The organism is Mycolicibacterium chubuense (genome assembly GCF_001044255.1).
GTDB lineage: Bacteria > Actinomycetota > Actinomycetes > Mycobacteriales > Mycobacteriaceae > Mycobacterium > Mycobacterium chubuense.
On the sequence record NZ_JYNX01000033.1, the window covers coordinates 56,279 to 111,723 of the forward strand.

The window sequence follows — 55,445 nt, forward strand, 5'->3', positions numbered from 1 at the left end:
CGCCGACGCGGACACCGCGCTGCGTCTGATGGACCATCCGCGGTCATGAGGGTCGGCTTCGTCGGCGCGGGGCGCATGGGGTCTCCGATGGTGGAACGTCTTGCCGGGGCCGGCCACGACGTGGTCGTCCTCGGTCGTACCGACGAAAAGCGTTCTGCCGCAGTCCGGCTCGGCGCGCATGCTGTCCGGGACATCGCCGGGGTCGCCGACGGGGCGGACGCGGTGGTGGTGTGCGTGTTCACCGACGCCCAGGTCGCCGAGCTGTGTCTGGACGGCGAGCTGGTGGCGGGAATGTCCCCCGGTGCGGCGCTGGTGCTGCACACGACGGGAAGCCCCGCCACGGCGCGGTCCATCGCTATGCGCTTCGCCCATGTCGACGTGATCGACGCCCCGCTCAGTGGCGGTCCGCACGACATCGCGGCGGGCCACGTGACTGTCTTCGCCGGCGGCAGCGACGACGCGATGACGCGCGTGGCGCCGCTGCTCGGGGCCTACGCCGACCCCATCGTGCATGCCGGCGCCACGGGTGCCGGCCAGCTGGTCAAGCTCGTCAACAACACCCTCTTCGCAGCACAGATCGGGCTCGTGGCCGAGGGTGTGCGGCTGGGCAACCGGCTCGGCGTGGAGGAAGGCCGCCTGCTGCAGGCGTTGACGCACGGCAGCGCGCAGAGCCGGGTGCTGTCGTTGATCGCGGCGGCGGGTTCGGCGGACGCGTTCATCGCCGGCGTCGGCGAGTTCCTCGGCAAGGACGTCGCCGTCGTGCGCGCCACCGTCGCCGAACTCGGCGGCGACCTCGGTGGGCTCGACGCTCTGGTGGACGCGGGGGTGCGGGCATGACGCGCGGTTGCCGAAAAACCGCGGATTTCCGACGCGGGGTGGCGCATACTGTAGCCGTTACATTCAGACAGGCCTTCGTAACGTTTCCGGCTCTGAGGACAGCGCCGAGGAGGACGCAGTGACCACACCCCGGTTGGTGTTCAATCCGGTTTCCCAGGATTACTTCGACAATCCGTACGAGATCTACCGGCGGATGCGCGATGAAGCGCCCCTCTACTACGACGAAGAGGAGGACTTCTACGCGCTGACCCGGCACGCCGACGTGGCGGCAGCGTTCAAGGATCATGAGGCGTTTTCGTCGGCGCGCGGCTGCGACCTCGGCATGGTGCGCTCCGGCGAGGTGCCGCAGAAGTCGATCATCTTCATGGATCCGCCGGACCACCGGCACATGCGCAGCTTGCTGAACAAGGCGTTCACCCCCCGCGCGATCCAGTCCCAGCGCGAGACCGTCGTCGAGCTCGTCCGGCACTATCTCGCCGAGGCCGACCCCGACCACTTCGACGTGGTGCAGGACTTCTCCGGGCCGTTCCCGGTGGAGGTCATCACCCGAATGGCCGGGGTGCCCGAGGACTTCCGTCAGCAGGTCCGGCACTGGATCGACACCAGCCTGCACCGCAAGCCCGGCCAGATCGACATGGACGACGAGAACATGCAGGCCACCATCGACTCCGGCATGTACTACTACGGACTCGTCCAGGAGCGCCGCAAGAACCCGCAGGACGACATGATCAGCCGCCTGATCGCCGCCGAGATCCCCGGCGAGGACGGCAGCCTGCGCAAGCTCGACGACATCGAGATCACCGGTTTCACCACGCTGTTGGGAGGCGCCGGCGCCGAGACGGTGACCAAGCTCGTCGGCAGCGCCGTCGTCGAGTTCGCCCGCCACCCCGAGCAGTGGCAGAAGCTGCTCGAGGACCGCAGCAAGATCCCCGACGCCGTCGAGGAACTCCTGCGCTACGTGGGTCCGGTGCAGTACAACGTCCGCTACAGCCTCAAGGACGTCGAATTACCCAGCGGCGCAGTGCCTGCGCACAAACCAGTGTTCCTGATGGGTGCGGCCGCCAACCGCGATCCGCGGGCCTTCGACAACGGCGAGACCTTCGACATCGACCGGGACCGCACCCAGGCGCAGAACCTCGGTCTGGGCTATGGCATCCACAGTTGCCTCGGCGCCGCGCTGGCCCGGATGGAGACCGCGATCGCGCTCGAGCACCTGCTGGACTTCATGCCCCGGTTCGAGGTCGACTTCGACGGTCTTGCGCGGGTCAGCATGCAGAACGTCGCGGGCTACCACCACGTTCCGGTCACGGTGCTGCGATGAGCCGCAAGATCGAGGTCGACTTCGGCCTGTGCGAGAGCAACGCGGTGTGCATGGGCATCATCCCCGAGGTGTTCCAGGTCGACGACGACGATTACCTGCACGTGCTGACCGACGACGTGACCCCGGAGAACGAACAGCAGATCCGGGAAGCGGTCCGGCAGTGCCCCCGGCAGGCGATCGCGATCGTCGAGAAGTAGCCGATTCCCGCTAGAAGCCCGAGAGGATGACGCCGTTGCAGTCCGCCGCGGCGTGACGCAGCGCGACCGCCTTCTGGTAGGCCTCCGAGTGATACCACTCCTTGGCCGCCTCGACCGATTCGAACTCCAGGAGCACGGTCTGGCTGCCGTGCCACTGACCCTCGATCGTCTCGGCCTTGGTGTCGAACGCGAGCACCGTGGCGCCGGCCATCGCCTTGCTCGCGAGCTTGCCGTACTCCGCCATCCCGGCGGGATCCTTGACGTCCTCGGTGATGACGATGTAACCCTTGGGCACTGGAAATGCTCCTGTCCTCAGTCGGTTTCGCTGATCGCACGCTCGGGGCAGTTCTCGACAGCCTCGCGCGCGGCGGCTTCGTACTCGGCGGGGATCTCATCCTGCATGGCGACGGCCCAACCGTCGTCGGTCATCTCGAAGACCTCGGGGCACAGCGTCAGGCACATGCCGTGCCCGGCGCAGCGATCCTCGTCGACGGTGACTCTCATACGATGTCGAACTCCACGTGCAACTCGGTGAGCCCGCGCAGGATGTAGGTCGGGATGTAGGCGTACCGGCGCTGCCCGGGAGGACCGTGCCTGTCCTCACAGATCCGGATGTCGCTGGTGCGGTCGAGCAGTCGCTCTAATCCGACCCGGGTCTCCGCGCGCGCCAGAGGTGCGCCCGGGCAGCTGTGGATGCCGCGCCCGAACGCCAGATGCTGACGGGCGTTCTTGCGCTCCGGGTCGAACGTGTCGGGATCGGAGAAGCGACGCGGATCCCGGTTGGCCGCACCGTTGATCACCATGACAGTGGTGCCGGCGGCCAGCGACTGCTCGCCGATCGTCGTCGGCACCCGCGACAACCGGAAGTCGCCCTTCACAGGGCTTTCGATCCTCAGGCACTCCTCGATGAAGTTCGGCAGCAGGCTGCGGTCCCGGCGCAATGCCGCCTGCACGTCGGGACGGTCACCGAGGACCTTCAGCGCCGTGCTGAGCAGTCGGACCGTGGTCTCCTGGCCGGCAGAGAAGACGTTGGTGGCCACGCGCACCACGTCGCCGACCTCGGGCAGCGAGCCGTCCGGGAACGTGGCGTTCGCCAGTCCGGTGAGCACGTCGTCACGCGGATCGGCACGACGGTCCTCCACGTAGGTCGCGAACACCTCGTAGAGGTATTCCAGCGGCGTCTTGTTCATCGTCTTGTCGGCATTGCCCACCGCACTGCCGTGAGTGCCGCGGGCCAGTCGCTCGAGCAGATCGTCACGGTCCTCGTCGGGCACGCCGAGCAGGTCGGCGATCACCCGTAGCGTGAACGGACCGGCGAATCCTCCGATGAACTCACCGCGGCCGGGCGCCAGGAAATCATCGAGGATGTCGTCGGCGAGCTGCCACATCGCATCCTCGTTCTCCTTGAGTCGCTTCGGCGTGATCAGTCGCATCAGCAACGCGCGGTGGTCGGTGTGCGTGGGCGGGTCCAGCGTCGGAAGCTGATCGCTGAACGGGATCTCGTCGCGATGCTCGATGATCACGTCGGTGACGTCGTCGCCCTCCAGCGGAACCGGGAAGCCGGGGAACGGGCCGGTCACCGAGATGCAGGAGGAGAACGTCTCGGCGTCGTTGTAGACGTCGACCGCTTCCTGCCAACCGGTCACCATCGTGACGCCGTAGTGGTTCTCGCGGCTCACGGGACACTTGTCGCGCAGCGCCTTGTAGAACGGGTACGGGTCGTCGGTGAGCCGGCTGTCCCGAAAGAAGTCGACCGTGGTGAGGTCTTCGGCCATGCCTGCTCCGTTCGCTGATCTCGCCAAGAGAGAATGTGATTCTCATCTTTGCGCATAAGGTTTTCACATACGTCCTGTGTCGTCAACGAGGGCGGTCGGCAGGACACCGAGATCACTTCGCCAATGGAGGCAGCTGATGGACAACGACTCGCCAACGCGGACAGAGCAGGAACCCGAGTTCGCCCGCCCCTGGGCGCGGCACCGATTGAGGATCTACGTCGCGACGGCCGGCTTCACCGCGTTCGTGTTCGTGGCGATGACGGTCGGCGTCGGCCTCGGCCTGATCGCGCCGACGTTGACCGCCGACATCGTCGCGAACCTGCTGTTCGGCATTCCCGTCATCCTGCTGCCTCTGGTCCTGCTATGGGATGCACCCGGCGAGCAGCGCTCCCGACTGGACAGGGCCGCGGAACTGACGTTGTTCTGGCTTCCCTACAGCGCGGCCAGCCAGATCGGGTACGAGCTCGTGTTCCTGATCGGCCATCCGCTCGGGCTGTGGGAACCCACCAGCGACCCGGGGTGGAAGTGGCTGTGGTGGCAGTACGGGCTCGCCGACACCCGCTACACCAGTGGCAACCCCTGGACCTTCGCCCTGGAGGTCGTCGGCGTCGTCACCGGCATCACGGTGTTCATCGTGTGGACCCGGTTGATCCGGCCCGGACTGCCGCTTGAGTCTCGAATCCGTTGCCTCTGGCTGGCTTTCACCGGAGTCGCGGTCATCTACAGCAGTACGGCGGTGTACTTCCTGGCGGAGGTGGGTTCGGGCTTCGACGACATCGGCCAAGGACCGTTCGGGTTGTGGTTCAAGTTCATCGGGGAGAACCTTCCATTCATCGTCCTGCCGCCCTTCGTGCTGTACGCGATTCACCTGCAGGTCGACTTCCTGACTCGCCGCGCCGGGGTGCCCACGGCGGTCAGCACGCAGAGCCGGCCCGCGTAATTGGACATCGGTCAACTATTGGCTCTTGCGCTATGACCTGTTAAATTCCGATCTATGACCGCAAAGGCGGGGGTGACGAAAGCTGGCTCCGGTCAGCGTCGGGCCTCGTTTCAACGCGCGCGGTCACATGAGACCAAACGCATGCTCGTGCAGGCGGCCATGGCGCTGTGGCGCACCAAGGGCTACGCAGTCACCACGGTCGCCGACATCTGCACCGCGGCAGGTGTGTCGAAAGCCTTGTTCTACTTCTACTTTCCGCGCAAAGAGGATGTGCTGTTCGAGGTGGGGGTGCTGTCCACGCAGTCGGCCTACCGCACCATCCGTGCGATGCTCGACAAGCCCTACGAGATCGACGCCGTCCTGCGCGCGGCGCTGACCGCGTTCGAGCGGTCGATGGCGCGCAATCCGCCCGAGCTCATCATCGAGACCATCCTCGAGGGCTACCGGCACGAGCACCGCATCCTCGCCGCCGGCGACCCGCCCGACGTGGAGGCCGACATGTTCGGCGAATTGTTCCGGCGCGCGCAGGCCGACGGCAAGATCGCCCCCGACGTGGACATCGCGCACCTGGCCTATCTGGCGCAGACGCTCGTCAGCGAGGGCGCCCGACACTGGGCGGCCGGCGCTTTTGGGGGCCGCTCATTCGCCGAGGTCGTCACCACCGACATCTGCACGGTCATCACCGGATCCCAGAGACCCTGACGCAGGCGAGGAGGCCGTATGTGGGACTTCGAGACAGACCCCGACTATCAGCAGCTGCTGGACTGGGCGGATGCTTTTGTCCGAGAAGAGGTCGAGCCGCTCGACCTGATCTGGCCGCACCTGCAGTTCACGCCGTTGACGCAGACGCGTCGCAAGGTCGTCGACCCCCTCAAGGAGCGGGTGCGGCAGAAGGGGCTGTGGGCCACTCATCTCGGACCGGAACTCGGCGGTCAGGGCTACGGCCAGCTGAAGCTGGCGCTGCTCAACGAGATCCTCGGCCGCTCGCAATGGGCGCCGGTGATCTTCGGATGCCAGGCCCCTGACACGGGTAACGCCGAGATCATCGCGCACTACGGCACCCCGGAGCAGAAGGAGCGCTATCTGCGCCCGCTGCTCGACGGGGAGCTGTTCTCCAGTTACTCGATGACCGAACCGCAGGGCGGAGCCGACCCCACGCAGTTCACCACCAGCGCGGTCCGCGACGGGGACGACTGGGTGATCAACGGCTGGAAGTACTTCTCCTCCAACGCCAACACCGCGTCATTCCTCATCGTGATGGTGGTGACGAATCCCGATGTGAGCCCCTACCAGGGCATGTCGATGTTCCTTCTACCCACCGACACACCGGGGGTGAACATCGTCCGCAACGTCGGCCTGCACGGCGAACGCGACGGCGAGGGCAGCCATGCGCTGATCCACTACGACAATGTGCGAGTTCCGGATTCGGCATTGCTGGGCGGCGAAGGACAGGCGTTCGTCATCGCGCAGACACGGCTGGGCGGGGGCCGAATCCATCACGCGATGCGCACCATCGGGCTGGCACAGAAGGCGATCGACATGATGTGCGAGCGGGCCCTGAGCCGCCAGACCGCAGGCAGCCTGCTCGCCGACAAGCAGGCCGTGCAGGCGTACGTCGCCGACTCGTACGCGCAACTGAAGCAGTTCCGACTGATGGTGCTCTACACAGCGTGGGAGATCGACAAGTACAACGACTACAAGAAGGTGCGCAAGGACATCGCCGCGGTGAAGGTCGTGATGCCGACCGTGCTGCACGACATCGCCTGGCGGGCCATGCAGGTGCACGGTGCACTCGGCGTCACGAACGAGATGCCGTTCCTGGGCATGGTGACCGGCGCCGCGGTGATGGGACTGGCCGACGGCCCGACCGAGGTGCACAAGACGACGGTGGCCAAGCAGGTGCTGCGCGACTACACCGCCAGCACGGACGTCTGGCCCTCGGAGTGGTTGCCGCGCAAGCGCGATGCGGCGCGCGAACGGTTCGCGGAATACCTCGAGCTGGAGTCGGGGAATCTGTGACGGCACTCGACACCGATCGGCTCGCCACGTGGATGGACGAGGCAGCCCTGCCCGGCAAAGGTGAGCCGTTGCAGGTCCGATTCCTGTCGGGCGGTACCCAGAACGTCATCTACGAGCTCACCCGCGGCGAGGCGCGGTGCGTCCTGCGGATGCCACCGCCGGGTGCTCCCCCGGACCGGGACACGGGCATCCTGCGCGAGTGGCGGATCATCGAGGCGCTCGACGGCACCGAGGTGCCGCACACGAAGGCGGTCGGCGTCTGCGAGGATGCGTCGGTGCTGGGCCGGCCGTTCTACCTGATGGGATTCGTCGACGGCTGGTCACCGATGGACACCCACGGCCGCTGGCCGGAGCCGTTCGACAGCGACGCCTCCGCGCGACCGGGCCTGAGTTACCAACTGGCCGAGGGCATTGCGCTGCTGTCCAAGGTCGACTGGCGCGCCAGAGGATTGCAGGACCTGGGCAGGCCCGACGGCTTCCACGAACGCCAGGTCGCGCGATGGATCGGCTTCCTGAAGCGCATCAAGAAACGCGAGCTGCCCGGCCTGGAGGTGGCGACGGCGTGGCTCGAGGAGCACAAGCCGCTCGACTTCATCCCCGGCCTGATGCACGGCGACTACCAGTTCGCCAACGTGATGTACCGGCACGGCGCCCCCGCACAACTGGCCGCGATCGTCGACTGGGAGATGGGCACCGTGGGTGACCCGAAGCTCGATCTGGGCTGGATGGTGCAGAGCTGGCCCGGCGATGACGGCCAATCGGACATGACCTATGTGGACATGCGGGGCATGCCGTCGCGAGACGAGGTCGTCGCGCACTACGCGGCGGTGTCGGGACGTCAGGTCGACGACCTGGATTACTACCTGGTGCTAGCCAAGTGGAAGTTGGCCATCGTGCTCGAGCGGGGCTTTCAGCGCGCCGGCGACGACGAGAAGTTGCTCGCTTTCGGACCGGTGGTGACGGATCTGATGACCTCGGCCGCGGACCTCGCCGAAACCTCTGACTATCGGGGATGACGCCGGTGCGTGCCGCGGTCTGTCCGGCGTTCGGACCCCCGGAGGTCGTCCGTGTCGAGCACCGCGACGTTCCGACGGCCGGTCCCGGCCAGGTCGGCGTACGCGTGCACGCGGCGGCGGTCAACTTCCCGGACGTGCTCCTGATCGCCGACTCCTATCAGGTGAGCATCCCACCACCGTTCGTCCCGGGCAGCGAGTTCGCCGGTGTCGTCGACGACGTCGGTCCGGACGTCGACGTTGTCGCGGTCGGTGACCGGGTCACCGGAACCGGGATGGCCGGGGCGTTCGCCGAACGCGTCGTGGTGGACGCGGCGGGCCTGGCGGCCGTGCCCGACGGTCTGGACCTGTTCACCGCCGCGGCCTCCGGCGTCGCCTACCGCACCGCCGCGCACAGCCTGCGTTCGATGGCGCGCGTCGGCGCGGGCGACCAACTGGTGGTGCTCGGGGCGGGCGGCGGCGTCGGCCTCGCCGCGGTCCAGCTGGGCGTCACACTCGGCGCCCAGGTCACCGCCGTCGCGTCGTCGCCCGAAAAGCTATCCGCTGCAACCTGTTACGGCGCCCACCACTCGATCGATCACCGCGCGGTGGACCTGCGGTCAGCACTGCGGGAGGTGATCCCGGGCGGTGCCGACGCCGTGCTCGATCCCGTCGGGGGCGGATTGAGTGAACCGGCGCTGCGCAGCCTGCGCCGGGGCGGCCGGTTCGTCACCGTCGGGTTCGCCTCCGGCACGATCCCCCGCATCCCGCTGAACCTGGTGCTCGTCAAAGGTGTTCACGTGCTGGGTTTCCAATTCCAGGACGTGCCTGCCGAGGAGTTCGCACGCACCGAGCAGGAACTGCGCACGCTGCTGGCGGATCGTCGGGTCACGCCACACATCGGAGCGGTGTACCCCCTCGACGAGACCGTGGCCGCGCTGCGCCACGTCGCCGAAGGCCGGGCCGTCGGCAAGGTGCTCATCGATCTGCGATGAATTCAGCTGGCGGGCACCAGATCCGCGGCGACGGAGGCCATCATTCCGCAGCAGAAGATCTCGGAGCGCGCCACCGATTCTCCCGGAACCCCGGCCGCGGCCAGGGCATGGGCCTTGAACGCTCGGGCGGCGGCGCTGAGCCGGTGCTCGACGACGTCGACGCTGCTGTCCAACTCGGACGGCCGGTGTTCACCCCAGAGCGTCACCTCGGTCGCTCCCTGGGCCAGCGCGCCAAGCACGCCGGCCCGGACGCGTTCGTCGCGGCCGAACAGGTCGCCGGCCACCGCGACGGTCTGCGGATGAGGGCGCAGTTCCCAGGACTGCAGCACCGATTCCAGATCGGCCGTATCGGCACCGAGGATCTCCAGCGGACGGACATCGTCGTTGTTGCCGATCAGGACGGTGACGTCCCAGCCGGCGGTCACCCGGTCGTAGACCCAGCCGCCGGCGAACCGCACCGCGTCGAGCACCGTGGGCGTGACGATGTCGAGTCGGTATCTCATGTCGGTGTGGCCTCCGATCGCGTCGCCGCCAGATCCCGACCCAGCGATTCTGCGTACTCCGTGAACACCTCGGTCAGCGGGATTGCAGGATCGAGCAGCCATAAGGTCTCCATTCCGTTGATGAAGGCGAGAATCTCCGTGGCCTTGACGGCCGCGTCGACGTCGGTGCGATAGCGGCCCGCCCGCTGGCCGCGCTCGATGATCTTCCTGATGATGTCGACCGCGGCGCGGTACCGGTTGTGCAGGCGGTCGTGCAGCGGGGCGTCCGGGGCGATGTTCTCGGCGAGCAGGACGGTGAACGTGCCCACGAGTTCCGGGGCCCGCTCGAAGCGCTCGGGAACGCGCATCAGTTCGGTGATCAGGTCGCCGGAGCGGTCGGCGTGCGCATCGTCGTCGGCGTCACGCGCATCCAGCACCGCGTTGAGGAGTTGCTCTTTGGACGCGAAGTGATGCAGCAGCCCGGCTGAGGTCACGCCCGCCTCGCGGGCGATCTGCGCCAGCGACGTGGACCGCCATCCCTTGCGCGCCAGCAGACGCTCCGCCACCGCGAGAATCCGTTGCCTGCGGTCCTCGCCTTTGGCGAACAGGGTCGCGTAGGGACGTCTGGGCGAATCCAGATCGGACCCGGCGGACTGCGCGGCGGACACTCATCTCCTCGGCTCGAACCAACCTAGTGAACACACAGTAGGTAGGTTTGCCGGATGTGACAAGGGTCTCAGCGAAATTGAGTTTCGATCGCCGTCACCGATGCCGCCGACGCGCGCCGTAACGCCAGCGTGACGCCGTTTTACCAGCTCAACACATCGTTCTGGAAATACTGGATGGCATGCCCGATCGGATACGGCTTCGACGGCAGTCGACTGGCCGGTGACGCCGGCGCCGCGTTCAGCGATCAGTTGACCCACAGCGAGTGACGCGCACAATCATCACAGCCCAAGCGATTTGGCGATGATCACCTTCATCACCTCGCTGGTGCCCGCGTAGATACGGGCCACCCGCGCATCGGTGTACAGCCGTGCGATCGGGTATTCCATCATGTAGCCGTAGCCGCCGAACAGCTGCAGGCAGCGGTCCACGACACGCTGCTGCATCTCCGTGCAGAACAACTTGACCCGGGCCGCGTCGGCACCGGAGAGCTCACCGTCGACGTGCAGCGCGACGGCCCGGTCCAGCATCGCCTGCGCCGCCTCGACCTCCGTCGAACAGGCGGCGAGTTCGAACTTGGTGTTCTGGAACGACGCCACCGGGGTGCCGAACGCCGTGCGGTGCTGCGTGTAGTCGATGGCCGCCGCGATCGCCGAACGGGCCTGTGCCACTGAGCCGACCGCGACCGTCAGCCGCTCCTGGGCCAGGTTGTGGCCCAGGTAGCCGAATGCCTCGTCCACGTCGCCGAGCACATTCGCCGCAGGCACGCGCACGTCGACGAACGACAGTTCGGCGGTGTCCTGCACCTTGCAGCCCATCTTCTGCAGCTCGCGGCCACGGGTGAAGCCGTCCATGCCGTCTTCGACGACGAGCAGGGTCAGACCCGCGCGGCGGTTGTCCGGATCGGTCGACGTACGCGCGACGACGATCACCAGGTCGGCCTGCATCCCGCCCGTGATGAAGGTCTTGGCGCCGTTGACGATGTAGTGGGGGCCTTCTGAATCAACACCGCGCACCGCGGTGGTGCGCATGCCCGCGAGGTCGGACCCTGTGCCGGGCTCCGTCATCGCGATCGCGGTGAGCAGGGTCCCTGCCGCCAGTCCGGGAAACCAGCGTGCCCGCTGCTCGTCGTTCGCATAGTGCAGGAAGTACGGCAGGATCACCTCGAGTTGAGTACGCACCGTGGACAGCGTGACGAGCGCGCGGGCCGCCTCCTCCTGCAGCACCACGTTGTAGCGGTAGTCCGACACGCCGCCGCCGCCGTACTGTTCGGGAATCGCGACGCCCAGCATGCCCAACGTGCCCATGCGCTCGAAGACCTCGCGCGGCATCCGCCCGCCCTGCTCCCACTGCGGGTAGTTCGGCACGACCTCCTTCTCCACGAAGTCGCGCGAGAGCTCCCGGAACGCCTCGTGGTCCTCGGTGAACAGGTCTCTGCGCATCCGCGTCGTCCCCCGTCAGCTCACCAGCTCGACGACGGTGGCGTTGGCGGTACCGCCGCCCTCGCACATCGTCTGCAATCCGTAACGAATTCCGTTGTCGCGCATGTGATGGATCATCCGCGTCATCAACACCGCACCGGACGCGCCGAGCGGATGGCCCAATGCGATGGCACCACCGAGCGGATTCAGCTTCGCCTCGTCGGCACCCGTGTCGGCCAGCCAAGCCAGCGGAACCGGTGCGAACGCCTCGTTGACCTCGAACACGCCGATCTCCGACAGGTCGAGCCCGGCCTTGTGCAGCACCTTCTCCGTCGCCGGAATCGGTCCGGTCAGCATCAGTTTCGGGTCCGCACCGGTGACAGCACCCGCGCGGTAGCGCGCGAGCGGGGTCAGGCCGAGCTGCACCGCGCTCTCGGCGGTCATCACCAGCAGGGCCGCAGCCCCGTCAGAGATCTGCGACGAATTGCCGGCGTGGATGACGCCGTCGTCGGTGAACGCAGGCTTGAGGCCGGCCAGCTTCTCCACTGTCGTGCCGCGCCGGATCCCCTCGTCATCGGTGACGACACCGCCCTCGGTGACGACGGGAACGATCTGATGGATGAACGCGCCCGCGTCCTGGGCGGCTGCGGCGAGTTCGTGCGAGCGGGCCGAATACTCGTCCAATCGGGCGCGCGAGAAGCCCCACTGCTGCGCGATCATCTCCGCCGAGATGCCCTGATTGAACGAGAAATCATCGTAGCGGGCAAGCACTTTCGGCCCGTAGGGCATGCCGGTGGCACGCGCGGCGCCCAGCGGCACGCGACTCATCACCTCCACTCCTCCGGCGACCACCACCTCCTGCTGACCCGACATCACCGCCTGCACGGCGAAGTCGAGCGCCTGCTGGCTGGAGCCGCAGGCCCGGTTCACGGTGGTGCCAGGGACGTGCTCGGGCCACCCCGCGGCGAGGACCGCGTAGCGGCCGATGTTGCTGGACTGGTCGCCCACCTGGGACACGCAGCCCCAGACGACGTCGTCGATCACGTCGGTGTCGACCCCGGTCCGCTCGATCAGTTCGTTGAGCACCAGTGCCGACAGGTCGGCCGCGTGCTGATCGGACAGTCCCCCGTTTCGCTTGCCGACCGGTGTGCGCACTGCTCCCACGATCACGGTTTCTCGCATCTACCTCTGCTCCTCGTCGTCGTACAACGCCCACGCCCCACTGAACTGCGGGTCGCGTCTGTCCGCGAACGCGGCATACGCCTCGCCCGCATCAGCGGTGGCGAAGTTGCCCGGTTGCGCCCGGGCCTCATTGGCCAGTGCCTGTTGCAGTGTCGCCGTCGCGCCGTCGTTGAGCAGCGCCTTGCTCTGCGCCAGCGCGAACGGCGGCCCTGCGGCGAGCCGGTCGGCGAGATCGTCGACGAACACGTCGATCTCGTCATCGGGCGTGACCCAGGTGACCAATCCCAGGGCGTGCGCCTCCTGCGCATCGATCATGCCGGCGAGCAGAACGAGGCGCTTGGCCTGTTGCAGGCCGACCATCCTCGGGAGCAGCCACGATCCGCCGAGGTCGACCGACAGCCCGCGCTTGGCGAAGATCTGGCAGAAGCGGGACTGCGGGGTGGCGACGACGAGATCGCAGCCGAGCGCCAGATTCCAGCCTGCGCCGACGGCGATGCCGGTGACCTTGGCGATGGTCGGCACCGCCAGCTCGTGCAGCGCCAGCGCCACGTCGGTGAGACGGTCCAGCTTGTGCCGCGGGTGGACCTTCTCGCCGGTCGCGATGTCCGCGCCGGAGCTGAACGCGCCGCCCGCGCCGGTCAGCACCAGCACCCGAACATGCGGATCACGCTTGACCCGCCGCAGCGCGTCGGCCAGTTCCAGCCACAGCCGCGCGTCCAGCGCGTTGCGGCGCTCGGGCCGGTTCAGGGTCAGCGTGCGTACCCCGTCGCGGTCGGCGCACAGCAGGACGTCGTCACTCATCGGCGGGTCCGATCGCCCCCTCGGCGCGCAGCTGCGCGAGTTCTTCGGCCGTGACTCCCAGTTCGGTGAGCACCGCGTCGGTGTGCTCACCGAGGTCGGGTATCGCGCCCATCGGCTGTTCGAAGTCGCTGATGACCGGCGGCGGCCGCAGCGCGGGGATGTCGCCCTTCGGGCTCGCCACGGTCCGCCACCGGTCCCGGGCGCTCAGCTGGGGATGGACCACGACCTCGCTGGGTTTGTTGAACCGGGCGTTGCCGATTCCCGCCTCGTCGGCCGTCTGCTGAATGTCAGCCAGATCGTGTCGCGCACACCAGGATCCGATCGCGTCGTCGAGAGTCTGCCGGTGGGCGCAGCGACCGGGATTCGTCGCGAACCGGGGGTCGTCGGCCAGATCGGGGCGGTCGATGATCTCCCGTGCCACCCGCTGCCATTCGCGGTCGTTGGTGGTGCCCAGCACCACGGTGTGACCGTCACGGGTGGGGTATGCGCCGTACGGCGCGACGGCCGGCGAACCGACGCCCAGCGGCTCCTGGTCGATACCCGCATGCTGGGTGTAGGTCAGCGCGTAGCCCATCACGTCGGTCATCACGTCGAACAGACTCAATTCGACCGACGGCGCCGGACCTGACCGCGGCCGCCGCTCGCGCCTGTACAGCAGCGTCACGATCGACATCGCGGCGTACAGACCGGTGGTGAAATCGGCCATCGCGGGCCCGGGCTTGGCGGGCATGCCGGGCGAACCGGTGATCGCGCACGACCCCGACTCCGCCTGCACCAGGAGGTCGTACGCGCGTTTGTGGGAGATCGGGCCGCCAGGCCCGTATCCGTCGATCTCGACCGGGATGACGTCGGGGTGGCGCTCGGCGAGATCGGCGGGCGCCACGCCCAGCCGCACCGTGGCGCCGGGCGCCAGGTTGGACACGAACACGTCGGCACGGTCGAGCAACCGGTGCATCAATTCCCTGCCCGCAGGTGATTTCGTGTTCAGCGCGACCGATTCCTTACCGCGGTTGCACCATACGAAATGGGCGGCCAGACCGGCCGGGCCGTTGACGACGTCGTCGTAGTGGCGGGAGAAGTCGCCGCCGTCGGGATTCTCCACCTTGATGACGCGGGCGCCGAAGTCGGCGAGGACGCGGGTGCACATCGGCGCCGCGACGGCCTGCTCCATCGCGACCACGGTGACACCGGCCAGCGGCGCGGCAGTCGGAGTCGACACGCGTTCAGATAACCACGGACGGCATCAGTAGCTGCGCGGGAGGCCGAGCACGTGCTCGCCGAGGAAGTTCAGGATCATCTCCTGACTGACCGGCGCGATCTTCATCAGCCGCGATTCGCGGAAGTATCGCGCGACGTGATACTCCTCGGAGTAGCCCATGCCGCCGTGCAGTTGCAGCGCGCGGTCGGCGGCGCCGAAGCCGGCGTCGGCACACAGGTACTTCGCCGTATTCGCTTCACGCCCACAGGGTTTACCGTTGTCATAGAGCCAGGTGGCCTTGCGCAGCACGAGTTCGGCGGCGTCGAGCCGGGCCAGGGAGTCCGCCAAGGGGAACTGCAGGCCCTGGTTCATCCCGATCGGACGGTTGAACACGTGCCGCTCGTTGCCGTACGTGACGGCCTTCTCCAGCGCGACCCGGCCGATGCCCAGCGCCTCGGCGGCGATCAGCATCCGCTCGGGATTCAGGCCGTCGAGGATGTACCTGAAGCCCTGGCCCTCCTCGCCGACGCGGTGGGCGACCGGCACCATCAGGTCGTCGATGAACAGCTCGTTGGAGCTGACCGCGTTGCGGCCCATCTTCTTGATCGGGCGGATGTCGACGTGCGCGCGATCGAGGTCGGTCAGGAACAGCGTCATACCATCGGTCTTCCTGGCGACCTCGTCATACGGCGTCGTGCGGGTCAGCAGCAGGATCTTCTCCGACTCCAGCGCCTTGGAGATCCACACCTTGCGGCCGTTGACGCGGTAGTGGTCGCCCTCCCGCTTGGCGAACGTCGTGATCCGCGAGGTGTCCAGTCCGGCACCGGGTTCGGTGACGCCGAAGCAGACGTGCAGATCGCCGTCGACGATGCGGGGCAGCGTCTCGGCCTTGAGCTCGTCGGAGCCGTGCTTGACCACCGGCTGCATGCCGAAGATCGACAGGTGGATGGCGCTGGCGCCGTTCATCGCCGCACCGGACCGGGACACCTCCTCGAGCAGCAGGGTCGCTTCCGTGATGCCCAGACCGTGCCCGCCGTACTCCTCCGGGATCGTCATGCCCAGCCAGCCACCCGTGGCGATGGCGTCGTAGAACTCCTGGGGGAATTCGTGCGCCTGGTCCTTCTCGAGCCAGTAGTGATCGTCGAACCGGGCGCACAACTCGGCCACGGACTTGCGGATCAGTTCCTGATCGTCGCTCAGCTCGAAACTCATGCCGCCGGCCATCGCCGTCACTTCCTCTCCCCGTACCGCCGAAACTGTATTCCACGTGTCGTTTTCACCCCGAAGTCCGCGTGGAATACAGTTTCGGCGCCGGTGGTGCTCAGTCCTTGTTGCCCGTCAGCTGCTTGGCGTTGGCGGCGAAATCGGCGAAGGAGGCGCCGGTCTTCTCCTTGTGCGACAGCGCCTGGATCGACACGTCATGACCCTCGGCGGCCTTGCGCAACGCCCCGACCGTCGCCTGCTCTTTCGACATGTGGCTGAACGGATCGAAGTTGTACCACCGCATCGCGTTCTCGTAGGTCATCTTGTTGATCTCGTCGTCGGGAACGTCGTTGGCCTTGAGCACGTCGTCGAGCTGTTCGGGAGCGCCGGGCCACATCGAATCGCTGTGGGGGTAGTCGGCTTCCCAGCAGATGTTGTCCACCCCGATCTGGTGCCGGGTGGTCACGCCGACCGGGTCGGCGATGAAGCAGGTCAGGAAGTGCTCTCGGAAGACCTCGCTGGGCAGCTTGCCCTTGAAATCCTGCCCCGTCCAGGTGGAGTGCATCTCATAGGTCCGGTCCACCCGCTCCAGGAAGTAGGGGATCCACCCGGTGCCGCCCTCGCTCAGCGCGATCTTGAGATCCGGGTACTCCTTGATCGGCCGCGACCACAGCAAGTCCGCGGCGGCCTGCACGATGTTCATCGGCTGCAGCGTGATCATCACGTCCATCGGTGCGTCCGGCGCTGTGATGGCCAGTCGGCCCGACGACCCGATGTGGACGTTGAGCACGGTGTCGGTGTCCACCAGTGCATCCCACATCGGCTTCCAGTGATCGAAGTCGTGGAAGCTGGGATAGCCCATGGCCGAGGGGTTCTCCGAGAACGTCAGCGAGTGCACACCACGCGCGGCGTTGCGGCGGATCTCGGCCGCGCACGCCACCGGGTCCCAGATCACCGGCAGCGTCATGGGGATGAACCGCGCCGGATAGGCGCCGCACCACTCCTCCACGTGCCAGTCGTTGTAGGCCTGCACCAACGCCAGGGAGAACTCCTGGTCCTCGGTGGCGAAGAGTCGGCCGGCGAAGCCGGGGAACGACGGGAAGCACATCGAGCCGAGGATGCCGCCGGCGTTCATGTCCTTGACCCGCTCGTCGACCTGCCAACAGCCGGGCCGGATCTCGTCGAGCCCCTGTGGCTCGAGGCCGTACTCCTCCTTCGGCCGGCCCGCGACCGCATTGAGCGCCACGTTCGGGATCACCACGTCGCGGAACTGCCAGGTGTCCGATCCGTCGGGGTTGTGCACCAGCCGGGGCGCCTCGTCGAGGTACTTCTTCGGGAGGTGGTTCTTGAACATGTCCGGCGGTTCGACGATGTGATCGTCCACGCTGATCAAGATCATGTCGTCCTTGTTCACGACGTTCCTCCACCTCCGCACGCGCGTTGTCACGGCACGCGCCGTTTCCGACCGTTGCTTTCTCCCTATGGAAACTAGCTTCTCCGACAGCGAGAATCAATGTCCGTTAGCCGCGGTTGTGCCACCTGGCTGCAGCGTTGGGACGCCGGCGGGCGGCGTGCGACCCGCGAGTACGCGCACGTCGATGGACGTTTCGGCGGAAGACTGGAAATCTGTTGCTCAAATATGAGAACCTGATTCTCATGATGGAGAGGAGTGGGAAAGTGCGCATCCCCCCGCTGCCGGCGGACGAGTGGGATGACGCCGCCGACGGGGCGCTGGCCGGCCTGATACCCGCCGAGCGGCGCAATCCGGAAGCGACCGGGAATCTGGTCGCCACGCTCGTGCGGCACCCGAGACTGGCCCGGAACTTCCTGCGGTTCAACTTCCACCTGCTCTACGGAACCACCCTGCCGCCTCGGCTGCGCGAGCTGGCCGTGCTGCGTATCGCGCTGCTCAGCGGCTGCGACTACGAGTGGCGCCACCACGTCACCATGGGCCGCGACGCCGGACTGTCCGACGCCGACATCGCCGGTATCGAGCACGGCGAGGCGTCCGACGAACTCGACCGCGCGGTGCTGGCGGCCGTCGACGAGTTGCGCAGCGACTCGACCGTCACCGACCCGACCTGGACAACGCTGTCCGCCCACCTCGACGAGCACCAACTGATGGATCTCGTCTTCACGATCGGTTGCTATGGCGCCCTGGCCATGGCCATCAACACCTTTGGGGTTCAACCCGACCCCGACACAGAGAGGTAATCATCCATGGCACACTTCCCCAAGCCTGCTGCCGGGAGCTGGACCGAGAACTGGCCGGAACTGGGCACCGCACCGGTCGACTACACGGACTCGATCGACCCGGAGCACTGGAAACTGGAGCAGCAGGCCATTTTCCGCAAGTGCTGGCTGAACGTGGGCCGCGTGGAGCGGCTGCCCAAGGTGGGCAGTTACTTCACCCGCGAGATGCCCTCGGTCGGACCTGGGACGTCGATCATCATCGTCAAGGACAAGGACGGCGTCGTCCGGTCGTTCTACAACCTGTGCCGGCACCGGGGAAACAAGCTCGTCTGGAACGACTATCCGGGCGAGGAGGTCTCGGGAGCGTGCCGGCAGTTCACCTGCAAGTACCACGCGTGGCGCTACGCCCTCAACGGCGACCTCACCTTCATCCAGCAGGAGGACGAGTTCTTCGACGTGGACAAGGCCGACTACGGACTCAAGCCGGTGCGCTGCGAGGTCTGGGAAGGCTTCATCTTCGTCAACTTCGACGACGACGCCGAACCGCTGATCGACTACCTCGGCGATTTCGCGAAGGGCCTGGAGGGCTATCCGTTCCACGAGATGACGGAGGTCTACAGCTATCGCTCGGAGATCAGGGCCAACTGGAAGCTGTTCATCGACGCGTTCACCGAGTTCTACCACGCCCCGGTGCTGCACATGAAGCAGGCCGTCAAGGAGGAGGCGGAGAAGCTCGCCAAGATCGGTTTCGAGGCACTGCATTACGACATCAAGGGCCAGCACTCGATGATCTCCTCCTGGGGAGGCATGTCGCCGCCCAAGGACGAGAGCATGGTCAAGCCGATCGAGCGGATCCTGCACAGCGGACTGTTCGGCCCGTGGGACCGGCCGGACATCAAGGGGGTCGCCGCCGACGAGTTGCCCCCGGCGATCAATCCTTCGCGCCAACCCTTCTGGGGCCAGGACTCTTTCGAGTTCTTCCCGAACTTCACGCTGTTGATCTGGGCTCCGGGCTGGTACCTGACCTATCACTACTGGCCCACGGGAGTGGACACCCACATCTTCGAGGCGAGCCTGTACTTCGTCCCCCCGAAGAACACCCGCCAGCGGCTCTCCCAGGAGCTGGCGGCGGTGACGTTCAAGGAGTACGCGCTGCAGGACGCCAACACTCTCGAGGCGACGCAGACCCAGGTCGGCACTCGCGCGGTCACCGAATTCCCGCTGTGCGACCAGGAAGTCCTACTTCGCCATCTCCATCTCACCGCGCACCGCTACGTTGACGAGTACAAGGAACAGAACGGCCTGACCAAGGCCGCCACGAACGGGAGCACCGCCCATGTCTGAGACCACGACCGCGGCGCTTCCCGCCGAGTTCGCCGATCTGGAGCGCTTCACCGACTGGTGCCTGGCGACCGAACCGGAGCGCTACGCCAAGCGGCTCGCCTCGACGATGAGCGAGATGCAGGAGCTCTACGACGCGGGTCTGGCCCGGCTCGAGGACGCGATGGTCTACCTGGACGCCCGATTTCCGCTGCACGATATGCCCGAGGACGCCAAGAACCTGATGCACCTGATGCAGTCCGTGGTGATGGTGTCGTTCCCGATCGAGGTCTGGAAGCAACCGCGTGTCCTCGACAGCGGTGCAGCCTGGGTCGAGATCATCAAGGAGCCGGTGGTCTAGTGCCGCTGACCCTCACCGCCGCGGGCCTGCTCGACGTCGACGCCGGGGAGATCATCCGTCCGGGCATCGTCACGGTCGATGACGGCCGGATCGTCTCCGTGGGCGGCGAGATCGCCTCGGACGCCGACGTCCTCGACCTCGGCGACGCCATCCTGCTACCCGGTCTGATGGACATGGAGGTCAACCTGCTGATGGGCGGGCGCGGGGAGAACCCCGGCCTGTCCCAGGTGCAGGACGATCCTCCCACCCGCGTTCTGCGCGCGGTCGGCAATGCGCGCCGCACGCTGCGCGCCGGGTTCACCACGGTGCGCAACCTCGGGTTGTTCGTCAAGACCGGCGGCTATCTGCTCGACGTCGCACTGTCGAAGGCCATCGACGGCGGCTTGATCGAAGGCCCGCGCGTCATTCCGGCCGGCCATGCGATCACCCCGACGGGCGGACACCTCGACCCGACGATGTTCGCGGCGTTCATGCCCGGTGTGCTCGAGTTGACGATCGAGGAGGGCATCGCCAACGGGGTCGACGAGATCCGCAAGGCGGTGCGCTACCAGATCAAGCACGGCGCACAGCTGATCAAGGTCTGTTGTTCGGGCGGTGTCATGTCGCTGACCGGAGAAGCCGGGGCACAACACTATTCGGACGAGGAACTGCGCGTCATCGTCGACGAGGCGCACCGGCGGGGGTTGCGGGTCGCCGCGCACACCCATGGCGCCGAAGCGGTCAAGCATGCGGTCGCGTGCGGGATCGACTGCATCGAGCACGGATTCCTGATGGACGACGAAGCCATCCAGATGCTGGTCGACAACGACCGCTTCCTGGTCACCACCCGGCGGCTCGCCGAGTCCATGGATGTGTCGAAGGCGCCGAAAGAGCTGCAGGACAAGGCAGCCGAGATGTTCCCGAAGGCACGTACGTCGATCAAGGCAGCCTACGAGGCGGGGGTGAAGATCGCGGTCGGCACCGACGCCCCGGCGATCCCACACGGCAAGAACGCCGACGAACTCGTCACGCTCGTCGACTGGGGCATGCCTCCCGACGCGGTCCTGCGGGCGGCGACCGTGGTCGCCGCGGACCTGATCGACAGATCGGGTTCGCTGGGCCGCATCGCCGAGGGTTACCTGGCCGACATCATCGCGGTGCCCGGGGACCCGCTCGCCGACATCGGCGTTACACGCGATGTTTCTTTTGTAATGAAGGGCGGTAAGGTCTACAAGAATGACACCAACGCGAACTGAGGATCTGGTCGAGATCCAGCAGCTCCTCGCCAAGTACGCCGTCACCATCACCCAGGGTGACATCGACGGGTTGGTCGAGGTCTTCACGCCGGACGGGACCTACAGCGCATTCGGTGAGACCTACACGCTCAACAGGTTCCCGGTTCTGGTCGACGCGGCGCCCAAGGGTCTCTTCATGACCGGCACCGCGCTCGTCGACCTCGTCGAAGGCGCCGACGGTGCGACCGGAACCCAACCGTTGTGCTTCGTCGAGCACAGCACACACGACATGCGCATCGGCTACTACAACGACACCTATGTCCGCACCGACGACGGGTGGCGGCTGCGCACCCGGGCGATGACGTTCATCCGGCGCAACGGCGACCACGACTCCGGACGCCCGCACGCGATCGGGAGGCCCGAAGCGGGATGAACGACCTCCACGATCCGGCGACGTTCCGGACGCACCTGGTGGCGTGGCTGAGCGAGAACGATCTGAGCCCGGCCGACGACCATTCACTCGACGGACACCTACGCCAGTTCGCCCGGGTGCAGCGCGCCCTGTACGACGCCGGGTGGAACCGCTACGGCTGGCCCGAGCACGCCGGCGGACTCGGCGGCCCCGCCATCCTGCGCGCCATCGTCGGCGAGGAGGTGGTGGGCCGTCGGCTGGTCGAGCCGGGACCCTATTCGATGCTCGACGTGCTGGCGCCGACCATGATCGACTACGCCTCCCCCGCGCTCGCCGCCGAGATGGTGCCCAAGTTGCTCAGCGGAGAAGAGATGTGGTGCCAAGGGTTTTCAGAACCTGGGTCGGGAAGCGATCTCGCGTCGCTGACCACTCGCGCCGCACCGCGTGGGGACGACTGGATCGTCAACGGCCAGAAGGTGTGGACGAGCTTCGCGCAGTTCTCCCGCCGGTGCGTACTACTCACCCGGACCGGCGGTCCGGATGTGCCGAACCACGAGGCCATCACCGCGTTCTTCGTCGACCTCGACACCCCGGGGATCACCATACGTCCGCTGCGCACCATGCACGGCGTCGACGAATTCTGCGAGGTCTACTTCGACGACGTCGTCGTGGACCCCAGCCGGATGCTGGGCGCACCCGGCGACGGCTGGCGGCTGGCGATGGATCTGCTTCCCTACGAACGCTCCACCTGCTTCTGGCAGCGCATCGCCTACCTGTACTCACGGTTCGACGCGTTGATCGCCGAGGTGAAGGCGCAGGGTCAGGCCGTGGACTCGGACATGGGTGAGACGTATCTGGCGCTGCACACCCTGCGCTGCCGGTCGAGGGCCACCCAGCACCGGCTCGCCGCCGGGCACAAACTCGGACCCGACACCTCGGTGGACAAGGTGCTGCTGGCCACTGCCGAGCAGCGGCTCTACGACACCGCACGCGATCTGCTCCCGGGTGTCGTCGAGCTCGACGACACCCCCTGGCGCACCGAGTATCTGTACTCGCGCGCGGCCACCATCTACGGCGGCACGGCCGAAGTGCAGCGCAACATCATCGCGCGCCGTCTGCTCGATCTCGGCAAGGAGTGACCATGACCACCGGAATCGACGACGCGCTGGACCGCGAGTCACTCGACATGCTGGAGGCCGCGCTGCGCACGACCATGCTGTCGGCGTCGGGCCCGAAGCTCGACGCCGGCCTGGCGGAACTGGGCTGGGCCGACATGCTCACGGACACGCCGGAGGTCGCGGTGCCGCTGGTGTTCCGGCTCCTCGGCGAAACGGGCACGCACGCCTCGGTACTCGTCGACGTCGTGCTGCATGCCACCGGCAACACGATCGGCGACACCGTCGAACTGCCCCTGCCGTACGCCGGTAACACGTGGGTGGTGTGGGACCGCATCAGCCCGGCCACCGCCGAGCCGACACTGGGCGGTCTGCCGTTGCGTCGTGAGGAGGAGGGCTATCCGATCCGGCTGGCCGAGGCACGGGTGGCAGTGGGCTGGTGGCTGGTGGGCTCCGCGCGGGCGATGGTGGCGCTGGCTCGGCGGCACGCGCTGGACCGGGTCCAGTTCGGCAAACCGATCGCCGGCTTCCAGGCGGTCCGGCACCGGCTGGCCGAAACGCTCGTGGCCATCGAGGGCGCCGAGGCGACGTTGAGCCTGCCCGCCGTGGACAACCCCGATCTGACCGCGCTGCTCGCCAAGGCGGCCGCGGGCAAGGCGGCACTGATCGCCGCGAAGAACTGTCAGCAGGTGCTCGGCGGCATCGGCTTCACCGCCGAACACGAGCTGCACCATCACGTCGAGCGGGTGCTGGTGCTGGACGGATTACTGGGCAGCTCACGGGAACTCACCCGCCGGGCCGGCGCAGGCCTGCGGGCCCGCGGTTCGGCACCGCGCCTGGCCGACCTCTAGGTGATGTTGGCCTTCATGTGCTCGAGATCCACCAGCACCGGCCATCCCCCGACACTGAGCGCGTTGCCGTGCCCGGTCTGGTGGATGTCGAACACCGACTGGATCGCGGCGTAGAAGCCCTGCACGTCCAGCGTCTGGTTCACCGCGCGCTTGGCCTGCCGCAGCCCGAACGGCGGCATCTTCGCGATCTGTTCGGCCAGCGCCCAGGTCTGGCTGTCGAGCTCGGCGCGGGGCACCACCTTGTTCACCATGCCGGTGGCCAGCACCTCCTCGGCCGTCATCGCACGTCCGGTGAACAGAATCTCCTTGGCCTTGCGCGGCCCCAATTCCCACGTGTGCCCGTGGTATTCGACACCCCCGATACCCATCAGGACCACCGGATCGGAGAACTGCGCGTCGTCGGCCGCGACGATCAGATCGCAGGGCCAGCACAGCAGCAGACCCCCCGAGATGCAGCGGCCCTGCACCGCAGCGATCGACGGCTTCGGAACATTGCGCCAGCGCAAGGTGTATTCGAGGTAGCGTCGCGCCTCGTGCTCGATGATGAACTCCAACGTGATCTTGTCCGGCACCGGTCCGCCGCCACGCAGATCGTGACCCGCGGAGAAGTGTTTGCCGTTGGCGCGCAGCACGATCACCGCGACGCCTGGATCCTGGGCCGCCCGCGTCCATGCTGCATCGAGTTCGTCGAGCAGCTCGGGGTTCTGCGCGTTGGCCGCCTCGGGCCGGTTCAAGGTGATCGTCGCAATGGTGTCGGTCACGTCGTAGTCGATGTACATGGCCCGTCCTCGGGTCTCGGGAAGCCCGGTATCGCAGGGAAGACTGGGCCTTCTGTTATCACCAAAATGAGAATACTATTCTCGTGGTGAGGAAGTTACAATCTCTGACACGTCGGCCGAGAGGGGGTCCTAGACCGCTATGTCACGGCGTTCTCCGGTACAGTCAGTTCATGTTCTTCCCAGTCGGCCTGCGTCTGAGCCGCCGGTGACCAGCGCCAGCGAGGAGCCGGCCTGGAAGCAGCGGGCGGTCGAGCGTTCGATCAAAACCGCCAAGTTGCGCGCCGCTCAGCGGGTCCAACGATTCCTCGACGCCGCACAGGCGATCATCATCGAGAAGGGCAGCACCGACTTCACGGTGCAGGAGGTCGTCGACCGCTCCCGCCAGTCGTTGCGCAGCTTCTATCTCCAGTTCGACGGCAAGCACGAACTCCTGCTCGCGCTCTTCGAAGACGCGCTGAGCCGTTCGGCGGAACAGATCCGCGCCGCGACCGCCGGCCAGGAGGATCCCCTCGAGCGGCTCAAAGTGGCGATCTCCCTGCTGTTCGAGTCCTCGCGACCCGATCCGGCCGCCAAGCGGCCGCTCTTCACCGATTTCGCTCCGCGACTGCTGGTGTCCCACCCCTCCGAGGTCAAGGTCGCCCATGCGCCGCTTCTGGCGCTCCTGACCGAGTTGATGGAGGATGCCGGAGCCGCGGGCCTGCTTCGCGACGGTGTCAACCCCAAGCGCATGGCGGCCATCACCATGCAGACCGTGATGTTCGTCGCCCAGTCGAGCGGGGACGTCGGCGAGGGCGCCGCGCACCCGATCACGGCCGACGAGGTGTGGGACTTCTGCGCCCACGGCTTCGCCGCCGACTGACCGGGGCCTCGAGAACCTCACTCTCCACTCGTGCCGACAAGCACGGGCGCTTGACAGAACCTCCTTCTGCTGTCACGCCGCGGCCGTTCTCTGAGACGTCGTCGAGAAGCTTGTTCTTCTTTTTGAGAGTCACGCTCGCTCAGAGCGAGTCGGTGATTGACACCCCACCGCATGCGATGTCAGAGTGTGAGACACATTGCAGCCCGATGTCTTACGCAGAGACGTGGTCAGCGAGAGGGACACCGTGACGATCAGTGCCGAGAACCCCGACGTCCAGGACGCCGAGACCGCCGGGGAGCTGTACTACGACCCCTACAGTGTCGACCTCAACATGAACCCCTACCCGGTGTTCGCGCGCCTGCGCGAGGAAGCGCCGCTGTACCACAACGTCAGGCACGACTTCTACGCGCTGAGCCGGTTCGACGACGTCAACAAGGCGCTGATCGACCACAGCACGTTCATCTCCGGCCGCGGCGCCCTGCTCGAGATCATCAAGTCGGGCATGGAGATTCCGCCGGGCACCCTGATCTTCGAGGATCCGCCGATCCACAACATCCATCGCAATCTGTTGTCGCGCATGTTCACCCCCCGCAAGGTGCTCGCACTCGAGCCGCGGATCCGCGAGTTCACGGCGCGCTGCCTCGACCCGCTGATCGGCTCCGGCCGATTCGACTTCGTCAACGACCTGGGCGAGCAGATGCCCATGCGTGTCATCGGCATGCTGTTGGGCATCCCCGAGGCTGACCAGCGCCGGGTGACCGACCACGGCGAGGCGACGCTGCAGAGCACGGAGATCGGGCAGTGGGCCACGGGTGAGGTTTTCGCGGAATTCATCGACTACCGCACCGAGCACCCCTCCGACGACATCATGACCGACCTACTCAACGTCGAGTTCACCGACGAGACCGGCACCGTGCGCCGGTTGCGCCGAGACGAGCTGCTGATGTATCTGACGGTGATCGCCACGGCGGGCGCCGAGACGACGACGCGACTCATCGGCTGGGCGGGCAAGACGCTGGCCGAGCACCCCGACCAGCGTCGTCAACTCGTCGAGGATCCCTCGCTCATCCCCCAGGCGATCGAAGAGATCCTGCGGTGGGAGCCGCCCGCGCTGCAGGTGGCCCGGTACGTCACCCGCGACACCGAGTACTACGGACAGACCGTGCCGGAGGGCAGCGCGATCCTGCTGCTGATGGGTGCGGCAAACCGCGACCACCGGCGCTTCCCGCCCGACGGCGACGTGTTCGACATCCACCGAGAGCTGCGGTCGCACATGACGTTCGGCGCCGGGACACATTTCTGCATGGGCAACGCTCTGGCGCGCCTCGAGGGCCGGATCGCGCTCGAGGAGATCCTCAAGCGTTTCCCGACCTGGGAGGTGGACTGGTCTCGCGCCGTCCCGTCCCAGACCACCGCCGTCCGCGGCTGGCAGTCCATGCCCACCTTCATCCCCTGACGACCCCTCGCTGACGTTACGACACAGAAGGATTGATGACCATGACGGGACGCGTCGAAGGCAAGGTCGCCTTCATCACCGGAGCCGCGCGCGGACAAGGCCGGGCCCATGCTGTGCGGCTGGCGCAAGAGGGCGCCGACATCATCGCCGTGGACATCTGCCGGCAGATCGACACGGTGCGGATCCCGCTGTCCACCTCCGAGGACCTGGCGGAAACCGCGGACCTGGTCAAGAACGCCGGCGGTCGCGTCCACACGGCCGAGGTCGACGTGCGTGACTTCGCCGCTCTCAAGAGCGCCGTCGACGCCGGTGTCGAGGAGTTCGGCAAGCTCGACATCATCGTCGCCAATGCGGGCATCGGCAACGGCGGCCAGCTGCTGCACGAGACCGGTGAGCCGGACTGGGACGACATGATCGGCGTGAACCTGTCCGGAGTGTGGAAGACCGTCAAGGCCGGTGTGCCGCACATCCTGGCCGGCGGCAACGGCGGTTCGATCGTCCTGACCAGTTCGGTCGGCGGCTTGAAGGCCTACCCGCACACCGGGCACTACGTCGCCGCGAAACACGGTGTCGTCGGCCTGATGAGGACGTTCGCGGTGGAACTCGGTGCGCACAACATCCGCGTCAACTCAGTCCATCCCACCAACGTGAACACCCCGCTGTTCATGAACGAGCCCACGATGAAACTGTTCCGGCCCGACCTGGAGAACCCGGGGCCGGAGGACATGAAGGTCGTCGGTCAGCTGATGCACACCCTGCCCATCGGCTGGGTCGAACCGGAGGACATCGCCAACGCCGTGCTGTTCCTGGCCTCCGACGAGGCGCGGTTCGTCACCGGTGTCACCCTTCCCGTCGACGGAGGCAGCTGTCTGAAGTGACCGCGGCGGCGAATCGGCGTTGATCATGACGCCCGAGTGGTTGCATGTCTTCCATGAAGCGCCTCAACGGCATGGACGCCATGTTGTTGTACAGCGAGACACCGAATCTGCACACGCACACGCTGAAGGTCGCCGTCATCGACGCCGCGGACTACGACGGCGACTACGGATTCGAGGCGTTCCGGCGCACCGTCGCCCGGCGACTTCATCTGCTGGAACCGTTGCGCTACCGCCTCGTCGACATCCCGTGGCGGCTGCATCATCCGATGTGGTTGCAGGACTGCCCGGTCGATCTCGACTACCACCTGCGCCGTGTGCGCGTGCCTGCGCCCGGCGGTCGGCGCGAACTCGACCGGGTGATCGGCGAGATCGCCAGCACGCCGCTGGACCGCAGCCGGCCGCTGTGGGAGTTCCATTTCGCCGAGGGGATGGCTGCGAAGCGCTTCGCGCTCATCGGCAAGGTCCATCACACACTCGCCGACGGTGTCGCCTCGGCGAATCTGCTTGCGCGGCTGATGGATCTGGCCGGACCTGCCCAGGACGAGCGCGACGAGCCTCCGCAGAGCTGTGAGGCGCCGTCGGCAGGGCAACTGCTCTGGGAGGCGCAGCTCGACCACATTCACAACATGGCCCGACTACCCGGACTGGTTGCCGACGCCGCCCGCGGTGTCGCGCGGCTGCGTCAGCGAACCCGGGATCGCCGCGACGATCCCGACCTCGCCAAGCCTTTCAACGCGCCGTCGACCTTTCTCAATCATGTGGTCTCGCCGGTGCGCACCTTCGCCACCGCCACAGTGTCGCTCGCCGAGGTGAAGGAGACGGCCAGGACGCTGTCGGTGACGTTCAACGACGTCGTGCTGTCCGTCGCGGCGGGCGGCCTGCGGGAGCTGTTGCTGCGCTATGACGGTCACGCGGATCGCCCCATCATGGCGACGGTGCCCGTCGCCACCGACAAGTCCACCGAGAGGGTCACCGGCAACGAGATCGGCGGCATGATGGTCTCCCTGCCGGTGCACGTCGCGGATCCGCTGCGGCGCGTCGAGCTCACCTCCGTGGCCAGCACGCGCGCCAAGGAGGTGAACGACCTGCTGGGTCCCACGCTGCAGGGCCGGATGCTCGAGTACCTGCCACCACCGTTGGCGCCGGCACTGTTTCGCGCGCAGTCCACGCGTGCCGACCACAACCGGCTGATGAACGTGGCGATCTCGAACGTGCCCGGACCGCGGCAACGCGGCCACATCGGCGGCGCGCCGGTCAGCGAGATCTATTCGGTCGGCGTGCTGTCGGCCGGCAGCGCCTTCAACATGACGGTGTGGAGTTATGTCGATCAACTCGATATCGCTGTGCTCTCCGACGACTCGACCTTCACCGACCCGCACGAGGCGACCGACGCGATGGTGCACGCCTTCGGCGACCTGCGTCGGGCCTGCGGACTGACGCCGCCGAGGAGCGTCGCAACCGCGATGCCGCCGGCGACCGTCGGCTGAGCCGGTCAGCCGAGGATCGGGAAGCGCCGCTCGCGCGCCAACTCGTCGAGCGCCGCCTGCATCACCGCCCGCACGTGCAGGTCGACCTCGTCGATGTTCGGATCGTCGCCGAACTCCGCCGCGACGTCGATGGGTGTCAGCACGCGCGTGACGATCTTCGACGGCAGAGGGATGTTGGGCGGGAAGATCACCGAGAGACCGAACGGGAACCCGATGCTCACGGGCAGGATCTCCATCCGTGCACGGGTCAGGCCGATCCGGCGGGCGATGCCGTCGCCGCGCGCCAGGAACATCTGGGTTTCCTGCGCACCGATCGAGACCACCGGCACGATCGGAACGCCCGCTTCGATCGCGGTGCGTGCATAGCCGGTCCGGCCGGCGAAGTCGACCACGTTGGCGGTCGAGGTCGGGCGGTAGGAGTCGTAGTCGCCGCCGGGGAAGACGAGCACGATCGCGCCGGAACGCAGTGCCTTGGCGGCGTTCTCACGACTGGCCTCGATGACGCCGGCACGCCGCAGGACATCGCCGAGCGGACCGAGGAAGACGCCGTAGTGCGCCAGGGTGTACAACGGGCGTTCGAAGCCGAACCGCTTGTAGAACTCCGGCGCGAAGACCAGGACATCGGGCGTGAGCATGCCGCCGGAGTGATTCGAGACCACGAGCGCGCCACCGGTGGCGGGCATCGCCTCCAGCCCGCGGACTTCGGCACGGAAGTATCGTTTGATCAGCGGCGCCACCCGCGCCGTGATCTGCCGGGCGAGTGCCGGATCCCACTTGGCCGTCTCGGCCTGCTCCTCGGCCATTGTTCCGGAGATGCTACTCTCGCTTTCGGAGAATGTCATATTCGCAGGTGAGGGGAGCTCGGATGCCGGGAACGGTGCTGGTCACCGGAGGGTTCGGGCTCGTCGGTTCCGCGACCGTACGACGTCTGGCCGAACTCGGCCGCACCGTGGTGGTCGCCGACCTCGACACGCCGGCCAACCGCACGGCCGCAGAACAACTTCCCGCGGGCGTCACGGTGCACTGGGCCGACCTGACCGACGCCGAGCAGACCGGGCGCCTGGTCGCCGGGGTCGCGCCGGAGGTCATCGTCCACCTCGCCGCGATCATCCCACCGGGGATCTACAAGAATCGCGCTCTGGCCCGGCGGGTCAACGTCGATGCCACGGCCACCCTGGTACAGATCGCCGAATCCCAGCCCGCTCCCCCACGATTCGTTCAGGCGTCGAGCAACGCGGTGTACGGGGCTCGCAACCCGCATCGCGCCACCGGCCCGGTCACCGCCGACATGCCGATGAAGCACTCCGACCTCTACAGCGCCCACAAGGCCGAGGCCGAGGCGATCGTCCGGTCCTCGTCCCTGAACTGGGTGGTGCTGCGCCTGGGTGGCGTGCTCAGCGTCGACCCCAACGCCATTCCGTTCTCGATGGACGCGCTGTACTTCGAGAGCACGCTGCCCACCGACGGCAGGTTGCACACCGTCGACGTGCGCGATGTCGCGTGGGCGTTTGCCGCAGCGACCACCGCCGATGTGGTCGGCGAAATCCTGTTGATCGCCGGCGACGATTCCCACCGCGTGCTGCAGGGCCAGGTCGGCCCGGCGCTGGCCGCGGCACGAGGACTGAGAAACGGACTGCCCACCGGGCGCAAGGGCGATCCCGACAGCGACGAGGACTGGTTCGTCACCGACTGGATGGACACCACTCGAGCGCAGGAAGCGCTGAATTTCCAGCACCATTCGTGGCAGGACATGCTCGACGAGGCGGCCAGGCGGGCCGGGCCGGCACGGTATGTGCTGCCACTGGCTGCGCCGCTGGTGAAGGCTGTCCTGCAGCGTCGCGCGGCCTACTGGAAGCAGCCAGGGCAGTACGCCGACCCGTGGGGCGCGGTCCGGCGCAAGCTGGGCGACCCGTCGCCGGACTCCTAGGTCAGGCGGGTCCCAGCGTCGACGCTCCGGTACGCGGGTGGAAGTACCAGCCGCCCGCGGCGTCGGTGCCTCCGTCGACGTGGAGCGTCTGGCCGGTGATGTAGGACGACATGTCCGACGCGAGAAAGACCGCGGCCGAGGCCATCTCGTCGACGGTCCCGGCTCGGCGCAGGGGGACACCTGCGCCGATGTCCTCGGTGAGTTCCCCGGCAGCGAGGCCGGCCAGGCCCTCGGTCAAGGTCAGATCGGGCGCGAGCGCGTTGACCCGGATGCCGTGGGGCGCCAGCTCGAACGACGCGGTCTTGGTGTACGTGATCACGCCGGCTTTCGCGGCCGCGTAGGCGGCGTAACCCGGCGCGGCACGCACGCCCTCGATCGAGGTGATGTTCACGACGCTTCCCGGCATCTCCGCGGCCACGAGCCGACGTGCGATCCGCTGCGTGCAGAGCAGCACATGGCGAAGATTGCTGCGATACAACGCATCCCAGCCGTTCTCGGTTGTCTCCAGCAGCGGCGACCAGAACGTTCCGCCGGCATTGTTGACCAGTATCGAGACGATCCCCAGCTCGGCCTCGGTGCGGGCGAGCGCAGCATCGACCGCCTCTGCGTCGCGCACGTCGACGACGACGCCGAGGCCGCCGACCTCGTCGGCCGCCGCCGCGCAGGTATCGGGGTCGCGCTCCCAGATCGCCACCGAGGCACCGAAAGCCGCCAGGCCCCGGGCGATTCCGCGCCCGATGCCGGCCCCACCACCGGTGACCACGACGACCCGGCCGGTGAGCAGGATGTCCGACGGCGCGATGGGCATGACGGTCACCGGGCGATCGTGGTACCGATGATGCCGTCGGCCTCGAGGCGACCGATCTCGTCGTCGTCGAGTCCGAGTTCGCGCAGCACATCCGCGTTGTGCTCGCCCAGAAGCGGAGCCGGCGTGGTGTGCACGCGTTCGGGACCCCGGCTGAGGCGGAATGGCAGCGTGCCGTGCGGCGCCGGCGGGTTCACCGGGTGTGGGACCGTCTCGAAGAACCCGCGCGCCGACAGCTGCGGCAGTTCCGTCTGTCGGTGTGGCTGCATGACCTTGGCGACCGGAACGCCGTGGTCCCACAGCGTCGTCACGATGTCGTCGCCGGCGCGGTCGCCGCACCACCGCGCCAGGTGACGGTCCAGAAGATCGTGCTGGGCGCGCCTGCCAGGGGCGGTTCTCAACTCGTCGGACATCGCCCACGACGGGCTGCCCAGCGCCTCGCGCAGACCCTCCCACTGTGCGTCGGTCTCCACGGCAAGCGCCACCCAGGTGTCGGCGCGGCCGAACTCGTCGGTCTCGTTGGTGCGGTAGAGGTTCTGCGGCGCCGCGCACGGTCCACGATTGCCCGCGCGCTGCAGCAGCGCTCCGTAGGCCGAGTACTCGATCACCTGCTCGGCGGCGACGGCCAGCGCCGCGTCGACCATCGCCGCCTCGACCAGCGAACCCTCGCCGGTCTCACGGCGGTGTTCGAGCGCCAGCAGGATCGCGTTGAGCGCATGGATCCCGGCGTTGGGGTCGCCGACCGAGTAGGGCTCGAAGGGATTGAGGTCGGGATAGCCGGTGAGCCAGCTGATCCCGGCGGCCGCCTCGATGACATAGGCGAAGGCGGGGTTGTCGCGCCACGGACCGTCGAGCCCGAACCCGGGCATGCGGGCCATGACGATGTCGGGCTTGATGGCCTTGACCGCGTCGTAGGTCAGCCCCATGGTCTCGAGCACGCGCGGGGTGAAGTTCTCCACGACGACGTCGGCGGTCGCGATCAGCCTTCCGAGCAGTTCTCGGCCGGTCGGGTGCTGCAGGTTCAGCGTCACGCCGCGCTTGTCGGTGTTCAGGGCCGAGAAGATCGGCGAGCGCTCCCACCACAGCTCTTCGGTGGCGGGGATGCCGGCGATCAGCCGGGTCCCGTCCGGGTGCCGGGTGGATTCGACGTGGATGACGTCGGCACCCAGCATCGCCAGCAGGTGGGTACAGCTCGGGCCGGCCCAGAAGGTCGTCATGTCGATCACCCGCAGCCCCGCACACGGCAGCCCCTCCCGCCGCGGAACCGGGGGCACCTCCCGCCGCGGAAGCGCATTCCGGGCTGTGGAATCGCCCGGATCGCGACCCGGAATGCTATTCCGCGAGCGGTGGGCCTCGGTGTGTTCGCCGAGGCGCGGGGCGGGCGCCGGCGGCCGGAGCGCCGCAGGGGCCATGCGGTAAGGCTGGCCCGGCTGGGTAAATCCGTCGCGCGGATTCACGACGAACGACCCGCGCTCGACATAGTGGTCGAGCCGTGCGACGTTGGCGCCGTTGGCGACCGGCGCGTTGGGGATCCGGAACGCGGTGGCGAGGTCCCGGATCTCGTCCACCGTCTGGTCCGCCACCCACGCGTACAGTTCGTCGGCGTGTTCGGTGGCCTGCTGGGTGATGGTCAGCGGCGACTCCTCGTCGATCCACTCGACGTGGCCGGTCATCGCGCACAGGTCGAACCACTGCTGGGCGGTGCCGCAGCCGATGTCGACGAGACCGTCCTTGGCCCGTGCGATGCCGGGCACCGTCAGCCGCCGTGCGTCGCGCCACGGCCTGCCGAGCATCGCGAAATAGGTGACGGGATAGTAGGTCAGGCCGAGGATCGACGTCTCCAGCATCGACAGGTCGATCAGCTCGGCCCCGCCCCGCATCCGCGACGCCAACGTGGCAGCGCTCGCGTAGGCGCCGGCCAGGTAGTCACCGACCTGCCCGCCGACGTGGACCGGCGCGCGGTCGGGTGTGCCGCGGCCGAGGCCGACGATCCCGCCCGACCATGCCTGCAGCGTGAACTCCGTGGCAGGCCGGTCTTTCCAGGGTCCGTCCAGGCCGAACGGCGTGATCGCGGTGACCGTCAGGTGCGGATGTCTGCGGTGGATGTCGACGGGCCCGAACCCGGGAGCGCCGGCGATGCCCGGGCCGCGCGACCACACCACCGCGTCCGCGCCGGCGAGCAGGGTGTCGACGAACTCGGTATCTGCATCGGGATCGGCCACCACACTGTGTTTGGTGCAGGCGAGGTAGGAGAACAGAGCGCCGTCGTTGCCCTCGCCGATGTCGGCACCGGACGCCGACCACGACCGCAGCGGATCACCCTCCGGTGGTTCGACTTTCACGACCTCGGCACCGCCGTCGGCCAGCAGCCTCGTGCAGTAGGCGCCCGCGATGCCGCTGGAGAAGTCGACGACGACGTATCCGGACAGCGGATGCTCAGGCATCGCCGTCCCGGGCGCGGTTGGACTTGCTGAGCCGGAACTCGGGAGGGAACCTGAGGTCGTTGTCGTTGACGGCCTCGCCGAGCCCCCGTTGGATCGCCTCGTTCATGTCGAAGTCGTCGCCGTCGTTGACCGCACCGCTGCCCATGGATTCGAAGAAGGCTGCCAGCAGGCTGCCCATGTACTCGCCCTGCTGCTGCTTGAAGATCTCGAAGAACATCTTCTGCTGGAACACCGTGTCGACAGGGCGATTGCGCGCGCAGGACCGCGCGTACTTGTCCACCTCGGCTTCGAGCTGCTCTCTGGGCACGACCTTGTTCAGGAAATTGCAGTCGTACATCTCGGCCGCGGTGAACGGCCTGCCGGTGAACACCATCTCCTGGAACTTGCGCAGTCCCATCATCTGCACCCATGTCCACATCCGGGGGCCCCAGCCGTAGTAGCGGAAGGACGGATGCCCGAACAGTGCGTCCTGCGAGGAGATCACGAGATCAGCGTCCGCGCACTGATAGAAGTGCCAGCCGTAGCAGTATCCCTTGGCCTCGACGATGCTGATCTTCTTCAGCTCCTGCAGCGGACGGTTGCCGGCCGCCACGTTGGCATACCAGGCGCTGATCGTCGCGCCGTTGCGGAACGTGCCCGTCGGAGGATAGGTGACGTCACCGACCCCGTCGTCCTCGAGCCGCAACTCGGCCAGTCGTGCGGAGGGGTCGTCGCGGCCCTCCATGAACTCGGGAAGGTCCGCGCCACTGCCGAGATCGTCTCCGACGCCGCGGATGACGACCACCTTGACGTCGTTGTCGACGGTGGCCGCACGCAGCAGGTCGGCATACCGCAGTCGCGCCGCCGACGTCGGCGCGTTGAGGTAGTCGGGTCGATTGAAGGTGATCGTGGCGATCTTGGTCGTCGGGTCCTTCGTGTAGAGGATGATCTCCTCGGGCGAAGGTCGGCCGGTGTTCGACATCGGCTGCGCGTCAGCCGATTCCGGCAGTGGCCTGCGCCGGCAGCGGACTGTCGGTGAGCATCTGAGGGCCGTCCTCGGTGATCAGGACGGCATCGCGTCGGAACACCGCGCCGACACCGGCCTCCCACACGTAGGCCGTGACGGCCAGCACGGTGCCCGGGTCGAGTCGTTCGTCAGCCGAGGTCTGCGCGAGGTCCGGTGAGATGACCGGCGGGTCGAATCCCAAGCCCAGTCCGTGCGCCACCGGCATCGGCGGCAACGACTCGCCGACGGCCTCGTACGCGCCGAACAGCGCGCTCGCCGACGCTCCCGGCCGGCACGCCTCGAACAGGCCGTCCCACAGTCGGTTCGAGCGCGCGAACAGTGCGTCGGCACCGTCGACGTCACCGACGGGCCAGGTCCGTCCGACCTCGCCGACGTAGCCGCCTGCCAGCGCGCCCGCGGCGAACGCCACGAGATCCCCCTCGGCGATGCGCCGGTCGCGAGGACCGACCCGCCACGAGTGTTCACGCGGCGTGATCCACGCGCCGTCCTGCGTCGCCGACGTGCTCACTCCGCCTGCGGCCATGGCCTCGAGCATGATCCCTGTGAGCGCCTGCTCGGTGGTTCCCGGCGCGAGCCCGGCGACCGCCGCGGCGAGCGCATCCTGGGCGATGTGCAGGGCGCCGCGCAGCGCGCCGATCTCCTCAGGTGTCTTGGTGCGGCGCGCGGCCCGCATCGCGACTTCGCCGTCGACGAGTTCGGCGTTCGGGAAGGCCATCGGCAGCAGCTGACCGAACGTCGGTGAGAGCGCATCGGTTCCGACGCGTTTCGCGTCCGCTGCCCCGTCGATGTTCTTGAGGACGTCGATCAGTGTCATCGGATTCCACGCCAGCCCGTACAGGTGGTCGTGCCCGATCTCCTCGGGCATCCCTTCGTCCCAGCTGCTGTTCAGGTGGATCTCCCCGGTGGCCCGCACCACGACGCAGATCGGCGCGAACGGGCGGGTGCCGGCGACCCAGAGTTGGGGCGCCCCGGTGACGTAGCGGACGTTGGCCTGCCTGCCGAGCACGAGGATGTCGAGCTCGTTGGCCGCCATCTCGGCCAGGGCGCGTTCGCGGCGGCCGGTCCGCAGCGCGAGGTCGTCGGGGAGGACGTCATCGGTCATGCGCGAGCGCCCATCGTGTCTCCGTAGGGTGCGTAGGGGTAGTCGGTGATCGGCAGGTAGCCGTCCTCGGTGATCACGATGATCTCCTCGCTGCGGTAGCCGCCGGTCCCGTCCTCCCAGACGACGGGTTCGAGCACCAGCGCCATGCCTGCGGGGAAGACGAAGTTGTCGTCGAATTCCTGGCCGAGATCCGTTCCGATCATGGGCATCTCGGCGGCATTGGTGCCGATGCCGTGCCCCAGGTAGAAGTGCGGCAGCCACGGCTTGACGCCCCCGTTGGCGGCGATCGCGGCGCGCGCGAGGTCACCGCAGGTGGCTCCGGCGCGGGTGACCGCCAGTACGGCGTCGAGGATGCGCCGCCAGGTGGCGAACTGCTCCTGCTGACGCGCGCTGGGCTCCGCGCCGACCAGCCACGTGCGCCCGAAATCCGAGCAGTATCCCTCGTAGGTGATGCTGACATCGGTCCAAAGCACATCGCCGCGGGCCAGCGCCCGCTCGGTGGTGAGCAGCGGCAGAGCCAGATCTCCGGTGGTGGTCCACGTGCCTTCGGCTTTGGAGGTGGGCATCACCTGCCAGATCGCCTCGAGCATGTTGGCCGTCGCACCGAGTTCGAACGCTCGCCGGACGAACGCCGCGGACAGGTCGATCTGGCGGACTCCGGGCGCCAACGACTTCTGCACGTCGACGACGGCCTCTTCGGTGATCCGGCATGCCTTGCGGATCGCCGCCACCTGGTCGATGGTCTTCACGAGCTTGGCGGGACCGATCACCTGGGCGGCATCCGACGGTGGCCCGGCCGGGAACAGCCGGCCGGTGTTGCGGCGCATCGCGCCGGTCAGTTCGTCGACGGCGACGTGCCCGCCCGCGGGCAACAAACCGGCGAGCTCCGACGCGAAATGCAGCACGCCCTCATCGAATTCGAGATAGAGAGGTCCGTGCACGTGATCGGCGGGCACCTCGGACTCGAACGAACTGCCCTCCCGGAACGGCATGTACAGGTGAGGGTGCTCGTCGTCGGCGAGCACCACAGCGATCGGGCGCTCGACGTGGGAGAGGCCGGCGTCGAGCAGCGGCCAGCTCGCCCCGGTCGCGTAGACCACGTTGCCGTTGCCGAGCAGCACGAGCGCGTCGACGCCCCTGTCCTTCATCGTCGCCCGCAACCTGGCCCCACACTCGCGGTACATCCTGCCGCGGTCGGGAAGGTCGGGAATGTCGGCGGCGGTGACGCCCGCCGTCCACGACGGGGCGAGGGTGGTCATCAGATGCCCAGGTACTTCTGCACGTTGGTGCTGACGATCTTCACCGCGTTCTCCGCGCCGACGGCCTCCACCACCGACGCCAGAGACTTATCCGAGTAACCGAATGTGCTCTCGTTGTGCGGATAGTCCGAGGACCACATCACGTTGTCGACGCCGATCCGGTCGATCAGCGCGAGGCCCAACGGGTCCACCATGAACGATGCGCTCATGTGGTTGGTCCAGTAGTGGTTCACCGGGTGCCGGAGTTCGTGATTGAACATGTGGCGGTAGGAGGCCAACATGTGCTCGGCGTCCTGCAGCGCGGTCGGCACCCACGCGATGCCGCCTTCGAACCACCCGATCTTCAGACCGGGGTGTCGGTCGAGGATGCCCGAGAACACGTACTTGGCGAACTGCTCGCGGAACGAGTCGACGTTGACCATCATGCCGACGACCACACTGTTGTTCTGGCACGGCGTCTTCGGCGGCGTCTCGCCGATGTGGTGGCTGACCGGGAGACCGGCCGCCTCGATCTCGTCCCACACGGCGTCCATGTCGGTGCTGCCGTAGTCGTAGATGTTGCCGTCGTCGTCCTTGCCCGGATTCAGCGGCAGCAGGAAGGTCTTGAGCCCCAGTGACTTCAGCTCGGCGAGGGTGGTCCGGGTTCCGGCGGGGTCCCACCAGTTGATCAGCCCGACGCCGTAGAAGTGCCCGTTGGAGCGCTCCTGCAGATCGGCGATGTGCTCGTTGTAGATGCGGAACACCCGCTCGCGCAGGGACTTGTCCGGGTAGTGAAACAGAGCCAGCACAGCATTGGGGAACGCCAGCTCCTTGTCGATGCCGTCTTCCTTCAGCTCGCGGATGCGGGCGTCGATGTTGTTCGACGCGGCGCCGGCGAGGTCGTCGTACTGCATCAGCACGCGGCCGAAGTCCCCGCCGGTCCAGGCCTTGCCCTTCATCCCGACCATGTAGGCGCCGTCCTCGTACCAGATCCGTGGCGCGGCCCCCTTGAGCTCTTCGGGAAAGCGTTCGTAGAAGATGTCGTCGGCGACGGAGATGTGGTTGTCCGCGGAGAAGATCACCGTGTCGGCGGGCAGCCCCTCGACGACACCGGTGGAATGGCCGTGCCGGTTCTTGGGGGCACCGAAGCCTTCGGGCGGATAGAGCGTGGCTACGGGGGTGGACATCGTCGGTACTCCAATCGGGCTGTGGACTCGAGGTGACTACCAGGTCACCGGTAGTTCGTAGACGCCGTAGGCGAGGCGGTCGTGTTTGAAGGGCACCTCGTCGAACGGGATGGCGAGCGTCATCGCGGGCATGCGGCGCAGCAGCGTGGTGAACACGATCTGCAGTTCGGCGCGGGCGAGCTGCTGCCCGACGCACTGGTGCCTGCCGTAACCGAAACCGAGCTGCTGGCCTGCGTCGCGGGTGAAGTCGAGCTTGTCGGGCTCGGGGAAGGCCGCCGCGTCCCAGTTGGCCGGCGCGAGGTCGATGATGATGCCCTCCCCCGCCCTGATGGTCTCACCGGCGATCTCGATGTCCTCGGTCGCGACCCGCCGCTGGCCGTTCTGGATGATCGACAGGTAGCGCATCAGCTCTTCGACCGCATTCGCGATGAACCCGGGGTCCTCGGAATCACGCAGTAGCGCAGCCTGTTCCGGATTCTCGAGCAGCGCGAGAATGCCGATGCCGATCATGTTCGCGGTGGTCTCGTGGCCGGCGATCAGCAGCCCGGTGCCCAGCTGTGCGGCCTCCTTGACGCTGATCTCGCCCGCGGTGACGCGCTCGGCGAGGTCGGACACGGCGTCCTCGGCGGGATGGGCCTGCTTCTCCTCGACGAGATCGACGAGGTACTGGTGCAGGCTCATCGCACCCTTTTGCATGGCGTCCGCGGCCGCGTACCGCGCGAGCCCGGCGTTGGCGTGCTCCTGGAAGAACTCGTGGTCGTCGTAGGGCACGCCGAGCATGTCGCTGATGACCCGGGTGGGGACGGGCAGGGCCAGTTGGGAGACCATGTCGGCGGGCTGCGGACCGGCCAGGATCGCGTCGATGCACTCGTCGGTGACCTGCTGGATCACCGGCCGCAGCGCCTCGACGCGCCGGAACGTGAAGGGCTTCGACAACATTCGCCGGAACCGCGTGTGCTCTTCGGCATCCGAGGTGAACACCGACCGGGGCCGCTTGTGCACCGTCGCGAGCATGTGCCCGTTCCAGTGTGGGAAACCCTTCCGCCGGTCGTCGACGCTGACTCGGGAGTCGGCGAACAGCGTCCTGGCCGCCTCGTGTCCGGTGACGAGCCAGGGTGTGGTGCCGTTCCAGATCCGCACGCGCGACAGAGGTTTGGTCCGGTTCATCTCGAGCATCGGTTCGGGCGGGGCGAACGGGCAGCCCGCCGAGCGCTCCATCGGGTACTCGGGAGCGGCCGACACCGCTTCCTCGGTCAGCGTCTCCGTCATCCGTGCTCCTCGAGGTGGATGGCCAGGGCGGGGCAGGCGGCCGCGGCCTTGCGGGTCTGGTCGATGTGTTCGGGTCCCGGTTCGGGCATGAGCAACTCGACGACGCCGTCGTCGTCGCGCTGGTCGAAGACCTCGCCGGCGTTGAGCACGCACTGACCCGAGGACACGCACCGGTTCTGGTCGACAGTGACCTTCACGTCACGGCACCTCCGTCACCGGCGCATGCCACAGCCCGACGATCGCGTCGATGAGACCCGATGCGGCTCCCTGCCAGGACGGCCGCGCGACGGGGGCCCCCTGCGCGAGCAGACGCTCGCGTTCGGCGCAGCTGTGCATGAGCAGGTTGCGGCCCATGATGTTGCGTTCGACGCGGACCTCGACCGGCAGATCGGGCAGGCATCCGTTGATGCCGTCGAGCACCCGCACCAGCGACGACGAGGACAGCGCGTCTTTGACGATCATGTTGTGGTAGGCCGGATCGGTCATCACCTGCGCGGCGAACCGCGCATACCAGGTCGGATTCCCCAGTTCGGCAAGGTGATCGGTCAACGGGCACACCAGCGCCGCCACCCAGTCGCGCATGTCGGTGGAGTCGCCGATCGCGGCGATGCGCTGCTCGCGAAGCTCCTCGATCGGCCCGCGGTGCTTGTGCTCGATGGCGCGCACCAGATCGGCCTTGGTGCCGAAGTGATACCCGACGGCGGCGTTGTTGCCCTGGCCGGCGGCCTCGCTGACCTGCCGGTTGGACACGGCGAACACGCCGTGTTCGGCATAGAGACGTTCGGCCGCCTTCAGGATCGCCTCTTGCGTGCTCGAGGCCCGGTCGGCACGCACGGTCCGCGCAGTGGTCACCACCTCAGTGAACCGGGCCACACTCACTAAGTCAAGCGACTGATTTAAACCACTCACGATGGCGGCCGCTCCGATGCCGGCTTGCGCACGATGACCTTCCCCGCAACGGTGCCGCCGTCGACGGGCAGCACGATGCCGGTCACGTACCTCGAGCGGTCCGTCGCGAGGTACAGGGCCGCCTCGGCGACGTCGTCTGCGGTGCCCTCCCGTTTGAGCGGGCGGTCGTCACGCATCTGCGCCCGGATCCGCGCCTCGAAGCGCTCCAGGCGCTCGCGGTCCTCCGCGGTGGCCGACGACGCCAGAATGGGTGTCGGGATGTTGCCCGGCGCAATGCAGTTCACGCGGACCTCGTAGTGCGCCAGTTCGATGGCCGCGCACTTGGTGAAGTGGATGATGGCGGCCTTGGAGGCGCGGTAGGTCGACACCCCGCCGCCGGCCTGGATGCCGCCGATGGAGCCGAGGTTGATCACCGAACCGCCACCGTGCTCAGCCATGTGGCGTGCCGCATCGCGGGTACCGGCCATGACCCCGAGCAGGTTCACGCGCATCACCCGGTCGAATTCCTCGAAGTCCTCGTGGAAGAGGCCCTTCCTGAGCGGGCTCGAGATACCGGCGTTGTTGATCATCACGTGCAGGCCACCGAGGGCGCTGACGGTCGTCTCGACGAGTTCGCGGACCTGCGCCTGATCTCCGACGTCGGTGTGCCGAAAATGTGCGGTACCACCGGCCGAGGTCAGCTCGGCGACAAGGGCTTCCCCGTCCTCGTCACGGACGTCGGCGACGACCACGGCCGCCCCCTCGGCGGCGAATCGCTCGGCGATCCCGCGCCCGATTCCCGACGACGCCCCGGTGACGATCGCGACCTTGCCCGCCAGTTCTGTCATCTGCGCTCTCCCCCTGGCCTTCGGCGGGGCGGTATCCCCGCGAAGAAATCCGACAGCAGCGCGTTGACGGCCGCGGGTTGCTCGATCTGCGGGCAGTGCCCGGCGTCGTCGATCACCGCGGACCGGGCCTGCCCGATCTGGCCTGCGATCTGCGCCGCCCAGCCCGGCGGCAGCAGTTTGTCGCCGCCGCCCTCCACCATCAGCGTCGGGACGGCGATGCGGTCATAGGCGCGGACGCTGCTCGGCGTGCCGGGTGTCGCGAGCCCGGGACGGCGAAACCGGGCTGCGGCCAACGACTCCCAGGCACCCGGTGCGATGCTGGATTCGTATCGGCGCCGGACGTACTGCTCGTCGTCGGGATAGGACGGATCGTGGAACAGCGCCGCGACGATGCGGCGCATACCCTCGAGTGTCGCGTCGTAGTCGTAGAGCGCACTGACGTGCTCGTTACGCTGGATCTCACCGCCGCCGCAAAGGGCCACGAGGCTGCGGACCGGCAGCACCGGCGCCTCCGACGTCATGTCGACGAGCAGGTTCACCGCACCCATCGAATTGCCGACGAAGTGGGCCGATTCCACCCCCATCACCTCGCAGAAGCGCGCGATGTGGCGGATCCGCATGCCGCGGCCGTCGGTGAAGTCGACCACCTTGGCCGACCCTCCGAAGCCCAGCATGTCGGGCGCGAGCACCCGGTGTCGCTGCGCGAGCGCCCCGATGGTGTGCTCCCACGCCAGGCATGCGTCGGCGCCGAACTCCCCGCCGTGCAGCAGCACCACCGGATCGCCCTGGCCCGCCTCGAGATAACTGGTGAGCAGGCCGTCGACCAGCACCGTGTGGCGACCGATCACGCCGTTTCCCTGCTCGTGTGCGCGAACGCCAGCACCTGAGTGGCCAACAGGTCGAGCTGGTTGGCGACGGCTGTGCCCTGGTCGGTGTCGGCCAGGCCGCCTGAGGTGTCCCAGACCGGCTCGGCGGAGTTGATGGCCACACCCAGCGGTGTCGGCCAGGCGCGCAGGGCGTGGCCGATGCTGCGCAGCTGGGTCAGCGTGCCGACCGCGGCCTGCCACCCGTACGCGCAGCTGATGCATCCCCAGGGGGTGTTGTCGAGGTACACGCGCGGATCCTCGCGGAGGTCCTCGATGTAGTCGAGGGCGTTCTTGACCAGACCCGACACCGCGCCGTGGTAGCCCGGCGAGCCGACGACGACCGCGTCCGCGTCGCGCAGCGTCTTCACCAGTTCGAGTGCGCGCGGGGTGCGTTCGAGTTCGTGGGGGGCGTACATCGGGAGGTCGAGTTCCTCGGCGGCGAACAGGCGGGTGCGACCGCCCTGGCGTTCCACCGCCGCCAGGCAGTGGCGCAGCGCCCGCTCGGTCGATGAGTTGGCCCGCAGGGTTCCGCCCAGACCGACGATGAACGGTCTATCGCTCGAAGTTCGCGTGCTCACCATTGCCTCACTTGATCGCTATCGGGCTGACGGGGGCGCCGACCGCACCGACGACCTTCAACGGCGGGGCGACGAGCTGGAATTCGTACATGTTGTCGGCGGCGCAGTCGGCGGCGAGCGGGCCGAGATCCCAGTACTCCCCGAGCATCAGGCCCATGTCCCGTAGACAGAGCATGTGCATCGGCAGGAAGGTGCCCTCGATTCCGTTGGCCGGGTCGGGGTCTTCGACCATCAGGTTGTCGGCGGCGACGGCAGCGACCTCGTGATCGTGCAGCCAGCGGGCGCATGTCCAGTGCAGGCCCGAGCCGGCCTCGCCGCCGTCACCGGTGGCCAGGAAGCGGGTCCACCACCCGGTGTGGACGACGACGATGTCGCCCGAGCGGATCTCGACATTCTGTGCGGCGGCGATCTCGTCGAGTTCGGCAGGGATGATGGGTTCCCCGGGCGCGCAGAACATGTCGGCACCGCGGTGGGCGACCACGTCGAGCAGCACTCCGCGCGACGTGATGCCCTTGCCGTCGACCTTCTCGATGCCCAGGTGGAAGGCGCCGAAACTGGTGACGGAGTCGGCCGGAAAGCCGTTGTAGAGCTTCTCCTCGTAGTAGACGTGCGACAGCGCGTCCCACTGGGTCGCGGCCTGCAGCGGCATCACGATGAGGTCGTCGTTGAATCGGAACGGGTTGTCGGCGAAGAACGCGCTCATGTCGGCGGCGACCGCGTTGCGCAGCCACTGCGGGCCGTACTCGACGAGCGTGGAGGCGTCTCCGCCGTCGACGGTCATCACGTGCACGGGGTTCTGCCGGAACTTGAAGGCGCCCTGGGGACCGCCCGCGCTGAAGTCGCCGCCGAGCGAGATCACCTTGCCCTGTGTGACCAATCGCGCTGCCTCGGTCACTTTCTCGGCGGTGATGAAGTTCAGGGTGCCGAGTTCGTCGTCGTCACCCCAACGGCCCCAGTTGCGCAGCTCCTCGGCGGCCTCCCGGAACAACCTCATGTCGTCGGCCATCATCGACTCCCCTGTGCCGCATTGCTGCCGTGCATCTGAGCCGCGTACCGCTGGGCGAGGATCCCGCCGTCGGCCCATACCACCTGCCCGGTGATGTAGCCGGCCGCCCGGCTGCCCAGAAAGACCAGCACGGCGGCCTGTTCCCCGGGGTCGGAGATCCGGCCCAGCGGCGTGGTGAAGGAGTCCAGGTAATCCTGGCCGTACGCCGAGCGCAGTTGGTCGAGGATCGGCGTCTCGGTGACCCCCGGTGCGGTGCAGTTGATCCTGATACCCCGGGCGCCCAGCTCGGTGACGCGGCGCATGCCGTAGAGGATGACCGCCTCCTTGGAGAGCCGGTAGCCGCCGTCAGCCAGCGCGTGCGGGTTCCGCCTGCACCAGGCCACCCCGTCGGCCACCGAGGCGGCGTCGAGCAGACCCGTTGTCACGGAAGCGTTTTCGCGGTAGTGCGACGCTGCGAGGGAGGACACGTTGGTGATCGACGCACCCGCGGGCATCCGGCCGGTCAGCGCCTCGGTGATCTGCCGTGTGCCGAGGAAGTTGATCCGGACAACCAGCTGCGGGTCGCCGATGCCCGACGACACACCGGCCACGTTGAACAACGCGTCGACCTCACCGTCGACGATGGCCGCCGCGGCGGTCACCGACCCTGGATCGGCGAGATCGACCTCGACGAAGTCCGCCAGCGGCGACGGGCCGGAGGGAGCGCGCAGATCGAGCCCCGTGACGCGCGCGCCCAGCCGGCTGAGGTGGTCTGCCACGTGGGCCCCGATACCGGAGGAGCATCCGGTGACGACGGCATGTCTGCCGTCGTAGCGCACCAGTTCGTCGAGTGCACTCACGCTCTGCTCGCAGGTTCCTTCGCTGCCTTCGCGTCCTTCTCGGCCTGCGCGGCCTTGACCCGCCCCTCGTTGATCTCGGCCATGGCCTCGGGAATCTCCCCGGCGGTGAACTTCCCACCCCGGCCGGTCGGCAGACCGCCGAACGCGTACGTCTCGTCGAACATCGGTGCGTCCGAGGGCAGCCTGCGCGCCTCGACCTTCTCGATCACCGGCGCCAGCCGCTTGGCCTTGTCCTTGACCGCCTTCTCGTCGCGCTCGATGAACTCGGGCAGGATCTCGCGGCCCATGATCTCGATGGACTCCATGGTGCCCTCATGGCTGCGCGGATTGAGCAGCAGGATGATCTCGTCGACGCCGCTTTCCTCGTAGCCGCGAAGGAACTCGCGCACCGTGTCCGGCGAGCCGATCGCACCCCGGCCGGGGCCGTAGGCCAATGTCGGATCGTCCTTGACGGCCTGCTCGTAGAGTTCCCAGACCCCGGTGCGGCCGGGCGTGTGCATGCCGGTCAGGTAGTAGTGCATGATCCCGAACGAGAAGAAGCCCCCGCCGATGCCGAGGCGCTCGAGCGCCTGTTCGTCGGTCTTGGCCACCATCATCGACAGGTCGCCGCCGATGGCGAGCAGGTTGGGGTTGATCGCCGGAGTGACGGGTGTGCCCTGATCCTCGAACTCCCGGTAGTAGCCGTCGACCCTCTCCTTGAGCGCCTCCGGCCCGGTGTAGGCGAAACTCAGTGCGCCGATGGCCTTCTGGGCGGCCATCTGGACCGACGACGGGCGGGTACAGGCCACCCACACCGGTGGGTGCGGGTCCTGCAGCGGCTTCGGAATCACGTTGCGGGCGGGCATCTCGACGTGCTCGCCCTTGAAGCCGGTGAACGGCGCCTCGGTCATGCAGCGGATCGAGACCTCCAGGGCCTCCTCCCACTGGGTGCGCTTGTCGGCGGGATCGATGTTGAAGCCGCCGAGTTCGGCGACCGACGAGCCCTCCCCGGTGCCGAACTCCACCCTGCCGTTGGACAGATGGTCCAGCGTGGCGACCCGCTCGGCGATGCGGGCCGGGTGGTTGATCGACGGTGGAAGGTGCATGACGCCGAAGCCGAGCCGGATGTTCTTGGTCCGCTGACTCGCGGCCGCGAGGAACATCTCGGGGGCCGTGGAGTGGCAGTACTCCTCGAGGAAGTGGTGCTCGGTCAGCCAGACGGTGGAGAACCCCGCCTTGTCAGCGAGTTCCACCTCGTCGAGCCCATGCTGGAACAGCTGGTGTTCGTCGTCCTCGGACCATGGCCGGGGCAGCGGGAACTCGTAGAACAGGGAAATCTTCACTTCTGGTTACCTCCTTGAAGTTCGGGCGACGGGGACGGAAGAGCGGTGTCGGCGATGTGGCGGGCCGCGACGAAGCCGAAGGTCATGGCCGGCCCGATCGTGGCGCCGGCCCCGGCGTAGCTGCGGCCCATCACCGCGGCCGAGGCGTTGCCGACGGCGTAGAGACCGTCGATCACGGTGTCGTCGGCACGCAGCACCCGCGCGTGCTCGTCGGTGCGCAGACCACCCGAGGTGCCGAGATCGCCCAGGATGATCTGAAACGCGTAATAGGGCGGATCGCCGAGCGGATACAGATTCGGGTTGGGCAGCGTCGGGTCGCCGTAGTAGTTGTCGTAGGCGCTGTCACCGCGGTCGAAGTCGTCGTCGTGCCCGCTGCGGGCCAGCGCGTTGAAGCGGTCTGCGCTGGCGCGCAACCGGTCTGCGGGCACGCCGATCTCGCGAGCCAGTTCCTCGAAGCTGCGGCCCTGCTTCACCACACCGGACTCCAGCCACGCCGCCGGTACCTTCCGTCCGGTCGGCACCGGCGCAAACGGCACCTTCGGGATCGGCAGATGCCCGGCGACCACATAGCGGTGGAACGACCGGACGTCGGTGACGAGCCAGCACGGGATATGGGTGACGCCCGAGCGCTGGCCCTCGATCATCGCGTGCGCGAAGTCCATGTAAGGCGCGGCCTCGTTGATGAATCGCTCGCCGGCGCCGTTGACCACGAACTGCGACGGCATCATCCGCTCGTTGAGCATGAACTGCAGTCGGCCGTCGGGCCAGCAGATCGCCGGAAACCACCACGCCTCGTCGAGTAGCTCGGTCGAGGCGCCGACCTTCTCCCCCGCCCGGATGCCGTCCCCCGTCGCCGCGGGGTTACCGAAGCTCCAGTCCTGCTCGAGTTCGGGCAGATGTTCACGCCGCCAGGCCATGTCGTGATCGAAGCCGCCGCTGGCCAGGATCACGCCGCGGCGGGCGCGGATGCGAAGCGCATGCCCGTCCCTCTCCACGACCGCCCCGACCACCATGCCGTCCACATCGGTGATCAGTTCGGTCATCGGCGCATCGAGCCACAGCGGAATGTCGTGCTGCTTCATCGCCAGTCGGAGCCGCGCGGCCAGCGACTGCCCGATGGCCGCCATCCGGTCGCCGAACACCCGCGCCCGGAACATCCGCCAGATCAGTTTCATCAGAACGGCTTTGCCGCGCCAGGATTGCCGCACCTGATAGAACAGCCGCAGGTCCTTGGGCCCGAACCAGATGCCCTTGGGCGCCAGCGCCAGCGGGGCCAGCAGATTCTGCTCCTCATCGCCGAGGACGCGCAGGTCGATCGCGTCCACGTTGATGGTGCTGCCCAGCGCCGAACCGCCCCGTACCTCCGGGTAGTAGTCGGCGTAGCCCGGCTTCCACACGAACTCCAGCCACGGGCTGCGGTTCTCGAGGAACTCCATCATCGCCGGTGCGGCGTCGACATAGGTGCGCAGCCGCGCGTCGCTGACCAGTCCGCCGGTGATCTCCTTCAGATAGAGGAACACCTCGTCCGGGTCGGGCACGTGCCCGGCACGGCGCTGCGACGGCGCGCCGGGCACCCAGATGCCGCCGCCGGACAGCGCGGTCGAGCCCCCGAACCGCGGCGACTTCTCCACGACCAGGGTGTCCAGCCCGGCGGCGTCCGCGGTCAGGGCCGCCGTCATGCCCCCGCCGCCGGACCCCACGACCAGCACGTCGGTGGTGTGGTCGAAGTCCGGGTCGGCTGTCTGCGAGCTCACGCTGTCACCGCCGTCCGGATCGCGAATCCGGCGATCAGTTCCGGGGCGGCCCGGTAGAACCGGTGCCCCGTCGCATACGGGCCCTGGGTCGCCAGCGCCGCTAAGGCCGCCACCCAGGTTCTGACCTCGTGTGCTGAATTGCCTGCCTGCGCGGCGATCCAGGCGTTGTCCCACCCGTCGACCTCGCTGAGTCGGTTGGTGTCCAGCAGATCGAGGAACGCGTGATCCCAGGCCGGATTCAGTGGGGCCAGCGATCCCTGCCCGGCGGCGAACTCACGCGCCGCCTCCATCACCGCGGTCTGGCGGGCCTGTCGCTGTTCGGAGGTCATCGGGACGCCGTGCACGATGCGGTCGAGCGCTGCCGGAGGTGCCGTGGCCAGCGTGGGCACCGGCGGATCGTGCGACAGTCCCCCCGACCCGATGATCAGCACCCGCTTCCCGAGCGAGGCGAGGTAGCCGCCGACAGCCTCACCGAGGGCCCGGACCCGCCGCATCGGTCCGAGCGGTGTGGCCACCGAATTGACGAACACGGGGATGACGGGCTTGGCGGTCGCGTCGCCGAAGAGTTTCTCCAGCGGTTGCACGGTGCCGTGGTCGACCTGCATCGCCGCCGACAGCGCCACATCGACGTCGGCAGCGAGAACGGCCGCAGCACAATCGATTGCGAGGTCACCGGGCACGTCGAGCGGGCCCTGATACGTGCCGTAGTCACCGACGCCCTCGGCGGCGGTGCCGATGCAGAACGGCGGCATGGCCCGGTAGAAGAACCCGTTGTAGTGGTCGGGCGAGAACGTCACGACGAGATCGGGGTCGAAAGCGGCGACGAAGTCCCGTGCCGCATCGATAGCCGACCCGATGTCGTCAAGCAGATCCCGTGACGGTCCGGGAAGGTTCAGCAACGGGCTGTGCGACATGGCGCACACCGCAAGTGTCGACATGAGAACCGGATCCTCCTTCCGTGGTCAGGTGGAGCGCGGCGAACAGGGCCTGCGACACCTCCGGTGCGCGCTGGGCGATGCAGGCGGCCGCGATGCAACGGTCAGGACGAAGGAACAGCACCGAGTCGGTCGAGGCGTCGAACCACGACTTGAGCGCCCCTGAGCGGTCGCCGACGACCGCCACCGCGTCGTCGTCATGCCCCGTCCAGTGCAGCTGCGTCATCGGTCGGACCTCGATGAACCTGGCGCCCAACGTGTTCCACCGCGCGAAGGCGGAGTCACCGAGTACGGCCCGCAGATTGTTGCTCCAGCACAGCACCGCGAAGCCGGGCCCGAGCACATCGTCGAGAAGCAGATTCCGGCCGTGGCGGGTGTCGACCCGAGGCTGGATGAACAGCGTGCCCGTCGGCGAGTTCGCCGATGTCGAGGAGGACGCAACATCGTGGTACACGGCGCCCTCGGTGTAGCGCGGCATCGGCTTGAACCGCATCTCGAGCACATAGCGCTTCAGCGTGGGGACCGCCGAGGCCGCATGGATCACCCGGTCCCGCAGCGCGGCCACCCGGGTGTTCGTGGGCGAGATGACCCGGCCGACCATCGTGGACAGGTCGATCATCGCCCGGGCGTGCCTGCGGCGTTCGATGTCGTAGGTGTCCAGCAGCGCGTCGCCGGCCTGCCCGGTCACCACCGCGGCGAGCTTCCAGCCCAGGTTGGCGGCGTCGCGGATGCCGCTGTTGTAGCCCTGTCCCTGCCACACCGGCATCAGGTGGGCGGCGTCGCCGGCGAGCAGCAGCCGGCCCGCGCGGAACGACGAGGCGATCCGCGAATGGTGGGTGTAGACCCGGTGGCGGATCATGTGCACACGCTCGGGATACGGGATCCGCTCGGCGAGCATCTGGGAGACGAACGCCGGATCGTCTGCCTGTTCGTCGGATTCGTGGGGATGGATGAGGAACTCGAAACGACGGATGCCGTGGGCGATGGCGATCGAGACATAGGGCCTGCGCGGATCGGCGCCGACCTCACTGTTGGGATGGCCCAGGGGATCGTCGGCGAGGTCGACGACGAGCCACCGAGTCGACGAGGTGGTGCCGTCGAACGAGACATTCATCAGCCGCCGCGTCGCACTGCGGCCGCCGTCGCACCCCACGACATAGCGCGCGCGCACCCGGGCGCCGTCGCTCAACTCGACCGTCACGCCGTCGGCATCCTCCCGGCACGTCCGCATGCCGCGCCCGAACTGCACGTCGACATGGTCGAAGCGGTCGAGGCCGGCGAACAGTTCGGCGTCGACCATCGGCTGGACGAAACCGTTGCGCTTCGGCCACCCGAATCGCGCGTCCGGAGGCGCCATCTCGGCGAGCAGACGCCGCTTCCCGTCGAAGAACCGCAGGATCTGGTTGGGCACCGTGTGGGGCAGGATGCGGTCGACCAGGCCGATGGACTGGAAGGTGCGCAACGCCTCGTCGTCCAGGCCGACACCGCGCGGATAGTCGATGAGCGTGTCGCGCTCCTCGGCGACGAGTGTCCGGACTCCGTGCAGGCCCAGGATGTTGGCCAGCGTCAGGCCGGACGGCCCTGCCCCGACGATGACGACGTCCACGTCGTCGGGGGCGTTCATGTACGCCCCAGCAGGAAGTCCAGGTGCAGCCGGTCGAAGGTCTTGGGATCCTCGTACTGCGGCCAGTGGCCGCACCCCGCCATCACCTCGAAGCGGGCACCCGGGATCATCGACGCGATCCGTCGGCCCTCCTCGACGTCGGCGGTCGGGTCGTCACTGGTCCACAACACCAGCGTGGGCGCGCCGATTGCGCCGTACTCGTTGGGACCCAACAGGTTCCGGGCGCGGATTTGCGGATCCTGCAGCGCCATGATGTCGCGCATCGCATCCACGAACCCGGGCTGGCGGTAGACCCGCTGCCGGCTGGCCACGATGTCGTCGTAATCCCTGGACTTGTCGGCCATCAGCCACTTGATGCGGGCCTGCACCGTCTCCCACGTCGGGTTCTCGGCCGCGGCCATCGACAGCGTGACGATGCGCCTCATCACCTCGGGGTCGGCCTGCGACCCGCCCGCGGTGTTGAGGACGAGCCGGTCCACCCGGTCGGGGTGGTCGATGGCGAACCGGGAGGCCACCCACCCGCCGAGCGACTCACCGCTGATGTGCGCCCGTTGCGCGCCGATCGCGTCGAGGACGGCCACCAGATGTCCGACGTAGTGGGCGATTTCGAGAGGATGGCCCGGCTTGTCGGTGTACCCGTGCCCGAGCATGTCGATCGACCAGGTGGAGAAGTGCCCGGCGTGCGCCTCGAGGTTGCGCACGTACGCCTCGGCGTGCCCACCCGAACCGTGCAACAGCACCAGGGCCGGGGCGGCGGGATCACCCGCGTGCAGGAACCGGGTGCGCACGCCACCGGCATCGAGGTAACCCTGCGAGAACGGGACGCCCTGCAGGTCGCTCCACACGCTCTCGAACTCCGCCACCCGGCGCTCCTTCCTGCCGTTCGCGATGGTCCTCCGGACCGCGCCGCTGAGAATTGTATTCTCTTTTTTTGTAAGCACTTTGCTCATTTATCGCACATCAATGTGCACTATAGTCAGAGCATCACTCTCGCCCTCGTGTCTGTCAAGGAAGGTCGCCCATGACCCGAGCGTCCGCAGCCCCCGGCCGTCACCTCACCCCGGACGGAGCCGCCGCGAGCGCACCGGGATCGCAGACCCTGGCGCGCGGCCTGAGTGCCCTGCAGCTCGTCGCAAGTTCCCCCACCGGCATGACCGTGGCGCAGGTCGCCGACGACATCGGCGTGCACCGCACCATCGCCTACCGGCTGCTCAGCACCCTGGCGTCGTTCCGGTTCGTGGCCAAGGGTGAGGATGGCCGCTACCGCTCCGCGGCGGCACTGGCGGTGCTCGGGGCGTCGTTCGACAACAACGTCCGCACCATGGCCGTCCCCACACTGCGCAGCCTGGCCGACGAGCTCGGCACCACGGTCTCTCTGCTGGTCGCCGAAGGCGATCAACAGGTCGCGGTGGCCGTCATGGTCCCGACGAACGTCTACTACCAGCTGTCCTTCCACGAGGGCAGTCGCTACCCCCTGGACCGCGGGGCTGCCGGCATCGCGTTGCTGGCCGGCATGCCGCCCCGCCCCGGCGAGCGCGAGCTCGTCGGCGAAGCCCGCCACCGGGGCTGGGTGATCACGCACGGCGAGATCGAGCCGAACACCTATGGGCTCGCGGTGCCTGTGCGCCGCCGACCACCGTCGCCGCCCACCTGCATCAACCTGATCTCGCATCGCGAGGACGTGGTCCGCGACGGCCGCGAGTCAGTCATCAAGGCAGCCAACGAGTTATCGGCGATCCTCGGCTGAGGGAGCCCGGAAGGAGACAGCGGTGACCGACTGGGACCACGACGTCGACGTCGTCGTACTGGGCAGTGGAGGTGCCGGCCTGACCGCCGCGCTGACCGCGGCGGGCAACGGCGCCTCGGTGGAGGTGTACGAGAAAGCCGCCACCGTCGGCGGCACGACCGCGGTGTCGGGCGGGATCGTCTGGATTCCGGCGCACGACCGTGCGGCCGAGGGCGAGCTGTCCGCGGACGACGCGATGGCCTATCTGCGCGCACAGTCGCTGGGCGTGATGGATGACGAGCTGGTCGAGACGTTCGTGCGCACAGGTGCATCGATGCTCGAGTTCGTGGAGGCGCACAGCGATCTCGTGTTCGAGGTGGCCGAGGGCTTTCCCGACTACAAGCCCGAGCTCCCCGGCGGCCGTCCCGCCGGGGGCCGGTCGCTGAACACGAAGCCGTTCGACCTCGCCACACTCGGCGAATGGCGTGACCGGATCACCTCCTTCCCGGCCGACTTCAGCAACGTCGGTATCGACGCCGAGACCCGGGCGCGCATCCACGCCTCGGTGGACAGCGGGTCGGGCGACTACTGCGTCGCGGGTACCTCACTGATCGCCGGGTTGCTCAAGGGACTCTTGGACGCCGGCGTCGAACCGCACACCGAGGCCCGCGCGGTCGAGCTCATCGCCGACCCGCTCGGCATCACCGGCGTCCGAATCCAGCAGCACGACCAGGATTTCCGCGTCCGTGCGCGGCGCGGCGTGGTGCTCGGCACGGGTGGGTTCGAATGGGACAGAAGTCTCGTCGAAGCCTATCTGCGCGGGCCGATGCGCGGCGCGGTCTCGCCGCCCAACAACACCGGCGACGGGCTGCGCATGGCGATGGCGCACGGCGCCGATCTGGCCAACATGGGCGAGGCCTGGTGGGTGCCGATCGTGCAGATCCCCGGCGACACCTTCGGCGGACATCCGCGCAGCCGCAGCGTCCGTCTCGAACGCACCCGCCCGCGAAGCATCATCGTCAACCGAGCCGGCAAGAGGTTCCTCAACGAGGCCGGCGAGTACAACTCGATGGCCGGGCCTTTCCACTTTCTCGACCCCAAAATCGGCTACGCCAACGATCCGGCGTGGATCGTGTTCGACTCACTGCACCTCAAGCATTACGGATTTCTGGGTGTGGACCCCGACGGTCCGATCCCCGACTGGTTCTGCCAGTCGGCGGATCTCGACGAACTCGGCGAGAAGACCGGGATCGACGCGGCAGGACTGGCCCGGACGCTGCAGGCGTGGAACACCCATGTCGCCGCCGAGCACGATCCCGACTTCGGGCGCGGCGACAGCGCGTACGACGGCTACTGGGGCGACACCTCGGCATCGACCACGGCGGCGAAGACCCTGGGTCCCATCGACACCGCGCCGTACTTCGCGGTACCGGTGTCGGTCGGCGCGATGGGGACCAAGGGCGGCCCGCGCACCGACCGCGACGGCCGGGTGCTGCACGTCAACGGCACGGCGATCACCGGGCTGTTCGCGGCCGGCAACGCGATGGCCGGTCCGACCGGCAAGGCCTACGGCGGCGCGGGCGGAACCCTAGGACCCGCCATGGTGTTCGGCTACCGGGCGGGCTACACCGCGGCGACGGGCCGCTCGGCGTCCTGACGGCGGCCACGACGGTAGCCGGTCGGCTACCCTCGGCGAATGACGTCGCCCCGCACCGGAACCAGGTTCAGTGCGATCCGGCGCACGGCAGCACAAACCCGCGTGCTCGATGCCGCCCTGAGCATGATCACCGAGCACGGCGTGAGCGGGACCTCGCTGCAGATGATCGCCGACGCGATGGGCGTCACCAAAGCCGCGGTCTACCGCCAGTTCAAGACCAAGGACGAGATCGTCCTCGCGTTGACCGAACGGGAACTCGGCAGGCTGGAAGAGGCACTGGAGGCCGCGGAAGCCGAACCGTCGGCGTCGCGGGCGCGAGAACTCCTCCTCGATCGCGTCATCGACGAGGCCGTCGAGCGGCGGCGTGCCGCCGCGACACTGCAGTTCGATCCGGTCATCGTCCGGTTCCTGGCCGACCACCCGCCGTTTCAGCAATTCATCGGCCGGCTGTTCGCGGTCCTCATCGGCGAGAACACACCGCAGGCTCGTCTCCCCGCCGCGATGTTGTCGGGCGCCATCGCCGTCGGCGTGATGCATCCCCTGGTGGACGACATCGACGACGACACGCTGCGCACCCAATTGCTCTTCTACACAAGGAAACTGGTGGACCTGCCAGAGTAGGTCAGCGATCGTCGCCGACCACCAACTGCGCGGCCGCCGCGTAGGGATCGCAGGTGCCGTCGGCCACGGCCGCTGCCAATCGGTCGAGGTCGGCGTGTGTACGCAGCAGCGTCGCGGCCATCGACAGGATCTGGGAACGGGCTCGTGCCGCCCGCCGGGCCGGGCTGTCGGAACGGTGGTGGGCGGAGATCGTCTCGACGAGTTCGGTCACGCCGTCGCCCTGCGCGGCGACGAGTTTGAGGATGGGCGCGTGGGTTTCGGCGCGCAGATCGCGCACGGTCTGGTCGGCTCCCGTGCGATCGGCCTTGTTGACCACGACGATGTCGGCCACCTCGAGGAGGCCGGCCTTGGCGGCCTGCACCGCGTCTCCGGCGCCGGGGTTGAGGATCACCACCGTCGGGTCGGCCACCGCGGCGATCTCGATCTCGGACTGGCCCACCCCGACGGTCTCGACGATCACCAGGCCGTACCCGAGCGCCGACAGCAGGGTGATCGCCGCGGGCACCGCCGCGGCCAGTCCACCGAGATGTCCCCGGGTCGCGACCGACCGGATCAGCACGTCGGGATCGTTGATGTGGGCGGCCATCCGGATGCGGTCACCGAGCAGTGCCCCGCCGCTGTAGGGCGACGACGGGTCGACCGCGAGGACCGCGACCCGTTCCCCACCTGCGCGATAGGCCCCGACCAGGGCGCCCACCGTGGTGGACTTCCCCGCACCCGGAGGACCGGTGATCCCGATGACGCGGGCGGGCGCCGGGACGCCGACCGCTGCCAGCACCTCCGGTCGTCGCGGACCCTCCACGAAGGTCAGCAACCGGCCGGTGGCCCTCGCCGACCCGCCGCGGGCCG

58 protein-coding genes (2 of these 58 running past the window's edge) are annotated in these 55,445 nt (G+C 67.8%); 25 read left to right on the forward strand and 33 right to left on the reverse strand.

Going from position 1 to position 55,445, the window contains the following annotated elements; translation table 11 throughout:
- The 4 genes from MCHUDSM44219_RS10615 to MCHUDSM44219_RS10630 form a co-directional block, all read left to right on the forward strand.
- Positions 1–49: the final stretch of an NAD(P)-dependent oxidoreductase gene (locus MCHUDSM44219_RS10615; protein ID WP_048418203.1), read on the forward strand. It extends 773 nt beyond the left edge of the window; the window shows 49 of its 822 coding nt (coding positions 774–822); its start codon lies off the left edge, out of view; the stop codon is at positions 47–49.
- On the forward strand, positions 46–837 hold the full coding sequence (locus MCHUDSM44219_RS10620) for an NAD(P)-dependent oxidoreductase (protein WP_048418204.1): 792 nt from the start codon (positions 46–48) through the stop codon (positions 835–837). The genes MCHUDSM44219_RS10615 and MCHUDSM44219_RS10620 overlap by 4 nt, the downstream gene beginning before the upstream one ends.
- Before the next feature lie 118 nt (positions 838–955).
- On the forward strand, positions 956–2,158 hold the full coding sequence (locus MCHUDSM44219_RS10625) for a cytochrome P450 (protein ID WP_048418205.1): 1,203 nt from the start codon (positions 956–958) through the stop codon (positions 2,156–2,158).
- Entirely contained in the window at positions 2,155–2,355 is a 201-nt protein-coding gene (locus tag MCHUDSM44219_RS10630; RefSeq protein WP_048418206.1) for a ferredoxin, read from the forward strand. The genes MCHUDSM44219_RS10625 and MCHUDSM44219_RS10630 overlap by 4 nt, the downstream gene beginning before the upstream one ends.
- Before the next feature lie 10 nt (positions 2,356–2,365).
- Here MCHUDSM44219_RS10630 and MCHUDSM44219_RS10635 read toward each other — a convergent pair whose 3' ends face one another.
- Genes MCHUDSM44219_RS10635 through MCHUDSM44219_RS10645 form a run of 3 tightly spaced genes read right to left on the reverse strand, consistent with a single transcriptional unit; the run spans position 2,366 to position 4,130 of the window.
- Entirely contained in the window at positions 2,366–2,650 is a 285-nt protein-coding gene (locus tag MCHUDSM44219_RS10635) for a DUF1330 domain-containing protein (RefSeq protein WP_048418207.1), read from the reverse strand.
- A gap of 17 nt (positions 2,651–2,667) precedes the next feature.
- On the reverse strand, positions 2,668–2,859 hold the full coding sequence (locus MCHUDSM44219_RS10640) for a ferredoxin (protein ID WP_048418208.1): 192 nt from the start codon (positions 2,857–2,859) through the stop codon (positions 2,668–2,670).
- Positions 2,856–4,130 carry a cytochrome P450 gene (locus MCHUDSM44219_RS10645; protein WP_048418209.1) on the reverse strand — a complete coding sequence of 425 codons (1,275 nt, stop codon included), beginning with the start codon at positions 4,128–4,130 and terminating at the stop codon, positions 2,856–2,858. Before MCHUDSM44219_RS10645 ends, MCHUDSM44219_RS10640 begins: the two co-directional genes overlap by 4 nt.
- 136 nt (positions 4,131–4,266) lie before the next feature.
- Here MCHUDSM44219_RS10645 and MCHUDSM44219_RS10650 point away from each other — a divergent pair, with 136 nt between their 5' ends.
- From MCHUDSM44219_RS10650 to MCHUDSM44219_RS10670, 5 genes are read left to right on the forward strand one after another with little or no spacing between them, the layout of a single operon-like run.
- A complete protein-coding gene (locus MCHUDSM44219_RS10650; protein ID WP_048418210.1) occupies positions 4,267–5,070 on the forward strand; it encodes an Emopamil binding protein in 804 nt (267 codons plus the stop codon).
- Positions 5,071–5,124: 54 nt separating this feature from the next.
- On the forward strand, positions 5,125–5,772 hold the full coding sequence (locus tag MCHUDSM44219_RS10655; RefSeq protein ID WP_048418211.1) for a TetR/AcrR family transcriptional regulator: 648 nt from the start codon (positions 5,125–5,127) through the stop codon (positions 5,770–5,772).
- An 18-nt stretch (positions 5,773–5,790) separates the two neighbouring features.
- Positions 5,791–7,089, forward strand: a complete 1,299-nt coding sequence (locus MCHUDSM44219_RS10660) for an acyl-CoA dehydrogenase family protein (protein ID WP_048418212.1) — start codon at positions 5,791–5,793, stop codon at positions 7,087–7,089.
- Positions 7,090–7,121: 32 nt separating this feature from the next.
- On the forward strand, positions 7,122–8,105 hold the full coding sequence (locus MCHUDSM44219_RS10665; RefSeq protein WP_048418263.1) for a phosphotransferase family protein: 984 nt from the start codon (positions 7,122–7,124) through the stop codon (positions 8,103–8,105).
- Positions 8,106–8,110: 5 nt separating this feature from the next.
- Positions 8,111–9,076: an NADPH:quinone oxidoreductase family protein gene (locus MCHUDSM44219_RS10670; protein WP_048418264.1), complete on the forward strand. Its 966-nt coding sequence runs from the start codon at positions 8,111–8,113 to the stop codon at positions 9,074–9,076.
- 2 nt (positions 9,077–9,078) lie between these two features.
- Here MCHUDSM44219_RS10670 and MCHUDSM44219_RS10675 read toward each other — a convergent pair whose 3' ends face one another.
- Entirely contained in the window at positions 9,079–9,579 is a 501-nt protein-coding gene (locus tag MCHUDSM44219_RS10675) for a hypothetical protein (protein WP_048418213.1), read from the reverse strand.
- On the reverse strand, positions 9,576–10,226 hold the full coding sequence (locus tag MCHUDSM44219_RS10680; protein ID WP_048418214.1) for a TetR/AcrR family transcriptional regulator: 651 nt from the start codon (positions 10,224–10,226) through the stop codon (positions 9,576–9,578). The genes MCHUDSM44219_RS10675 and MCHUDSM44219_RS10680 overlap by 4 nt, the downstream gene beginning before the upstream one ends.
- 129 nt (positions 10,227–10,355) lie before the next feature.
- Between MCHUDSM44219_RS10680 and MCHUDSM44219_RS30160 the strand changes: the two genes are divergently transcribed.
- The gene (locus tag MCHUDSM44219_RS30160) at positions 10,356–10,493 is read left to right on the forward strand and encodes a hypothetical protein (protein ID WP_162232089.1); all 138 of its coding nucleotides are present in this window, start codon (positions 10,356–10,358) and stop codon (positions 10,491–10,493) included.
- A 12-nt stretch (positions 10,494–10,505) separates the two neighbouring features.
- Here MCHUDSM44219_RS30160 and MCHUDSM44219_RS10685 read toward each other — a convergent pair whose 3' ends face one another.
- From MCHUDSM44219_RS10685 to MCHUDSM44219_RS10710, 6 genes are all read right to left on the reverse strand, one after another.
- Positions 10,506–11,666 carry an acyl-CoA dehydrogenase family protein gene (locus MCHUDSM44219_RS10685; RefSeq protein ID WP_048418215.1) on the reverse strand — a complete coding sequence of 387 codons (1,161 nt, stop codon included), beginning with the start codon at positions 11,664–11,666 and terminating at the stop codon, positions 10,506–10,508.
- Positions 11,667–11,681: 15 nt separating this feature from the next.
- Positions 11,682–12,827 (reverse strand): thiolase family protein, encoded by a 1,146-nt coding sequence (locus MCHUDSM44219_RS10690; protein ID WP_048418216.1) that lies wholly within the window; start codon positions 12,825–12,827, stop codon positions 11,682–11,684.
- Positions 12,828–13,628 carry an enoyl-CoA hydratase/isomerase family protein gene (locus MCHUDSM44219_RS10695; RefSeq protein WP_048418217.1) on the reverse strand — a complete coding sequence of 267 codons (801 nt, stop codon included), beginning with the start codon at positions 13,626–13,628 and terminating at the stop codon, positions 12,828–12,830.
- Entirely contained in the window at positions 13,621–14,847 is a 1,227-nt protein-coding gene (locus tag MCHUDSM44219_RS10700; protein WP_269084078.1) for a CaiB/BaiF CoA transferase family protein, read from the reverse strand. The genes MCHUDSM44219_RS10695 and MCHUDSM44219_RS10700 overlap by 8 nt, the downstream gene beginning before the upstream one ends.
- A 24-nt stretch (positions 14,848–14,871) precedes the next feature.
- Positions 14,872–16,050, reverse strand: a complete 1,179-nt coding sequence (locus tag MCHUDSM44219_RS10705; protein WP_236695424.1) for an acyl-CoA dehydrogenase family protein — start codon at positions 16,048–16,050, stop codon at positions 14,872–14,874.
- A 97-nt stretch (positions 16,051–16,147) separates the two neighbouring features.
- The gene (locus tag MCHUDSM44219_RS10710) at positions 16,148–17,443 is read right to left on the reverse strand and encodes an amidohydrolase family protein (RefSeq protein ID WP_048418218.1); all 1,296 of its coding nucleotides are present in this window, start codon (positions 17,441–17,443) and stop codon (positions 16,148–16,150) included.
- Between the two features lie 263 nt (positions 17,444–17,706).
- Between MCHUDSM44219_RS10710 and MCHUDSM44219_RS10715 the strand changes: the two genes are divergently transcribed.
- Genes MCHUDSM44219_RS10715 through MCHUDSM44219_RS10745 form a run of 7 tightly spaced genes read left to right on the forward strand, consistent with a single transcriptional unit; the run spans position 17,707 to position 23,495 of the window.
- Positions 17,707–18,243, forward strand: a complete 537-nt coding sequence (locus tag MCHUDSM44219_RS10715) for a carboxymuconolactone decarboxylase family protein (RefSeq protein WP_048418219.1) — start codon at positions 17,707–17,709, stop codon at positions 18,241–18,243.
- 6 nt (positions 18,244–18,249) lie between these two features.
- Positions 18,250–19,566 (forward strand): aromatic ring-hydroxylating oxygenase subunit alpha, encoded by a 1,317-nt coding sequence (locus MCHUDSM44219_RS10720; protein ID WP_048418220.1) that lies wholly within the window; start codon positions 18,250–18,252, stop codon positions 19,564–19,566.
- Complete coding sequence (locus MCHUDSM44219_RS10725; RefSeq protein ID WP_048418221.1) at positions 19,559–19,903, forward strand: hypothetical protein; 345 nt, start codon at positions 19,559–19,561, stop codon at positions 19,901–19,903. Before MCHUDSM44219_RS10720 ends, MCHUDSM44219_RS10725 begins: the two co-directional genes overlap by 8 nt.
- Positions 19,903–21,138, forward strand: a complete 1,236-nt coding sequence (locus MCHUDSM44219_RS10730) for a metal-dependent hydrolase family protein (protein ID WP_048418222.1) — start codon at positions 19,903–19,905, stop codon at positions 21,136–21,138. The genes MCHUDSM44219_RS10725 and MCHUDSM44219_RS10730 overlap by 1 nt, the downstream gene beginning before the upstream one ends.
- Positions 21,119–21,550 carry a nuclear transport factor 2 family protein gene (locus MCHUDSM44219_RS10735; protein WP_048418223.1) on the forward strand — a complete coding sequence of 144 codons (432 nt, stop codon included), beginning with the start codon at positions 21,119–21,121 and terminating at the stop codon, positions 21,548–21,550. The genes MCHUDSM44219_RS10730 and MCHUDSM44219_RS10735 overlap by 20 nt, the downstream gene beginning before the upstream one ends.
- Positions 21,547–22,668, forward strand: a complete 1,122-nt coding sequence (locus tag MCHUDSM44219_RS10740; protein ID WP_048418224.1) for an acyl-CoA dehydrogenase family protein — start codon at positions 21,547–21,549, stop codon at positions 22,666–22,668. The genes MCHUDSM44219_RS10735 and MCHUDSM44219_RS10740 overlap by 4 nt, the downstream gene beginning before the upstream one ends.
- Before the next feature lie 2 nt (positions 22,669–22,670).
- Entirely contained in the window at positions 22,671–23,495 is an 825-nt protein-coding gene (locus MCHUDSM44219_RS10745) for an acyl-CoA dehydrogenase family protein (RefSeq protein WP_048418225.1), read from the forward strand.
- On the opposite strand, the gene MCHUDSM44219_RS10750 is transcribed toward MCHUDSM44219_RS10745, so the two are convergent.
- The gene (locus MCHUDSM44219_RS10750; RefSeq protein WP_048418226.1) at positions 23,492–24,274 is read right to left on the reverse strand and encodes an enoyl-CoA hydratase; all 783 of its coding nucleotides are present in this window, start codon (positions 24,272–24,274) and stop codon (positions 23,492–23,494) included. The genes MCHUDSM44219_RS10745 and MCHUDSM44219_RS10750 overlap by 4 nt on opposite strands.
- Positions 24,275–24,413: 139 nt before the next feature.
- Here MCHUDSM44219_RS10750 and MCHUDSM44219_RS10755 point away from each other — a divergent pair, with 139 nt between their 5' ends.
- The 4 genes from MCHUDSM44219_RS10755 (at position 24,414) to MCHUDSM44219_RS10770 (ending at position 28,954) form a co-directional block, all read left to right on the forward strand.
- Positions 24,414–25,133, forward strand: a complete 720-nt coding sequence (locus MCHUDSM44219_RS10755; RefSeq protein ID WP_082162147.1) for a TetR/AcrR family transcriptional regulator — start codon at positions 24,414–24,416, stop codon at positions 25,131–25,133.
- Between the two features lie 331 nt (positions 25,134–25,464).
- Complete coding sequence (locus MCHUDSM44219_RS10760) at positions 25,465–26,589, forward strand: cytochrome P450 (RefSeq protein ID WP_172506378.1); 1,125 nt, start codon at positions 25,465–25,467, stop codon at positions 26,587–26,589.
- Between the two features lie 41 nt (positions 26,590–26,630).
- The gene (locus MCHUDSM44219_RS10765) at positions 26,631–27,467 is read left to right on the forward strand and encodes a mycofactocin-coupled SDR family oxidoreductase (protein WP_048418268.1); all 837 of its coding nucleotides are present in this window, start codon (positions 26,631–26,633) and stop codon (positions 27,465–27,467) included.
- 53 nt (positions 27,468–27,520) lie between these two features.
- Positions 27,521–28,954: a WS/DGAT/MGAT family O-acyltransferase gene (locus tag MCHUDSM44219_RS10770; protein ID WP_048418228.1), complete on the forward strand. Its 1,434-nt coding sequence runs from the start codon at positions 27,521–27,523 to the stop codon at positions 28,952–28,954.
- A 5-nt stretch (positions 28,955–28,959) separates the two neighbouring features.
- Here the strand turns inward: MCHUDSM44219_RS10770 and MCHUDSM44219_RS10775 are convergent, their stop codons facing one another.
- Positions 28,960–29,796, reverse strand: coding sequence for a lysophospholipid acyltransferase family protein (locus tag MCHUDSM44219_RS10775; RefSeq protein ID WP_048418229.1), 837 nt, complete (start codon positions 29,794–29,796; stop codon positions 28,960–28,962).
- Positions 29,797–29,819: 23 nt separating this feature from the next.
- Between MCHUDSM44219_RS10775 and MCHUDSM44219_RS10780 the strand changes: the two genes are divergently transcribed.
- Positions 29,820–30,881 carry an NAD-dependent epimerase/dehydratase family protein gene (locus tag MCHUDSM44219_RS10780; protein WP_048418230.1) on the forward strand — a complete coding sequence of 354 codons (1,062 nt, stop codon included), beginning with the start codon at positions 29,820–29,822 and terminating at the stop codon, positions 30,879–30,881.
- 1 nt (position 30,882) lies between these two features.
- Here MCHUDSM44219_RS10780 and MCHUDSM44219_RS10785 read toward each other — a convergent pair whose 3' ends face one another.
- From MCHUDSM44219_RS10785 to MCHUDSM44219_RS10875, 19 genes are read right to left on the reverse strand one after another with little or no spacing between them, the layout of a single operon-like run.
- Positions 30,883–31,689 carry an SDR family NAD(P)-dependent oxidoreductase gene (locus MCHUDSM44219_RS10785; protein WP_048418269.1) on the reverse strand — a complete coding sequence of 269 codons (807 nt, stop codon included), beginning with the start codon at positions 31,687–31,689 and terminating at the stop codon, positions 30,883–30,885.
- A 5-nt stretch (positions 31,690–31,694) separates the two neighbouring features.
- A complete protein-coding gene (locus MCHUDSM44219_RS10790) occupies positions 31,695–34,130 on the reverse strand; it encodes a CaiB/BaiF CoA-transferase family protein (RefSeq protein WP_048418231.1) in 2,436 nt (811 codons plus the stop codon).
- Entirely contained in the window at positions 34,123–35,091 is a 969-nt protein-coding gene (locus tag MCHUDSM44219_RS10795; RefSeq protein WP_048418232.1) for an enoyl-CoA hydratase/isomerase family protein, read from the reverse strand. Before MCHUDSM44219_RS10795 ends, MCHUDSM44219_RS10790 begins: the two co-directional genes overlap by 8 nt.
- A gap of 10 nt (positions 35,092–35,101) precedes the next feature.
- The gene (locus MCHUDSM44219_RS10800; RefSeq protein ID WP_048418233.1) at positions 35,102–36,238 is read right to left on the reverse strand and encodes a M24 family metallopeptidase; all 1,137 of its coding nucleotides are present in this window, start codon (positions 36,236–36,238) and stop codon (positions 35,102–35,104) included.
- A complete protein-coding gene (locus MCHUDSM44219_RS10805; protein WP_048418234.1) occupies positions 36,235–37,497 on the reverse strand; it encodes a M24 family metallopeptidase in 1,263 nt (420 codons plus the stop codon). Before MCHUDSM44219_RS10805 ends, MCHUDSM44219_RS10800 begins: the two co-directional genes overlap by 4 nt.
- Entirely contained in the window at positions 37,497–38,663 is a 1,167-nt protein-coding gene (locus tag MCHUDSM44219_RS10810; RefSeq protein ID WP_048418235.1) for an amidohydrolase family protein, read from the reverse strand. The genes MCHUDSM44219_RS10805 and MCHUDSM44219_RS10810 overlap by 1 nt, the downstream gene beginning before the upstream one ends.
- 36 nt (positions 38,664–38,699) lie before the next feature.
- Complete coding sequence (locus MCHUDSM44219_RS10815) at positions 38,700–39,932, reverse strand: cytochrome P450 (protein WP_048418236.1); 1,233 nt, start codon at positions 39,930–39,932, stop codon at positions 38,700–38,702.
- The gene (locus MCHUDSM44219_RS10820) at positions 39,929–40,129 is read right to left on the reverse strand and encodes a ferredoxin (RefSeq protein WP_048418237.1); all 201 of its coding nucleotides are present in this window, start codon (positions 40,127–40,129) and stop codon (positions 39,929–39,931) included. Before MCHUDSM44219_RS10820 ends, MCHUDSM44219_RS10815 begins: the two co-directional genes overlap by 4 nt.
- A 1-nt stretch (position 40,130) precedes the next feature.
- Positions 40,131–40,841 carry a TetR/AcrR family transcriptional regulator gene (locus MCHUDSM44219_RS10825; protein ID WP_048418238.1) on the reverse strand — a complete coding sequence of 237 codons (711 nt, stop codon included), beginning with the start codon at positions 40,839–40,841 and terminating at the stop codon, positions 40,131–40,133.
- On the reverse strand, positions 40,838–41,668 hold the full coding sequence (locus tag MCHUDSM44219_RS10830; protein WP_048418239.1) for an SDR family NAD(P)-dependent oxidoreductase: 831 nt from the start codon (positions 41,666–41,668) through the stop codon (positions 40,838–40,840). Before MCHUDSM44219_RS10830 ends, MCHUDSM44219_RS10825 begins: the two co-directional genes overlap by 4 nt.
- Positions 41,665–42,516, reverse strand: a complete 852-nt coding sequence (locus MCHUDSM44219_RS10835) for an alpha/beta fold hydrolase (protein ID WP_048418240.1) — start codon at positions 42,514–42,516, stop codon at positions 41,665–41,667. The genes MCHUDSM44219_RS10830 and MCHUDSM44219_RS10835 overlap by 4 nt, the downstream gene beginning before the upstream one ends.
- A complete protein-coding gene (locus MCHUDSM44219_RS10840; RefSeq protein ID WP_048418241.1) occupies positions 42,513–43,115 on the reverse strand; it encodes an NADPH-dependent FMN reductase in 603 nt (200 codons plus the stop codon). The genes MCHUDSM44219_RS10835 and MCHUDSM44219_RS10840 overlap by 4 nt, the downstream gene beginning before the upstream one ends.
- Before the next feature lie 4 nt (positions 43,116–43,119).
- Positions 43,120–44,118, reverse strand: coding sequence for a cyclase family protein (locus MCHUDSM44219_RS10845; protein ID WP_048418242.1), 999 nt, complete (start codon positions 44,116–44,118; stop codon positions 43,120–43,122).
- On the reverse strand, positions 44,118–44,957 hold the full coding sequence (locus tag MCHUDSM44219_RS10850; RefSeq protein WP_048418243.1) for a coniferyl-alcohol dehydrogenase: 840 nt from the start codon (positions 44,955–44,957) through the stop codon (positions 44,118–44,120). The genes MCHUDSM44219_RS10845 and MCHUDSM44219_RS10850 overlap by 1 nt, the downstream gene beginning before the upstream one ends.
- Positions 44,954–46,279 carry an LLM class flavin-dependent oxidoreductase gene (locus MCHUDSM44219_RS10855; RefSeq protein WP_048418244.1) on the reverse strand — a complete coding sequence of 442 codons (1,326 nt, stop codon included), beginning with the start codon at positions 46,277–46,279 and terminating at the stop codon, positions 44,954–44,956. Before MCHUDSM44219_RS10855 ends, MCHUDSM44219_RS10850 begins: the two co-directional genes overlap by 4 nt.
- Complete coding sequence (locus MCHUDSM44219_RS10860) at positions 46,276–48,033, reverse strand: FAD-binding protein (protein ID WP_048418245.1); 1,758 nt, start codon at positions 48,031–48,033, stop codon at positions 46,276–46,278. The genes MCHUDSM44219_RS10855 and MCHUDSM44219_RS10860 overlap by 4 nt, the downstream gene beginning before the upstream one ends.
- The gene (locus MCHUDSM44219_RS10865; protein WP_048418246.1) at positions 48,030–48,947 is read right to left on the reverse strand and encodes a 3-carboxyethylcatechol 2,3-dioxygenase; all 918 of its coding nucleotides are present in this window, start codon (positions 48,945–48,947) and stop codon (positions 48,030–48,032) included. Before MCHUDSM44219_RS10865 ends, MCHUDSM44219_RS10860 begins: the two co-directional genes overlap by 4 nt.
- The gene (locus MCHUDSM44219_RS10870; RefSeq protein WP_048418247.1) at positions 48,895–50,592 is read right to left on the reverse strand and encodes a bifunctional 3-(3-hydroxy-phenyl)propionate/3-hydroxycinnamic acid hydroxylase; all 1,698 of its coding nucleotides are present in this window, start codon (positions 50,590–50,592) and stop codon (positions 48,895–48,897) included. The genes MCHUDSM44219_RS10865 and MCHUDSM44219_RS10870 overlap by 53 nt, the downstream gene beginning before the upstream one ends.
- Entirely contained in the window at positions 50,589–51,455 is an 867-nt protein-coding gene (locus MCHUDSM44219_RS10875) for an alpha/beta fold hydrolase (protein ID WP_048418248.1), read from the reverse strand. The genes MCHUDSM44219_RS10870 and MCHUDSM44219_RS10875 overlap by 4 nt, the downstream gene beginning before the upstream one ends.
- 158 nt (positions 51,456–51,613) lie before the next feature.
- Here MCHUDSM44219_RS10875 and MCHUDSM44219_RS10880 point away from each other — a divergent pair, with 158 nt between their 5' ends.
- From MCHUDSM44219_RS10880 to MCHUDSM44219_RS10890, 3 genes are read left to right on the forward strand one after another with little or no spacing between them, the layout of a single operon-like run.
- Positions 51,614–52,339 carry an IclR family transcriptional regulator gene (locus MCHUDSM44219_RS10880; RefSeq protein WP_048418249.1) on the forward strand — a complete coding sequence of 242 codons (726 nt, stop codon included), beginning with the start codon at positions 51,614–51,616 and terminating at the stop codon, positions 52,337–52,339.
- Positions 52,340–52,361: 22 nt separating this feature from the next.
- Entirely contained in the window at positions 52,362–53,975 is a 1,614-nt protein-coding gene (locus tag MCHUDSM44219_RS10885) for an FAD-dependent oxidoreductase (RefSeq protein ID WP_048418250.1), read from the forward strand.
- A gap of 39 nt (positions 53,976–54,014) precedes the next feature.
- The gene (locus tag MCHUDSM44219_RS10890; protein WP_048418251.1) at positions 54,015–54,596 is read left to right on the forward strand and encodes a TetR/AcrR family transcriptional regulator; all 582 of its coding nucleotides are present in this window, start codon (positions 54,015–54,017) and stop codon (positions 54,594–54,596) included.
- Position 54,597: 1 nt separating this feature from the next.
- Here MCHUDSM44219_RS10890 and MCHUDSM44219_RS10895 read toward each other — a convergent pair whose 3' ends face one another.
- Positions 54,598–55,445 carry the 3' portion of an ArgK/MeaB family GTPase gene (locus tag MCHUDSM44219_RS10895; protein ID WP_048418270.1) on the reverse strand. Its footprint extends 25 nt past the window's final position, so the window shows 848 of its 873 coding nt (coding positions 26–873); the start codon falls outside the window, past its right edge; the stop codon is at positions 54,598–54,600.

Coding starts and splice junctions, on each gene's coding strand:
- MCHUDSM44219_RS10620 (WP_048418204.1), top strand. CDS start 46: ATGAGGGTCGGCTTCGTCGGCGCGGGGCGCATGGGGTCTCCGATGGTG.
- MCHUDSM44219_RS10630 (WP_048418206.1), top strand. CDS start 2,155: ATGAGCCGCAAGATCGAGGTCGACTTCGGCCTGTGCGAGAGCAACGCG.
- MCHUDSM44219_RS10640 (WP_048418208.1), bottom strand. CDS start 2,859: ATGAGAGTCACCGTCGACGAGGATCGCTGCGCCGGGCACGGCATGTGC.
- MCHUDSM44219_RS10645 (WP_048418209.1), bottom strand. CDS start 4,130: ATGGCCGAAGACCTCACCACGGTCGACTTCTTTCGGGACAGCCGGCTC.
- MCHUDSM44219_RS10650 (WP_048418210.1), top strand. CDS start 4,267: ATGGACAACGACTCGCCAACGCGGACAGAGCAGGAACCCGAGTTCGCC.
- MCHUDSM44219_RS10655 (WP_048418211.1), top strand. CDS start 5,125: ATGACCGCAAAGGCGGGGGTGACGAAAGCTGGCTCCGGTCAGCGTCGG.
- MCHUDSM44219_RS10660 (WP_048418212.1), top strand. CDS start 5,791: ATGTGGGACTTCGAGACAGACCCCGACTATCAGCAGCTGCTGGACTGG.
- MCHUDSM44219_RS10665 (WP_048418263.1), top strand. CDS start 7,122: ATGGACGAGGCAGCCCTGCCCGGCAAAGGTGAGCCGTTGCAGGTCCGA.
- MCHUDSM44219_RS10675 (WP_048418213.1), bottom strand. CDS start 9,579: ATGAGATACCGACTCGACATCGTCACGCCCACGGTGCTCGACGCGGTG.
- MCHUDSM44219_RS10685 (WP_048418215.1), bottom strand. CDS start 11,666: ATGCGCAGAGACCTGTTCACCGAGGACCACGAGGCGTTCCGGGAGCTC.
- MCHUDSM44219_RS10690 (WP_048418216.1), bottom strand. CDS start 12,827: ATGCGAGAAACCGTGATCGTGGGAGCAGTGCGCACACCGGTCGGCAAG.
- MCHUDSM44219_RS10695 (WP_048418217.1), bottom strand. CDS start 13,628: ATGAGTGACGACGTCCTGCTGTGCGCCGACCGCGACGGGGTACGCACG.
- MCHUDSM44219_RS10705 (WP_236695424.1), bottom strand. CDS start 16,050: ATGGCCGGCGGCATGAGTTTCGAGCTGAGCGACGATCAGGAACTGATC.
- MCHUDSM44219_RS10720 (WP_048418220.1), top strand. CDS start 18,250: ATGGCACACTTCCCCAAGCCTGCTGCCGGGAGCTGGACCGAGAACTGG.
- MCHUDSM44219_RS10725 (WP_048418221.1), top strand. CDS start 19,559: ATGTCTGAGACCACGACCGCGGCGCTTCCCGCCGAGTTCGCCGATCTG.
- MCHUDSM44219_RS10735 (WP_048418223.1), top strand. CDS start 21,119: ATGACACCAACGCGAACTGAGGATCTGGTCGAGATCCAGCAGCTCCTC.
- MCHUDSM44219_RS10740 (WP_048418224.1), top strand. CDS start 21,547: ATGAACGACCTCCACGATCCGGCGACGTTCCGGACGCACCTGGTGGCG.
- MCHUDSM44219_RS10745 (WP_048418225.1), top strand. CDS start 22,671: ATGACCACCGGAATCGACGACGCGCTGGACCGCGAGTCACTCGACATG.
- MCHUDSM44219_RS10750 (WP_048418226.1), bottom strand. CDS start 24,274: ATGTACATCGACTACGACGTGACCGACACCATTGCGACGATCACCTTG.
- MCHUDSM44219_RS10755 (WP_082162147.1), top strand. CDS start 24,414: ATGTCACGGCGTTCTCCGGTACAGTCAGTTCATGTTCTTCCCAGTCGG.
- MCHUDSM44219_RS10760 (WP_172506378.1), top strand. CDS start 25,465: ATGAACCCCTACCCGGTGTTCGCGCGCCTGCGCGAGGAAGCGCCGCTG.
- MCHUDSM44219_RS10765 (WP_048418268.1), top strand. CDS start 26,631: ATGACGGGACGCGTCGAAGGCAAGGTCGCCTTCATCACCGGAGCCGCG.
- MCHUDSM44219_RS10770 (WP_048418228.1), top strand. CDS start 27,521: ATGAAGCGCCTCAACGGCATGGACGCCATGTTGTTGTACAGCGAGACA.
- MCHUDSM44219_RS10775 (WP_048418229.1), bottom strand. CDS start 29,796: ATGACATTCTCCGAAAGCGAGAGTAGCATCTCCGGAACAATGGCCGAG.
- MCHUDSM44219_RS10780 (WP_048418230.1), top strand. CDS start 29,820: ATGCCGGGAACGGTGCTGGTCACCGGAGGGTTCGGGCTCGTCGGTTCC.
- MCHUDSM44219_RS10785 (WP_048418269.1), bottom strand. CDS start 31,689: ATGCCCATCGCGCCGTCGGACATCCTGCTCACCGGCCGGGTCGTCGTG.
- MCHUDSM44219_RS10790 (WP_048418231.1), bottom strand. CDS start 34,130: ATGCCTGAGCATCCGCTGTCCGGATACGTCGTCGTCGACTTCTCCAGC.
- MCHUDSM44219_RS10795 (WP_048418232.1), bottom strand. CDS start 35,091: ATGTCGAACACCGGCCGACCTTCGCCCGAGGAGATCATCCTCTACACG.
- MCHUDSM44219_RS10800 (WP_048418233.1), bottom strand. CDS start 36,238: ATGACCGATGACGTCCTCCCCGACGACCTCGCGCTGCGGACCGGCCGC.
- MCHUDSM44219_RS10805 (WP_048418234.1), bottom strand. CDS start 37,497: ATGACCACCCTCGCCCCGTCGTGGACGGCGGGCGTCACCGCCGCCGAC.
- MCHUDSM44219_RS10810 (WP_048418235.1), bottom strand. CDS start 38,663: ATGTCCACCCCCGTAGCCACGCTCTATCCGCCCGAAGGCTTCGGTGCC.
- MCHUDSM44219_RS10815 (WP_048418236.1), bottom strand. CDS start 39,932: ATGACGGAGACGCTGACCGAGGAAGCGGTGTCGGCCGCTCCCGAGTAC.
- MCHUDSM44219_RS10830 (WP_048418239.1), bottom strand. CDS start 41,668: ATGACAGAACTGGCGGGCAAGGTCGCGATCGTCACCGGGGCGTCGTCG.
- MCHUDSM44219_RS10840 (WP_048418241.1), bottom strand. CDS start 43,115: ATGGTGAGCACGCGAACTTCGAGCGATAGACCGTTCATCGTCGGTCTG.
- MCHUDSM44219_RS10845 (WP_048418242.1), bottom strand. CDS start 44,118: ATGGCCGACGACATGAGGTTGTTCCGGGAGGCCGCCGAGGAGCTGCGC.
- MCHUDSM44219_RS10865 (WP_048418246.1), bottom strand. CDS start 48,947: ATGTCGCACAGCCCGTTGCTGAACCTTCCCGGACCGTCACGGGATCTG.
- MCHUDSM44219_RS10870 (WP_048418247.1), bottom strand. CDS start 50,592: ATGAACGCCCCCGACGACGTGGACGTCGTCATCGTCGGGGCAGGGCCG.
- MCHUDSM44219_RS10880 (WP_048418249.1), top strand. CDS start 51,614: ATGACCCGAGCGTCCGCAGCCCCCGGCCGTCACCTCACCCCGGACGGA.
- MCHUDSM44219_RS10890 (WP_048418251.1), top strand. CDS start 54,015: ATGACGTCGCCCCGCACCGGAACCAGGTTCAGTGCGATCCGGCGCACG.